The organism is Streptomyces sp. NPDC050422 (assembly GCF_044458665.1).
In the GTDB taxonomy this organism is placed as follows: Bacteria; Actinomycetota; Actinomycetes; order Streptomycetales; family Streptomycetaceae; genus Streptomyces.
Window position 1 is genome coordinate 312,872 of record NZ_JBITIE010000010.1, and the last position, 41,104, is coordinate 353,975.

The following is a 41,104-nucleotide window of genomic DNA, read 5'->3' on the forward strand; positions in this document are numbered from 1 at the left end:
TTCTGTTCTGCAGGCCCCCCCCCCCCCCCCCGCGCCCCCCCCCCCCCCCCCCCCCCCCCGGCCCCCCCGGGGGGGGGGGGGGCGCGCCGCCCCCCCCCCCCCCCCCCCCCCACCCCCCGCTTGATTCTGTCCGGCGAACGCCACTGATTCACCTGAACGGGCAGGCGCTCGGAGTGAATCGGGGGTGCGAACGGGGCGCTTTTACCCCGATCGCTTCTCGCGCCGATCACCGTCGCCCTAACGTCGGATCATGGGATGCGGGGACCGGGCGACGCTGGTACGACTGTGCGATCCGGCGGGCCGGCCGCGGGGGACGGGCTTTGTCGCGGACGACCGGGGCACGGTCGTGACCAGCCACGAAGCGGTCGACGGCCTCCCGCACCTCCTGCTGCACGGCCCGGGCGGCCGCAGTTGCCGCGTCGAGGCCCACGACATCATCGCCCTGCCGGAACTGGACCTCGCGCTCCTGCCCACCGGCGGACCGGACATCCTCGGCGTGCCGCCCCTGCCGATCGCCCCGCGGGAGCGGATCGACGCCGGTACGTACGTGACGATCGCCGCGCACGGCTGGCGCGAGGCACGCGTCCTCGGCGCGACCTCGGCGACGTACACCGCCGGCGGCCGGACCCACACGATCGGCCGGGTGCTGGAACTCGCCCTCGGCACGGACGGCAGCGATGCGCTCCGGCTCGGCGGCGCGGCCGTCGGAGGGCCCGTCCTGGATCCGGAGAGCGGCGCCGTCATCGCGGTCCTCGGCACCGCCCTGCGTACGGGGCACGCCGCCGCCGGATGCGCGGTGCCGCTGGCCGGCCCGGACCGGGGCGGCCCGCTGGGCGCGCTGCTCCGGCGCAACGCGATGGGGGTACCCGGCTACGGAATCGATCTGAACGCGGCGGGGGCGCTCCAGCTCACCGCCATGTCGGTCGGCTCGGCGGGCGGCCCCGACGCCTGGCCCGACCCGGTGGAACGGCCCGACGTCCTCACGGAGTGCGACGCCTTCGCGGCAGCCGCCCGGGACGAGGGCGGGGAAGCACCCCCGGTGATCCTCAGCCTCGTCGGAGCTCCCGGCACCGGCCGCACCACCGAACTCGCGGCGCTCGCCGCACGACGGGCCCGGGGTCCGGTGCCGGAGCTCACCCTGTGGCTCCGCGGCGCCGACCTGCTGGCCGACGACACCTCCGTCGCCGACGCGATCGCCCGCACGCTCCGGCAGGCCGGGCGCATCGTCACCGCCGCCGGAGCGATGGGGGACATGGCGACCGCCACCCCCGAGCGGGTGGCCCGGCTGGCCGCGGATGCCGGCAGCCCGCTGCTCGTCCTGCTGGACGGCCCCGAGGAGATGCCGCCCGTCCTGGCACACCGGCTGGCCCGGTGGACTGCGGGCACGGCCGACTGGCTGGGGGAGCACGGGGCCCGCCTCGTCGTCGCCGGCCGGCCCGAGCACTGGGAGACCGCGGGCGCGCTCTGTCCGCCCGGCACGCTGCACCGCCCGGCCCGCCCCGCCGGACGCCTTCCGTCGGCCGTCCGCATCGGCGACCTGACCGTGGGCCAGGCCGAACGGGCCCGGGAGCGGTACGCGCTCCCGCCCGACGCGCTGGCCGTCGGCCACGACCGGCACCCGCTCACGCTGCGGCTGCTCGCGGAAGTACGTGAGGCCCTGCCGGCGGACACCCCGGGCCGGCCCGACACGGAAGAGGTCTTCGGCGCCCATCTGGACCTCATGTGCCTGCGCGTCGCGGTCCGGATCGCCGCCCAGTGGCGTCCCGGGCCGCACGGTGCGGCGGTGCGGCGGCTGGCGGCGCGGGTGGCGGGCCAGGTCCATGAGGCGGCCCGGCGCTGTCTGGGGCCCGGGCAGGGGGAGCTGGACCGGGCCGCGTTCGAGGAGGTCTTCCCATGGCGCACGGGCTGGGCGTCGGCGGTGCTGACCGAGGGCCTGCTGGTCCCGGCGGGAGCGGGATACCGGTTCGCGCACGAGGAGCTGGGGGACTGGGTCCAGGGGGCGCATCTGGACCTGGACGCGGCCCTGCGGGCGCTGGTGCACCGGTGGCACGCCGACGCGGCGCCGACGGCGGAGGGTGGGGGCCGGGTGCCGCATCCCCGCCGGCCGGGCGCGCAGGCCCCGGTGCCCGCACCGGAGCAGCCGCACAGCCTTCCCGTGCCGCGCCACCGGATCGGCCCGGTGATCCAGGCACTCGTCCTCCTGGGACGCCGCCAGGGCCCGGCCGCGCTGGCCCACCGGCTGGCCGACCTGATCGAGGCGCTGGACCGGCTGGCGGCGGGGGAGGCGACGCAGTGCGTGGGGGATGTGCGAGCCGCGGGGAGCGACACCGCCGTGCCCTCCCCCGACGCGCGCTGGTGGGCCGTACACCTGCTGTCCGAGACGCTGCTGCGGGTCCCCGACGCCCGGCCGCACCTCGGGGTGCTCCGGCTGCTCGCCGGACGCATCGTCCGCAGCTCGGCCGATGCCGGCGGAAGCGGTGCGCGGGGTGCGTACGCCGAGTTCGGGCCGTGGTTCTGGCGGCGGCTGCGGCTGCCCGAGGCGGACCGGATGGATCTGTTCCGGCGGCTCGTTCCCGCCGACGGGCCACCGCGCAGCGACACCGACGCGGGCGGCGGGCGCTTCCTGGACGCCGTGGCCCGGCGGCTCGCCGCCCATCCGCGTACGCTCCAGCCCCTCCTGTGCACCTGGTTCACCGACGAGCAGCCGCTCGCAGCCGAGGCGGATGTCGTCCCGCGGCCTACCGTCGCGGCGGCCGCGCAGGCCCTCCTCTACGCCCGCCGCGATCTCGCCGTGGACGAACTGACCGACGCGCTCGCATCGTCCGGTCACCCCCGCGCCGACGAACTGCTCGCCGCGCTGGCCGAGGACGAACCCGCGGCACTCTGCCGGGCCGTCGAGCGGTGGTCACGCGATGACGACCGCCGCGTCCGCCGGATCGCGGCGGCCTCGTACGGAGCCCTCGTCGCCCCGCATCTGACCCGCGACACGGATCGCGCCCTGCTGCGCCGTGCCGCCCTCGCCCTGCTGGCCCGTCCCGCCGACGCTGATCTGCACGGCTCCGTGCTCGCCCTGCTCGTGGCCGATCCGCAGACCCGGGACCGCTATCTGCCGCAAGCCCTCGGGGCCTTCGTCGCGGACGGGCCGAAGGTGTCGGCCGCCGCGCTCGCCGTCGCGCTGCCCACCCATCCGGAGCCGGTGCTGGCCGCGTACCGGGAGCGGCTCGCGCAGTCCGGGGACGGCCCGGGTGCGGTGCTCCGCGCGCTCGCCGGGATCGACGCCCCCGCGCTGGCCCTGCACACCGCCGGACTCGTACGCGCCTACGTCGACAGCCACCCCGGGGACACCTCGCACACCGCCGCGTACCTCGACCGCAGGCTGGAGCACGGGCCCGCCGCCCGGGCCCTGCTCCTTCCCCTGCTGACCGGACTGCTCCGGGACCGCCCGGCGCCCGCGCCCGTGCGGGGGGCGCTCGCCGGGGTACTGGCCTCACCCGGCAGCCCCGCGTCCCAGCCGTTGCGGGACACCCTGCTGGAGGTGCTGCTGGACTTCGAGCAGGGCGGCGGCCACCGCGACCCGATCGTGCTGGAAGCGCTGCTGCGGGCCGCCGCGACCGGCTGCGCGGGGAGGTCACCGGCCCGAACCCGGGCCCTGGTGCACCGCACCGGGATGCTGCTGGTCCGCACCCCCGAAGGGGCCGGTCTCTTCGATCGTCTGCTGGTCGTACTCGCCCGTGAAGTGCCCGGGTTCGGCGCCCTGGTCATCGGGTGGCTGGCCGACGCCCCGCAGGAGTGGGCGGCGGTCATCGGCCCCAGCGCGCGGCGGACCGTGGAGGCCCTCGAGGGCGTCCCAGGAGCCCCGATGACCATGCCGATGCAGGCCGCAGGGCGTGAGCATGGCAGTCTTAGACCTGCGTAAGAGACAAACCCACGTACACAGGTTCGGGCGAGGAGCGGTCAGAGTGCAGCGCTGGCGTGGCTTGGAGGACATCCCCCAGGACTGGGGACGCAGCGTCGTCACCATCGGCTCCTATGACGGGGTGCACCGCGGACACCAGCTGATCATCGGGCGGGCCGTCGAGCGGGCCCGCGAGCTGGGGGTGCCGTCGGTCGTCGTGACGTTCGACCCGCACCCCAGCGAGGTCGTCCGGCCGGGCAGCCATCCGCCGCTGCTCGCCCCGCACCACCGCCGTGCCGAACTGATGACCGAGCTGGGCGTGGACGCGGTGCTGATCCTGCCTTTCACCACCGAGTTCTCGAAGCTCGCTCCGGCCGACTTCATCGTGAAGGTGCTCGTGGACAAGCTGCACGCTCAGCTCGTCATCGAGGGCCCCAACTTCCGGTTCGGTCACAAGGCCGCCGGGAACGTGCAGTTGCTCACCGAGCTCGGCGACACCTACGACTACCGCGTCGAGGTCATCGATCTGCGGGTGCGCGGCGAGGCCGGCGGTGGTGAGCCGTTCTCCTCGACGCTCACCCGGCGCCTGGTCGCCGAGGGGGACGTGGCGGGCGCCGCGGAGATCCTCGGCCGTCCGCACCGCGTCGAGGGCATCGTCGTCCGCGGGGCACAGCGCGGCCGCGAACTCGGCTTCCCCACCGCGAACGTGGAGACCCTGCCGCACACCGCGATCCCCGCCGACGGTGTGTACGCGGGCTGGCTGCACGTGAACGGTGAGGCGATGCCCGCCGCGATCTCGGTCGGCACCAACCCGCAGTTCGACGGCACCGAGCGGACGGTGGAGGCGTACGCGATCGACCGCGTCGGCCTCGACCTGTACGGCCTGCACGTCGCCGTGGACTTCCTCGCGTACGTACGCGGCATGCTGAAGTTCGACTCGATCGACGATCTGCTGGTGGCGATGGCCGCCGATGTGAAGCGGTGCAGCGAGCTGATCTCCGCGTACGACCGGGCCTGAACAGCGCCTCCTGATACGGCTTCGGCCGGGCCCCTTTCACGCGGCCCCGGCCGGAGCCGTATGAGTACCTCCGCTGCTCAGCTGTTGAGCTCCTCCAGCGTCTTCCCCTTGGTCTCCACGGCAAACAGCGCGATCACCGCGCCCACGACCGCCACGCAGCCCAGCTGGGTGAAGACCATGGCCAGACCGGCGCCCGAGCTGATGATCGCGCCGACCACGATCGGTCCCAGGATGACTCCGAGCCGGTTCCACACCCCGCCGAACGATGCCCCGCGCGCCCGGCTCCGGGTCGGGTAGAGCTCGGGTGTGTAGAGGTAGAGGCTCACGTTGGTGGCGAAGACGAAGAGCGTCGAGACCGAGGCCCACGCCGCGACCTGGCCACCGGACGTGGCACCGGAGACGGCCAGCGAGAGCAGGGCGACGGCCGCTCCGCCGAGACCGACGGTCAGGGACACCCGGCGCCCCACCTTGTCGATGACGAGCGCGACCAGCAGACAGCCGATCAGACCGGTCACATTGCTCAGCAGCGAGTAGTTGAGCGCGGTGCGCAGATCGAGACCGAACTCCTTGGTGTAGAGCGACGGCAGCCAGGTCGCGATGCCGTGGTTGACGTAGTACGCGACGAACCACAGTGCCGACACCACGACCGTGCGCCGCAGGTAGCGGCCCGTGAACAGATCCCGCAGCCCGCCCCGGGCGGTCTCGACGGCCGTCGGCGGGCCGGGTTCGGGGAGTGGGGCGCCGGTCGACTTCGCCACGTCCTTCTCGATCCGGGCGATGACCTGTTCGGCCTCCACGACCCGGCCCCGGGAGAGCAGCCAGCGGGGCGACTCCGGCACCTGACGGCGCAGGACGACGACGAGGAAAACGGGCAGGGCGCCGATCACGAACATCACCCGCCAGCCGAAGCTGGGCACGACCCAGCTCGCGACGAGGGTGGCCGTCGCGAGACCGGCCGGGAAGATCAGTTCGTAGAGCAGGACGAACCGGCCGCGGTGTTCCGCCCGGGCGATCTCGTTGATGTACGTGGCGGCGACCGGTACGACACCGCCGATGCCGAGACCCTGAACGAACCGGAAGAGGGTGAACAGGGTGAACCCGGGGGAGAACGCGACGGCGAGACTGGCCAGCGCGGTCACGGCGACACCCAGGGCGACGGTGTTCACCCGGCCTATCCGGTCGCCGAGCCAGCCGGCGACGAGTGCGCCGAGCAGCATGCCGACGGAGCCGCTGGTGACGATCATCGTGCCCTGGCCGGTGCTCAGCTTCCACTGTTCGGTCAGGACGGGCAGCGCGGAGGCGGTCAGCAACTGGTCGAACGCCTCGAAGAACGTGACGGTGCCGATCAGTGTGCGGACCTTGATGTGCCAGCGAGAGCTCGGCAGGCGTTCGAGTCTGGCCGAGACGGAGCTCACGGCGGGGCCGTTGGCCACGATTGACATGGGGATCCTTCCGCGAACAGGAGTTGCGGTGACCCTAGGAAGAAGTGTCTTAGCGGTCAATGACTAAGTGCTTAAATGTTACGAGGAGTTCCTGGGTCGAGGACCTGGCCGCGGGCGCCGGTTGTATCGTGAACACCTCACCGCCGCGCCGTGCGCGGTGTGTCCGGAAGGAGGCGCGGGGGCGCGGCACCGCACCGCCCTCCCATCGCACATGACTCGTAGAGCATCCGGCCGACCCGACGCGGTCGACCTCGCCCTTGAGCAGTGGAAGCGCGAACTCCCGACTTTGGACGCCTCGCCGATGGAGGTGCTCGGGCGGCTCCACCGCAGCTTCCTGCGGTATCAGGGACTCCTGGCCGAACTCTTCGAATGCTTCGACCTGAACATGGCCTCCTTCGATGTGCTGGCAGCTCTGCGCAGGTCGGGGCCGCCGTACCGGCAGACCGCCGGTCAGCTTGCGGACATCGCGCTGGTCACCACGGGCGGTATCACGCTGCGGCTGGACCGGCTGGAGAAGGCCGGTCTGGTGACCCGGGAGCGCGATGCGCAGGACCGCAGGGTCGTGTACGCGTGTCTGACCGGGCGGGGCGTCGAGGTCGCCGACGTGGTCGCCGTCGCGCACTTCGCCAACGAGGAACGGATGCTCGCCGAACTCTCCGACACCGAACGGCGCCGGCTGAGCCAGTTGCTCGGCAAGCTCGAACGCTCACTGGAGACGGCGGAACAGACTCCGCCGGACCGTGCCGCGCTGACGGCGTCCGTTCGGCAGGATCAGGTGCATAATCCCTAGCACTCGGTATCTGAGCGCTCAGGCTTTACCCCCGGGGACACGTCAGGGCCCGGTGTACCGGCCCGGAGGAGGTTCGTACCGTGCGTGAACTGCTGTCGGAACTGGGCGCCTGGCACGAGGCCGGCACGCCCTTCGCGCTGGCGACCGTCGTCTCGGTCCGCGGCAGCGCTCCCCGGGCGCCCGGCGCCATGATGGCCGTGACCGACGACGGCACGGTGGCGGGCAGCGTCTCCGGGGGCTGCGTCGAGGGAGCGGTGTACGAGGTGGCCGGCGAGGTGCTCGCCACCGGCACCCCGCAGCTGTGCTCGTACGGGATCAGCGACGACGAGGCCTTCGGCGTGGGCCTGACCTGCGGAGGCACCATCGACGTCCTCGTCGCCCCCTTCGCCTCGGCGGCCGACCGGACCTGGCTGCGGGACGTGGGCGAAACCGTCGCACGCGGTGAACCCGTCGCGGTGGCCACCGTTCTCCCGGACGCCGACCGTGCGGGTGCGCGACGGGTGGTGCGGGTGGACGACGCGGAGGGATCGCTGGGCAACGAAGGACTCGACGCGGCCGTCACCGACGACGCCCGGGGTCTCCTCGCCCAGGGCGCGACGGGCAGGCAGTGGTACGGAGCCCACGGCGAGCGCCGCATGCAGGACGTTTCCGTCTTCATCCAGACGTACGCGCCGCCGCCCCGCATGATCGTCTTCGGCGCCATCGACCACGCGGCGGCGACCGCCCGCATCGGGTCCTTCCTCGGCTACCGGGTCACGGTGTGCGACGCCCGCCCGGCCTTCGCGACCCGCGAGCGCTTCCCCACCGCCGACGAGGTCGTCCGCGCCTGGCCGCACACCTACCTGTCGGAGACGGACGTCGACGCGCGCACCGTTCTCTGCGTGCTCACCCACGACCCCAAGTTCGATGTCCCCCTGCTGGTCGCCGCACTGCGCACCCCCGCGGCCTACATCGGGGTCATGGGCAGCCGCCGTACCCACCTCGACCGGCTGGCGCGGCTGCGCGACGAGGGCGCGAGCGAGGCCGACCTGGCGCGCCTCTCCTCCCCGGTCGGGCTCGACCTCGGCGCCCGGACACCGGAGGAGACGGCCGTCTCGATCGCCGCGGAGATCATCCAGCACCGCTGGGGCGGCACGGGGCAGCCGCTCGGCGAACTGTCCGGCGCGATCCACCACCACGGACAGCGGTAGCGGACGGGCCCGGAAGGAACCAGGGACCCGCCCGCCACCGCGGCATCACCCCACTACGCCGGCGCCACCGCGTTCGCCGCCGCCCAGTGGCACGCCACCTGGGTCTCGCCGCCGCCCGCGAGCACCGGCAGGTCCTTCGTGCGGCAGGCGTCCGCGACACCGGCCCGCTCCGCCTCGCCCGAGGCCAGGACCTGGCAGCGCAGATGGAAACGACAGCCGGACGGCACCTTCGACGGGTCCGGCGGTTCGCCGGTCAGCACCACCGGTTCGCCCTCGGCCTCAGGCAGCACCGACAACAGCGCCCGGGTGTACGGATGCTGCGGAGCCGTGAGGATCTGCTCCACGTCCCCCGTCTCCACGATCCGGCCGAGGTACATCACCGCCACCCGGTCCGCGATGTTCCACGCGAGACCGAGATCATGCGTGACCACCAGCGCGGACAGGCCCAGTTCGTCCCGCAGCCGCAGCAGCAGCGCGAGGATCTCGCCGCGCACCGAGGCGTCCAGGGAGGCCACCGGCTCGTCGGCCACGATGAGTTCCGGATCCAGGACCAGCGCGCCCGCGATCACGACCCGCTGACGCTGCCCGCCCGACAGCTCGTGCGGGTAGCGCAGGAAGAACCTCTCCGGAGGCCGCAGGCCCGCTCGGGAGAGGGCGTTCGTCACCGCCTCCCGCTCGTCGCCGCCGTACCGGTGGATGCGCAGCCCCTCGGCCACCGCGTCGTACACCGTGTGCCGCGGGTTCAGCGAACCGCTGGGGTCCTGCAGCACCAGCTGGACCCGCTTGCGGTACGCCTTCAGCGCACGGCTTCCGTAGTCGAGCGGCTTCCCGCCGAAGGTGACCTGTCCGCCCGTCGGCGGGACGAGGCCCAGCAGCGAGCGGGCCAGGGTCGTCTTGCCGCACCCCGACTCGCCGACCAGGGCGACGATCTCGCCCGGCCTGATGTCCAGGTCGACCCCGTCCACGGCACGGGCCGGGTCGCCGCCGTGCCTGCCGGGGAACGCGACGCGGAGATCCCGCGCACTGAGCAGGTCCGTGGTGGTGGTCATGATGTGCTCCTTGCTTCCTCGGCGCCCTGCGGGGCCGCGGCCCCTTCCGGCCCCACCAGCACGCAGGCGGCCTCCCGCCCGGGCCCCGCCACCCGCAGCACCTGGTCCTGCGCGGTGCAGGAGTCCAGGGCCACCGTGCAGCGCGGATGGAACGTGCAGCCGGCCGGCAGCGCCGACGGGTCGGGCGGGTCGCCCGGCAGCCCCCGGGGCGCGAACCGCGAGGCCGGGTCCCCGATCCGCGGGAAGGCGCCCGACAGGGCCTTGCTGTACGGGTGGTGCGCCCGCTCGTAGACCTCGGCCGCCGGACCCTGCTCCACGACCCGTCCCGCGTACATCACCGCGAGCCGGTCGCAGGTGTCCGAGAGCACCGCGAGGTCATGACTGATCATGATCAGCCCGAGGTCCTGCTCGGAGACCAACTGCTCGATCAGCCGCAGGATCTGGGCCTGGATCATCACATCGAGGGCCGTCGTCGGCTCGTCCGCGATGATCAGCCCCGGGTCGCAGGCGAGCGCCATCGCGATCATCACGCGCTGCCGCTGCCCGCCGGAGAGCTCGTGCGGATAGGCGTCCGCCCGGGCGGCGGGCAGACCCACCTGCTCCAGCAGCTCACCGGCGCGCTTTCGTGCGGCGGCCTGGGTCGTCCTCTTGTGCAGCACGATCGGCTCGGCGATCTGGTCGCCGATGCGGTGCACCGCGTTCAGTGAGTGCATCGCACCCTGGAAGACGATCGAGGCGCCCGCCCAGCGCACCGCCCTGACCTGACCCCACTTCATGGCGAGGACGTCCTCGCCGTTCAGCAGGATCTCGCCGGTGACCTTCGTGCCCACGGGCAGCAGCCGCAGCAGCGCGAGCGCCAGCGTGGACTTCCCGCACCCCGACTCCCCGGCGATGCCGAGCTTCTTGCCCGCGTCGACCTCCAGATTCACCCCGCGGACCGCCTGGGCCCCGCCGGCGTACGTCACCGTCAGATCGCGTACCTCCAGAAGAGGCGTCTTACGGATGCTCGTCGTACTCAACGGGCCACCCCCAGCTTTGGATTGAGGACGGTCTCGATGGCGCGGCCGCACAGCGTGAACGCCAGCGCCACCAGGGCGATCGCGATGCCGGGGGGCGCCAGGTACCACCAGTCGCCCGCACTCACCGCACCGGCTTCGCGCGCGTCCTGGAGCATGCCGCCCCAGGAGGTGATGGTCGGGTCGCCGAGGCCCAGGAAGGCCAGGGTCGCCTCCGTCAGGATCGCGCTGGAGATCACCAGCGTGGTCTGCGCGAGCACCAGCGGCATCACGTTCGGCAGGACGTGCCGGAGCATGATGTGTCCGTGTCCGCCGCCCAGCGCGCGGGCGCGCTCGATGTACGGACGGGACTCCACGGCGAGGGTCTGCGCCCGCACCAGCCGGGCCGTCGTCGGCCAGGTCGTGACGCCGATCGCGATGATGACCGTCCACAGGGAGCGGTCCATCACGGTGGCGAGCGCGATGGCCAGGACCAGGGTCGGCATCACCAGGAACCAGTCGGTGACCCGCATCAGGACCGTCGAGTACCAGCCGCGGAAGTGCCCCGCGACGATCCCGACCACCGTACCGATGGCCACGCAGAGGAAGGCCGCGAGCAGCCCCACGGTCAGCGAGACGCGCGCACCCCAGATCAGCAGGGCGAGGACGCTGCGTCCGAACTGGTCGGTTCCGAGCGGGAACTCGCCGCTCGGCGACTCCAGCGCACCGCCCGGTGCCTCGGTGACGCTCTGCGCGTCCGCACCCGTCAGTACGGGCGCGCACACGGCGATCAGCGCGATCAGGATGAGCCCGGCGAGCCCCCACAGGCCACCGCGGTGACTGCGGTACTCCCGCCAGAACCGGGCCAGGGAACGCCGCTTGCGGGCCCGGGCCAGTGCGCCCGGGCTCTTGACGGCCCCGGGCCCGGATTCCTCGGGTGCGGGGGCCTCGGCTCCCGGAGTGGACGCGGGCATGGATTCGGTCGTCATCGGCCCACCCGGGGATCGAGCAGCGGATACAGCAGATCGGCCAGGGTGTTCGCCAGGATCACCGCGGTGGCGAAGACGAAGAACAGCCCCTGGACGAGCGGAAGGTCGGGGACGCTCAGCCCCTGGTAGAAGAGTCCGCCGAGACCCGGCCAGGAGAACACGGTCTCGACCAGGATCTGTCCCGCGACCACATGGCCCAGGTTGACGAACATCAGCGTGAAGGTCGGGAGCATCGCGTTGGGGACGGCGTGCCGCCGGCGGACCGTGTCGTCGCGCAGCCCCTTGGCGCGCGCAGTCGTCAGATAGTCGCTGCCCATCTCGTCGAGGAGCGAGGAGCGCATCACCAGGAGCGTCTGCGCGTAGCCGACCGCGACCAGGGTGATCACGGGGAGCACCATGTGGTGCGCGACGTCGAGCACGTACGCGAAGCCCGACTCGTTGCCCGACTCCAGCCCGCCGGTCGGGAACATGCCCGGAATCGGTCCGACGCCCACCGAGAAGACGATGATCAGGAGCAGGCCGAGCCAGAACGACGGCACGGAGTAGAGCGTGAGGGCGAGGGCGGTGTTGAAACGGTCGCTCTTCGACCCGTTGCGCCAGGCGGTACGGGTGCCGAGCCAGATGCCCAGCGCGCTGTAGAGGACGTACGCCGTTCCGGTGAGGAGCAGGGTCGCCGGGAGCGCCTCGGTGATCTTGTCCATCACCGGGGCGTGGTACTGGAACGAGGTGCCGAAGTCACCGGTGAGCGCGTCGCCCACGTAACTGGTGAACTGCTGCCACATCGGCTGGTCGAGTCCGAACTGGCGGCGCAGCGAATCGAGCTGCTCGGCGGACACGGGCCGCCCGCCGGTCATCTGCTTCACCGGGTCGCTGGGGATGAGCCGGAAGAGGAAGAAGCTGGTGACCAGTACGGCGAACAGCGAGACGGCCGCGCCGACGATCTTGGCGGCCATGTACTTCAGATAGGCCTTGGTGTTGCGCGCCCGTGGGCCGCGGGCGGCCGGGGGCGCGGCCGGAGCCGGGCCGTCCGTGTCCGCATCCGCCTGTTTCACGAGCGCCGGAGTGCTGTCAGCTGTCATAGGAACTCTCGTTACTCGTGCTGCACGTGGAGGGATCGGCGGGCGGGGCCCGGCTGCCCGGGGCCCCGCCCGCCGATCGCTCTCATTCCGTCCGCGGGAGCTACCCGCGGTCCGCGGAACTACTCGCGATCGTCCGCTGTGGTGCGGCGGCGCCGGGAGATGAGGAACCCGCCCCCGCCGAGAATCACCACGGCGGCTGCGATGCCGATGGTGATCCCGGTGGAACTCGAACCGGAGTCGCTGTCGCCGTCTCCGCCGTCACTGCCCGCCGGAACAGCCGACCACCAGCTCCAGTACCCGTCCTGGCCGTAGATGTTGCCGGCCGCCTCGGGCATGGTCGTGATCGACTTGATCTGGTCGGTGCGGTAGGCCTCGACCGCGTTCGGGTACGCGATGACGCTCATGTACCCGGAGTCGTACAGCCAGGACTGCATCTGCCCGACGAGGTCCGCCCGCTTGGCGGGGTCGTACTCGGCGAGCTGCTTCTTGTACAGCCCGTCGTACGTCTTGTCGCAGATGAAGTTGTCCGTGGCCGCGCTCGCCTTGGCCTTGGTCGGCAGGGCGGAGCAGGTGTGGATGCCGAGGACGAAGTCCGGGTCCGGGTTGACGGACCAGCCGTCGAAGGCGAGGTCGTACTCACCGGCGTACCAGGGCACGGAGACGTCGTCGAGGCAGTCGACCTTGAGGCCGACGCCGAGCTTGCCCCACCACTCCTTGAGGTACTTGCCGATCGCCTTGTCGTTCGGGTCCGTCGCGTGGCACAGGATGCGCAGGTCGAGCGCCTTGCCGTCCTTGCCGACGCGCTTGCCGTCCTTGAGCTCGTAGCCCGCCTGGTCCAGGAGCTTTCCGGCCTTGGCGGGGTCGTAGGCGAGGCTCTGGGTCGCCGAGGGCTGCCAGGCGTACTCCGAGAAGCGCGGCGGGATGTATCCCTGGCCCTCGACGGCGTGGCCCTGGAAGACCTTGTCGATGATCGTCTTGCGGTCGATCGACAGGAACAGCGCCTGGCGGACCTTCTGGTCCAGCAGCGCCGTGTTGCCGTTGCCGAACTTCTTGCCGTCCTTGGTCTGCGCGCCCGGGTTGGTGGCCAGCGCGAAGAAGCGGCGGCCCGGACCCTCGTTGACCTTGATGTTCGGGTCACCCTTGAGCGACGCGGCCTGGGCGGGCGTCAGCGCGGGCGAGCCGGCGACGAAGGAGACCTCGCCCTTGCGGAGTGCGGCGACCGCGGCGTCCTGGTCCTTGTACGTCTTGAAGACCAGCTCGTCGAACTTGGGCTTGCCGCGCCAGAAGTCCTTGTTGGCCTTGAGCTTCACGTACTGGTCGACCTTGTAGTCGCTCAGCACGAAGGGCCCGTTGCCCACGATCGGGAATTCCGTGTCGTTGTTGAACTTCGAGAAGTCCTTGACCTTCTCCCAGACGTGCTTGGGGACGATCGGGACATCGAGCGCGGCCATCGTGGCCTGCGGCTCCTTGAGCTCTATGACCAGCTTCGTCGGGCTGGGAGCCGTCACCTTCTTGAAGTTGGTGACGAAGCTGCCGTTCGCCTGGGCGGCGGCCTCGTCCGTCATCATCTTGTTGAACGTCCAGGCCGCGTCCTCGGCCGTGGCCTGCTGACCGTCCGACCACTTGGAATTGGCCCGAATGGTGTACGTCCACGTCAGCTTGTCGGCCGACGGCTCCCACTTGGTGGCGAGACCCGGGACGGCGTGGTTGTCCTTCGGGTCGTAGTTCGTGAGGAAGTCGTACATGAGCCGGGAGACGCTCGTGCTCAGCAGCTTCTGGGCGAGGAACGGGCTCAGGGAGTCGACGCTCTGCGCGACCGCGACGGTCAGCGTCTTGTTGCCGCTGTCGGCGGCCTGTGCCTGCTGGGGCGCGGCCACGAGGGGTACGCCCGGCACGACGGACCCGGCTGCGAGAGCAAGGGCGGCGGCGCCGGAGGCCAGGAGGATACGCAGACGTGAGCGTGGCTGGGCTGAGGGCGGTGGAACTCTTTCGACCATGGTCAGGGACCTCGCGTCATGACTCGCACGGAGAAGGCGGGTTGATCTGTGGTTCGCCAGCTGGTGAAGCGAAGGTTTATCAGCGGTGGTCGAGCCGCGTCAACGGTCACCGAAACGGCGTGTGGTCTGCGGGAATGCAATGAGGGTCCACATCGCGGGAGCGATGTGGACCCTCATTGGTTCAGACCTCTGACGCCTTACTGCTGAGGCGCTGGCGGCGGCTGCGGAGGCTGCTGCTGCCACCCCGCGGGCGGGACGGGGCCCTGGAGTTCGGGGTGGGCGGGCTGCCCGGGCTGACCTGGCTGTCCGCCGTGCTGCTGAGGCTGCGGCGGGGCCGCCTGGCCGGCCGTCGACTGCGCCTGGGAAGGCAGCGACTGCTGCCAGTTCTGCCCGCCGCCGGGCGCCTGCTGCGGGGGATAGGGCTGCTGCGGCTGTCCGCCGTACGGCTGTTGCTGCGGGTAGGGCTGCCCGGGCTGCTGCGACGGGTAAGGCTGCTGGGGCGCGTACGGCTGCTGTCCGGGCATCTGCTGTCCCGGCATCTGCTGTCCGGGCATCGGAGGGGCGTACTGCGGCGGCGGGTTGGTGCCGCTCGCGGTCCACAGTCCCTGCTGCTGCTGGGCGCGCGCGAAGTCCTCGGCGACGAGGGCGGAGAGGTGGAAGTACGCGTCCCGCGTCTTCGGGCGCATCATGTCGAGGTCGACCTCGGCACCGGCCGACAGGTGCTCGTCGAACGGTACGACGACCACGCCGCGGCAGCGCGTCTCGAAGTGCTGGACGATGTCATCGACCTTGATCATCTTTCCGGTCTCGCGGACCCCGGAAATGACGGTGAGGGACCGCTGGACCAGGTCCGCGTACCCGTGTGCCGACAGCCAGTCCAGCGTGGTGGAGGCACTTGACGCGCCGTCGACCGAGGGGGTCGAGATGATGATCAACTGGTCGGCGAGGTCCAGCACCCCGCGCATCGCGCTGTAGAGCAGCCCGGTGCCCGAGTCCGTGAGGATGATCGGGTACTGCTTGCCCAGCACCTCGATGGCACGGCGGTAGTCCTCGTCGTTGAACGTGGTCGAGACCGCCGGGTCCACGTCGTTGGCGATGATCTCCAGACCGGAGGGCGCCTGCGAGGTGAACCGCCGGATGTCCATGTACGAGTTGAGGTGCGGGATCGCGTGGACCAGGTCACGGATGGTGGCCCCGGTCTCGCGGCGGACCCTGCGGCCCAGCGTGCCGGCGTCGGGGTTGGCGTCGATGGCGAGGATCTTGTCCTGCCGCTCGGTGGCCAGGGTCGCGCCGAGTGCCGTGGTCGTCGTGGTCTTGCCCACGCCGCCCTTGAGGCTGATCACCGCGATCCGGTAGCAGGAGAGCACCGGGGTGCGGATCAGATCGAGCTTGCGCTGCCGCTCGATCTCCTCCTTCTTGCCGCCCAGCTTGAAGCGGGAGGCGCCGGACGGGGTACGGCTGCTCTTCGCCTTCTGCTTGCCCCGGACGAGCCGGTCGGAGGAGAGCTCGACCGCGGCCGTGTAGCCGAGGGGTGCGCCCGGCACCGAACGCTCGCGCTGGTCGTGGGTGACCGGTGTGGGCCAGGCGTTTCCGGCCCGGGGGTCGGCGGGCGGGCCCTGCGGCGGGAGTTGCTGCGGATACGGCTGTTGCGCGTGCTGCTGGTGCGGCGGCTGAGGCTGTGTCTGCTGCGGGGGGATCTGCGCGGGCAGATTCGGAGTGGCCTGAGCCGGCGGCTGGGTGCCCTGGGGGAATCCGTAACCGCTCTGCGGCTGCGGCTGGTGCGGCGCCTGCGGGGCCTGGGGTGCCTGGGGTGCCTGGGGTGCCTGGGGTGCCTGGGGTGCCGGCGGCGGCAGGGCCGAGCCCTGCTGCTGTCCGGGCCACTGGTGTGCCTGAGGTGTCTGCGGTGCTTGGGGGGCGGGCGGCGGCGGGAGCTGTGCCGGAAGGGCGGCTCCCGGCTGCGGCTGCTGCGGGAACGGGGGAGCCTGCGGGCTCTGCGGGGCCTGGGCCGCCGGGGCCTGCGGAAAGCCGTAGCCGCCGGGCCCGCCGTCAGCCGGGGGCGACGGGGGCCACTGGGAAGCCGGCTGGGGTGCCGCGGGCTGCGGTGCCGCGGGCTGGAACGACGGCGGCAGCGGCGGCAGTCCGCCCGGTGCCGGCGCGGGGGTCCAGGGGGCGGGCGCCGCGTCCTGGGGTGCGATGCCGGGCGGTACGTCGAGCGGGGGCGCGTCCGAGGGAGCGGCAGGGGGGGAGGCGTCCGAAGGGGCCGCGTCCGTGGGTACGGCGTCGGCCGGCTCATCGGCGTGCGGGGCGTCGTCGGAGCCGTCGTGGCTCGCGGAGCCGCCCACCGGCGGAGCGTCGAAGGGCGCGTCGGCGTCGGCCTCGCGGGGGTCGTCCTCCGGGGCGGAGGAGGGCGGGGCGTCGGACGGCGTGGGGTCGGACTGCGTCAATGGCGATGCGGAAGACGTGACGTCCGGATCCGAGTCGGCCTCTCCGGCCTCCCCGACACCATTCTGTGCGTCGTCGGCCACCTCGTCACCGTCACCGTCACCGGCGTCGGCGCCTGAACGTTCGGAACCGGCCGCCGGGCCACCGTCCTCCGGCTCGTCGGCAGTGACCTCCGCGGCGGCCTCGCGCTCCGCGATCTCCCGCTTCAGCGCGGCGGACGAGAACCGCATGGTCGTGCCGCTCTCCACGTCGCCGCCCCCGAAGGGATCCGGCGCACCGCCCGCGTCGGCCGCTCCCGGCACCGGCTGGCCGGCGGCAGCACCCGATGCCGATACCGATGCCGGCGGCGCCGGAGTCCAGTCGGGTTCGAAGCCGCCAGGGGCCGGCAGTCCGGGCACGGACACGGGGGCGCCGGTGGGCGGCGGGGGCGGTGCCAGGTGCGTTCCGGCGCCGCCCGACGAGTCGCCCGGCGCGTTCTGCGTGTACCAGGCGGGCGGGGTGTAGTCGATGGTGAACTCACCCGTCATCTCGGCGGGCTCTGCGTCGGACGACTCGTCGACGGGCTTGTTCCAGTCCCCGCGCATCTCGTCCCGATCGCCGTTCACTTTGCCTCCTGGTGTGGTCGAGCACCCTTGTGCCGTGGTGGGTGGGGGCGACCGTTCCTCTCCTTGGGACAGGACCTCGTGCGAACCGCCCGGCTCTCCCCCTGGGACGCGCATCGCCTGCCCGCAGGTTCTTCTGCCGCGCCCGGACCCACCCTAATCGTCATCGGGCTCGCCACGGCAGGCCGTACGGCACCACGACTGCTGTCCCGTACGTCACGTACTGCCCCCAAGTGGACTGAGTACGGCCGGGAGTCAGGCATAAAGCAGTCAAACCTGCACATCTGTGCAGGGAAACCTGAACAATTCGCACACGTCGTGGTGGGCCGTCAGTCCATCCTGCGGGCACTGCCCAGCAGTCCCGATTCCGCATCGGTCGCCCGGATCATCACGAACCGGCGGTCCCGCCGGGTGCACCAGAGGGTGACCCCGTCCGTCAGAGTGGACAGGGCACGGGTCTCGTCGGATCCCAGACACATGAGATGCCCGATCTGTTCGGCTTCGCCGGGAGACACCCGCTGGATGCCGACCAAGGACGACTTCTCCATCAGCCCGGCCGCCACCGGGCTCAGATACGGCAGCAGCGTCACCACCGACTGCCACGGACCCGACGCCACCCGCCCGCGCGGCGGCCTTATGCCGCAGTCCCGCACCACGACGACCGGGGATCCGGCCGAGGGGCCCTGCGGCGGCACCCGCCCCACATCGTGCAGCGCGATGCCGCAGTCGTCGCCGGCGGCCCGCACCAGTCCCTCCCAGGCCGGGGCCCGCCCCGTCTCGACGACGATCCGGGCGCCGGTCGCCGCCGCCCGCAGCGCCAGCACCTGCGCCGTCCAGAGCCCCCCGATCAAGGTCACGTCGTACGCGGTGGGCCGGATGATGCCGAGCACGGCGGGGCGCCCCGCGTCGTCCACGCCGATCACCACGCCGTCGTCGCCGACCGGCAGGGCCAGCGACGCCAGCTGTTCGGGCCGGACCGTGTGCCGGGGCCGGCGCGGGCCGGCCGGCCCGAAGCCCAGTCGGCCACGACCACGTACGGGCAGGGACATCAGCCGGTACCTCCGAGGGGCAGGGTGGCGAGCAAGCCGGGCAGCTGCTCGCGGTCGAGCCGGACCAGCGAGGTCCTCACTCCGTGGGCGGTGCGCTCCAACTCGTGGCGGGCCGCCAGGAGTTCCCGGTCGTCGCGGCCGGTGACGCGGACATGGCCGGTGATCGTGATCTCCTGCCGGTCACCGTGTCCCAGCGTGAGGCTGAACGTCGTGGCCAGGGCCGGGACCGAAGTGAGCAGCGCGACGAGCTGCGGCATCGGGGCGCCGCCGCCCAACTCCGGCCAGCGGCGCACCCAGTACGTGGTGTGCGGCCGGTCGTCGCAACTCCAGGTGCGCGAGGTCTCCCGGGTACGGCGGACAGGCTCCCCGTCACGGCCCGCCCGCGCCGTGGCCGAAGGGCTCGCACAGGTGGACGTGGCGATCGCCGCGGCGAGTTCCTGTTCCGTGAGCACTGTCGCGGACAGCCCCGCCCCCGTCAGCCGGCCGGCCAGCTGGTCGGCCGCGCGTACCAGGCACTTCTGCGCCCCGGCGAGGCCGCCACCCCGTGCCCGTACCGCCTCCGGGCAGAGCTCAGGGGCCAGCTTCAGCGCGATCCAGGTGATACGGACCGCCGGGGAACCCGTCCCGGCCTGCAGGGGTGCGTAGTTGCGGGCCGCCACCGACTGCGCCGGCAGACGCGGTGCGGGCGCCGGCTGGGTGTGCTGCACGATCTGCGCCGACTCCAGCCGGATGCCGTCGACGTCGAGCGCGTCCCGTACGAGAGCCAGGGGGAGGGGCCGAGCGGACCGGTCCTGGCGCAGCGCCGTGCCGTCCGCGTCGATCCTGAGGACGGCCGTCAGATACGTACCGTCGCCGATCATGCCGACCGGGCGCCGGTCGCGACCCCCGAACGAGTGTGTACGCAGCGCCGGTTCGCACTCGGCCACGGGCGCGATGCCCGGTTCGGTGCCGGCGCCCGGACCCGTCGACGCGGCCCTGCGGTGACGGGCCCGCAGCGCGAGGACCGCGTGCAGCAGCGCGGGAAGGGAGCGGCGCCGCCGGCGCACGACGGCGAACACCACCAGCAGCGCGGCCGGCACCGAGGCCGGGGCCAGCAGTAGCGGATCCACGACCCAGGCGCAGAGCAGCAGCGCCCCCGCGATCTCGAACAGGACGAGTTGGTGCAGCCGTAACGGCCCGATCGATCCGGCCCGTCCGCCCCACCGCGCGATGCCGGGCCCGTCGCCGCGCCCTGAAGAGTCCGGTGCTCCGGGAGGCCGCGTGTCCGGGACCGGAGCCGCCCGCGCCGCGGAAGCGGAAGCCGTCATCGCGGCACCCCCCGTTCATCCGGCCCGGTGCCTCTCGGCCCGGCCCGTGCCAGGCCCGTCCCGCCGGGGCCTCCGGCGGGGTGCATCACCCTACCCAGCCCGCAACACCGTTTCTGGGGTCCCGGGAGGCCGGTTCCCTCACGACCGGCCAAGTGGGTACGGCCCGAGGCTGCGGGGAGGCCCCGAACCACCTCGCTGGTGGAGCGGGAGCCCCGCACGCCGACGCCGCACCCGGCGTCCCAGGCCACACGATCACGTTACTCCGATCGGCCCAAGGCGTCGCACGTACACTGGCCGACCCTCACCCCATCGAGCTAAAGCGATCTTGTCCACGCTCTTCAACGAGCAGTTACCGACCCCCTGGATCGACAGGCATAGTAGGGAGCCGGTCCGGCATCGGGGGGTCCGGTACGGGCCGCCGGCCGCGTCCGCTCCCGGTGCCGCGCGGTCGGACACGGGGAGACGGACGGACTCATGGCATCGCGGCGCGACGACCTCAACGCGTACACCTTCGCGAAGCGGCGCGTGGTGGCGGCGTTCCTCCAGCCTTCGCCCACCGGTTCCGACGAGGGCGCCCCGCGCCCCCTGCGCGCCGTCCTGCCGGGCCTCGTCGCCGGCGCCCTGATCCTCGCGGGGTTCGGCGCGTACGGCATGTTCAGACCGGCCGCGCCCAAGGACTGGGACAGCCCCGGCACCAAGGTGATCGTCGGCAAGTCGTCGACCACCCGCTACGTGGTGCTCACCACCGGCAAGGGCCACAGCCGCAGGACACTGCTGCACCCCGTGCTGAACCTCGCCTCGGCGCGGCTGCTGCTGACCCCGCAGAACTACGGCGTCATCCAGGTCGACGACGACATCCTCGACGCGGGCGAACCCCCGCGCGGCCCCGTCCTCGGCATCCCGTACGCCCCCGACCGGCTGCCCGAGTGGAAGGACGCGGGCACCGCCAAGCGGTGGGCCGTCTGCGTGCAGCCCGGCAGCGGGGGGAACACCGTACAGAAGGCCGCTTTCGTCCTCGCCGAACGCGACAACGAACTGGCCGAGGGCTCCGGCCGGCTCACCGGCGGCCAGGTCCTCTACGTCCGGGGACAGGACGGCACCCGCTACCTCGTCGACGCCCTCGGCACCAAGTACCGCATCGACGAGACGGCGGCCGACCTCGGCCATCTGACCGGCGCCCTGGTCGGCAGCGCGCAGCCCCAGCCCGTCACCGACGACTGGCTGGCCACCCTGCACGACGGCAGCCCGGTCGCCTTCCCCCGGATCCCCGGCGAGGTCGGCGCCCCTGCCCACATCGAGGGCCACCTGTCCGCGCGGGAGAACCGCGTGGGCACGGTGCTGCGCACCAGGAACGGAGAGGGCACCGCCTACTACGTCGTGCTCGACGGCGAGGTCCGGCCGGTCACCGAGTTCACCGCCTGGCTGATCGTCAACTCCCCGCAGACCGCGTCCCTCGACCAGGCGGGCGAGGCACGCCCGGCCGGACTCCAGGACTTCGTCCCCGACTCCGACCCCTTCAAGGGCCAGGCCGCGCACTGGCCCGCGCACAGGGCCGTCCGCGTCAACGCCACGGACGAGGGAGCCTCGGGCCGCGACACCGTCTGCAACGTGCTGCGCCGCACGGACGGCACGGGCCGCACGACGCTGAGCACCTGGGCCGGCCGCGCCTACCCCGCCCCCGTCGGCGCCGACGGCACGAGCACGTACGTCACCCCGGGCAGCGGGCTGCTCTACACCCAGGTCCGGGAGGGGCAGAGCAGCCCGGACGGATCACTCTTCCTGGTGACCGACACCGGACTGCGGTACGCGGTTCAGGCGAACGGCGACAGCGACGCCCAACGGTCCGACATCGGCACCGGTGGTGCGAAGTTCGGCCCGGACGGGCGGCCCGAACCCAGCCAGGCCCAGATCAGGCTCGGATACGAGAAGGTGACGCCCGCCCTCGTCCCGATCGCCTGGTCGGAGTTCCTCGCGAAGGGCCCCCGGCTCGACACCAACAGCGCCCGCAGGCCCCAGGGTTCCTGAGGGGGACCGGCGGGGGCGGCGGAGCACCAGTGGACACATGCGGGGGAGAGAGCGCGATGCCGTACCGGAAGAGGATTCTGCTGGCGGCCGCCGCCGCAGTCGGCGCCCTTGCGGGGCCGCAGGCCGCGGACACCGTTGCGGACCCGGCCGGTCTGCGCACCGCCGGCGTCGGCGCGTGCGACTTCCCGATGAAGAAGCAGTTCGAGGGACGCCCGTGGCCGCTCCAGCGGGTGCTCCTCGACGAACTGTGGCAGGACACGCGCGGCAAGGGGGTCCGCGTCGCCGTCATCGACACCGGAGTGGACGACACCAACCCCCAGCTCAGGGGGGCCGTGGACACCTCCGCGGGCATCGACTACACCGAAGGCGGCGGGAGCGACGGGACGGTGGACGAGTCCGGTCACGGCACCAAGGTCGCCGGCATCATTGCCGCTCGCTCCCGAAGCGGCACCGGCTTCGTCGGTCTGGCCCCCGAGGCGACCGTCATCCCGATCCGCCAGAACGACGGGCGGCGGGGCGGCAAGGACAGCACGATGGCCGCCGGGATCGACCACGCGATCGCCCAGGGCGCCCAGGTCATCAACATCTCCCAGGACACGACGAGGCCACTGGCCGACGACTCCCTGCTGGGCCGGGCGGTGGCGCGGGCGATCGCCGAGGACATCGTGGTCGTCGCCGCCGCAGGCAACGACGGCATGGACGGCAGACGCAGGAGTACCTACCCCGCAGCCTTCGACGGTGTCCTCGCCGTCGCCGCGTCCGACCGCAACAACGAACGCGCCCCCTTCTCGCAGGCGGGGGAGTTCGTGGGGGTCGCCGCACCCGGGGTGGACATCGTCTCCACCGTCCCGGGCAACGGACAGTGCACCGACAACGGCACCAGTTTCGCCGCGCCGTACGTCACCGGGGTCGTCGCGCTGATGCGCGCCAAGTACCCGGACTGGACGTCTGCGCAGATCATCGCCCGTATCGAACAGACGGCGGAACGCTCCGTCAACGGCCGTGACGCCTTCGTCGGATGGGGTGTAGTCGATCCGGTCCGCGCCCTGTCCGGGGAGGACGTCCCGCAGGACGCCCCCCATCCGGACACACCGCCCGCCGCGGCCCCGGCCCCCGAGCCCGCGCACCTGGCGATGTCGGAGACCTCGCGGCAACGCAGCAAGCGGTATGCGACCTACGCACTGGCCGCGGCGGCCGTGCTCGTCGGTGCGGTGGCCGGTACCGCGACCGTGGCGCGCGACCTCCGCGGACGGCGGGTTCCGCGCCGCGGATGACCTGCGCCGAGGAGTCCTGCCCGCCGCCGGGACGGATCGGGACGAGGCGGCGAAGTGGCTAGGGTGAGCGCGGACTTCAGATGAGTGACGGGGGATCAGGAACCGGCCGGAGGGGCTTTGCCGGAGCCGGGTGCGACCACCCCTGCCCCCGTATGCCTTCCCTTCGCGAACCGAGAGAGGACCTCCGCATGACCAACCCCGCGGGCGGTTTCGGACTTGCCGACGACCCGGTCATCCAGGCCAGGAACAAGATCGTCAAAACCGCCGAGGCGGTCTCCACACAGGCCAGGGAGCTCGCCGACATCCTCGCGACGGCCGGGGCGGGGTGGACCGGAGCCGGTGCCTCCGGCTTCACGTCCGCGCAGCTCGTGATCAACGAGGACCACGACGAGATCCGCCGGCTGCTGACTGTGCTGCTCCACGCGGTGGGCAGCACCAGAAACCTCAGCAACGCCAACGACGACGAGGTCCGCGCGGCGTTCAACGCGGTCAGGGCCCCGGCCTCGGCGGCCAACGCCTCAGGGCTCAACGGCGTCTGAACCGACCCTCTTTCCCCGCAGCCGAGCCAGAGGAGAATCCGGATGGGGCACGACCCGCACACCAAGGTCAGGTACGAAAGCGTCCAGGAGATGGCGAACCGCATCCGCGTGGTGTCGCAGAACATCTGCCACGACCTGGAGGAGATGGACAGCGCGCTCAAGGTGGTCACCGACACCTGGGACGGCGAGGCCCACACCGCGTACGTGATGCTCCAGAACAAGTACCGCGGCAAGGCCGACGACATGAAGGGCCGCCTGGAACACGTCGCGAGGATCATCGAGAACGGCAAGGACAACTACCGTTCCACGGACCTGAGGGCCTCACGCCTGTTCACCGAGGCGTACTGAACACCCGGCAGGGACCGCGGACACAGGAGGGGCACGTTCGGGTGAACGTGCCCCTCCTGCCGTACGCGGTCCCTGCCGCGCACCCCTCCCGTATGACCGGCGCTACGTCAGGTCGAACTCACCGTCCCGGGCGCCGAGTACGAACGCGCGCCACTCGGCCTCCGTGTACCGCAGCACGGTGTCCGGATCCAGCGAGGACCTCATCGCCACGGCCCCGCCCGGCAGATGCGCGATCTCTACACGCTCCTCCGCCTCTTCGGTCCCGGGCGCACTCAGCCATTCCGCCCCCGAGATGTCGAGTGCGTACAGCTCGTCCTTCTCCGCCTGCGTGCCCATGGTCAAGGGTTCCTCTCCGTACGTGGCTCTGCACGGCACCGTACAGGCACCGCCGCGGCCTTTGGCCAGGTCACCGATTCCCTGGCGGACAGCGCCTTTCTGTGCTCCCCCGACGCCGCGCGCGGCCGCCTCATGGCCGCTCCGGAAGCCTTCCCGTCTGCACCAGAGGGCTGCCCCGCCGACGGGTGGCGAAGTACCCGCGCCCCGGCGGCATCGGATGCCCGCGCACCGCCCCGATGAGGTCCCCCTCCGCCGGGTTGCCGGACAGGACCACCCCCTGCGCCCCCAGCTCCTTGATCCGCTGCATGAACGTCTCGTACATCGCACGTGAGGCCCCCGCCGAACTGCGCGCGATGACGAAGCGCACCCCGGTGTCCCGGGCGAAGGGCAGATACTCCGCCAACGGGGCCAGCGGACCGCCCGAGCCCGTCGCCACCAGGTCGTAGTCGTCGACCACGATGAAGATCTGCGGGCCGGACCACCAGCTCCGGTCCCGCAGCTGCTGCGGAGTGACGTCCGCCGGGGGCCGCCGTCGCGCGAACACGCCGGCCAGCGCCTCCATGTGCGTGCCCAGCGCGTCCGCCGTCGGCGCGTACTCCAGCAGGTGGTTCTCCGGCAGCGCGCCCAGCAGCCCCCGCCGGTAGTCCCCGACGACGAGCTTCGCCTCGTCGGGGGAGTACCGCTCCGCGATCTGCTTCGTGATCAGCCGCAGCAGATTGGTCTTGCCCGACTCGCTCTCGCCGAAGACCAGGAAGAACGGATCGGTGTCGAAGTCGACGAACACCGGTTCCAGATCCGTCTCGGCGATCCCGATCGCGATGCCGCGGTCCGGGAACTCGAACCCCTTCGGCAACCGCTCCGCGGGCAGCCCGAGCGGCAGCAGCCGTACAGAGGGTGCCGGGGCGCCCGCCCAGTTCGACCGCACCGTCCCGACGAGCGCGGCGGTCGCGTCCGCCAGGCCCGCCCGGTCGGTGACCGAGTCGATGCGCGGCAGCGCGGCCATGAAGTGCAGCTTCTCCGCCACCTGGCCCCGGCCCGGCACCCCGGCCGGCACCCGGCCGGCCACCTTCCGGTCGAACTCGGAGTCCATGACGTCGCCCAGCCGCAGTTCGAGCCGCCCGAGGATCTGGTCCTTGAGCCCGGCGCGAACCTCCATGTAGCGCGCGGCCGAGAGCACCACGTGGACCCCGTAGCCGAGACCCCGCGCGGCGATGTCCGTGACGACCGGCTCCAGCGATTCGTACTCGGTCCGGAAGCCGCCCCAGCCGTCGATGACCAGGAACACGTCCCCCCACGCCTCACCGGGCAGCTCACCGAGAGCGCGCCTGCGCCGGTAGGTGGCGACCGAGTCGATGCCCCGGGCGCGGAACAGCTCCTCGCGCCGGGCCAGTACCCCCGCCACCTCCGCGACCGTGCGCCGCACGCGCTCCGGGTCCAGCCGCGAGGCGATCTGCCCCACGTGCGGCAGCTCCGCCAGCGGGGCGAGCCCGCCACCGCCGAAGTCCAGACCGTAGAACTGCACCTCCATCGGGGTGTGCGTCAGGGCGAACGAGGAGATCAACGTCCGCAGCAGCGTCGACTTGCCCGACTGCGGCCCGCCGACCACCATCAGATGCCCCGCGGCCCCGGAGAAGTCGCGGTACAGAACCTCGCGCCGCTGCTCGAACGGCTTGTCGACCAGACCGAGCGGGACCGTCAACCCGCCGGGCCGGGTGTACCCCGTGGCGGTGAACCCGCGCCCCTCGGCCGGCGCGAGCCCAGGCAGCAGCTGGTCCAGCGCCGGAGCACGGTCCAGCGGCGGCAGCCACACCTGATGCGCCGGCACCCCCTGGCCCTCCAGCCGCCGCACGACCACGTCGAGCACGGTGTCCGTGAGCGCGTCCTCCCGCACCGGACCGTTCCGCGGGACGGCCGCGCCGGCCTCCGCCTCCGCCGACGGCACCGGCATCGCACGGAACAGGGCCGCCCGCCGCGCGGCCGGCACCTGCCCCACCGCGGGGGCGGGACCAACCGTGCGGTACGCCCCCGACACGTACGCCGCCTTGAACCGCGTCATCTCCTCCGTACCGGACTTGAGATAGCCCGAGCCCGGCACCGACGGCAGGTGGTACGCGTCCGGCACCCCCAGCGCCGTCCGCGACTCCGCGGCCGAGAACGTCCGCAGCCCGATCCGGTACGAGAGATACGTGTCCAGACCGCGCAGCCTGCCCTCCTCCAGCCGCTGCGAGGCCAGCAGCAGATGCACGCCCAGCGAACGGCCGATACGGCCGATCTGGATGAACATCTCGATGAAGTCCGGCTGGGCGGTGAGCAGTTCGGAGAACTCGTCGATCACCAGCACCAACGAGGCCAGCGGCTCCAGCGCCGCACCGGCCGCCCGGGCCCTCTCGTAGTCGTGGATGCCCGCGTAGTTGCCCGCCGAGCGCAGCAGCTCCTGCCGGCGCTGGAGCTCACCGCGGATCGCGTCGCCCATCCGGTCGACGAGGGCCAGGTCGTCGGCCAGGTTGGTGATGACCGCGGCCACGTGCGGAAGCTGTGCCATACCGCTGAACGTCGCCCCACCCTTGAAGTCCGCGAGCACGAAGTTCAGCGTCTCGGAGGGGTGCGTGACCGCGAGCCCCAGCACCAGCGTCCGCAGCAGTTCCGACTTGCCGGAACCCGTCGCGCCGATGCACAGCCCGTGCGGCCCCATGCCGTCCTGTGCCGCCTCCTTGAGGTCCAGCATCACCGGCAGCCCGTCCTCGCCGACCCCGATCGGCACCCGCAGCCGCTCGGAGACCGGCCGCGGCCGCCAGGTGCGCCCCACATCGACCGCGGCCGCGTCACCGAGGTTCAGCAGTTCGGTGAAGTCCAGGTCGGACAGCAGTGGTTCGCCGTCCCTGCCCCCGCCCGTACGCAGCGGAGCCAACTGCCGGGCCAGCGCCTCGGCCGCGGGCAGCGAGAGCCCGTCCGGTACGCCCTCGTGCACCGCGCCCGCACCCGACTCCATCCGCAGCAGCCCCGGCCGCACCATCACGGTGAGCCCGCCGCGCGGAGCGTCGGGCTCACCCCGCACCACCTCGACGACCGTCACGCCCTGCAGCCCCTCGGGCGCCGCCAACACCGCGTCGGGCGCCACCCGGCTGCCGTCCAGCACCACCACGATGTGCGGCTGGTCCGGCAGCGGTCCGCTCTCCCGGCCGAACCGCGGCCGCCCCTCCAGCCGGCCGGCCAGCAACGGCTCCAGACCGGCCAGGTCCGCCGCGAACAGCCGTTTCGTACCGGCCCCGTCGGCCTGACCCGGCACCTGGGTGTGCGGAAGCCACTTCGTCCAGTCCCAGCGCGCCACCGCGTCGGGCCCCGCCACGACCGCGACCACCAGGTCGTCCGGCGAGTGCAGCGTCACCAACTGGGCCACCATCGCCCGCGCCACCGACTGCGCCGACTCCGGCAGACCGCACACCGTCACCCGATGGAACCCCCGCACCGGGAACGCCACCGGCAGTCCGTCCAGCGAGCCGTGCACCGCCAGGAACCGCCGCAGCGCGCCCGCGCACACCGGCTCCGGATCATCCGCCGGATCGGTGTCCGGCCCCGACAGGGGCGTCGACAGCCCCTGGGCGCCCAGCCCGATCCGTACGTGCCCGAAGTCCTGGTCACCGGCCCGCCGTTCCCACACCCGGGCGCCCTCCGCCACCACGGACCACAGCTGATCGGGGCCGGGGTGCAGATACCACTGCGCGTCACGCTGGGCGCGCGCCGTCCGGCGCACCGTGCGCCGGGTCTGCGCCAGGTAGGCGAGGTAGTCGCGCCGGGCGTCCGCCAGCTGCCCCTGGGTACCCCGCCGGTGGCGGACCAGCTGGGCGACCACCATCGCGACCGTCGACACCAGCATCAGCACACCCATGATCCGCATGAACGGCGGAGCCTGCGGCGAGAAGAAGAAGACCACCGACGAACCCATGCCGAGCACCGGCAGGACCTGCATCAGCAAGCCCTCGCGCTGCCCGCGCGGCAGCAGGGGAGGGGGCTTCAACGCCAGCCCGTCAGAGGGGAGTTCCGGCGGCACGGCCCGCGGCGGTCGCTTCACGACGATCTGGCTCACCGGTGCATCAATCCCTCGGTACGGACGGGCCGGAGGCCGGACGGACCCGCACCGGCGCCCCCGTGGCTGCCTCCGCCCACGGACTGGCCTCCGCGCGACCGCGATCCTACTTCCCGGACCCCGGCGGAGATTCCGGGATTCACCCGTCCCGGTAGGGTTGCGCGCGCATCGTGCGCACCGCGAAACCCGGGGGACCGGGCACGTGATCGTGCGTAGTTGCCGACCAGGGGACTGGACACGTGATCGTGCACGGTCGCCGACCAGGGGGACCGGGCACGTAACCGTGCGCAGTCGCTGACCCGAGGACCGGACACGTGATCGTGCGCAGTTGCCGACCCGAGGACCGGACACGTGATCGTGCGCAGTTGCCGACCAGGGGGACCAGACACGTGAGTACGACCGCAGCGACCGGCTTCTGCCGCGTCACTGTCGTGGCGCCCGACAGCCGGATCGACGTCGCGCTGCCCGAGGACCTCGCCGTCGCCGACGTCTGCCCCGAGATCCTCCGGCTCACCGGCCGGACCCAGGCCGTCGCCACCCCCACCGGCTACCACCTCGTACGACGCGACGGCACCGTCCTCGACGGCGCCCGCACCCTCGCCGCCCAGCAGGTGCTCGACGGGGAGATCCTCAGCCTGCGCCCCTTCGCCGAGTCGCTGCCGCCCGCCGTGTTCGACGACGTCTCGGACGCCGTCGCGTCCGCCGTCGGCCGCGACCGCCACCTCTGGAGCGACGACCTGCTGCGCGGCGCCGGCCCCGCGGGTGCCGCCCTGCTGCTGGTCCTGATGGGCTTCGTCCTCTGGTTCGCCGACCCGGTCCGCCACGACATGCACAGCCTGCCCGGCATCATCGCGGGCGCCGCCGGAGTGCTGCTCACCGCCTTCGCGGGGGTCCGCGCCCGGGTCTACGGGGACCGGGTGACGGCCGTCGCCCTGGGCCTCGGCGCCCTGCCCCTCGTGCTCATCGCGGGCTCCGGCGTCATCGGCCCGGACGCCGGCCAGGGGCCGGGCAGGCTCCAGCTCCTGCTCGGCTGCGTCGCCGTGCTGGTCGCCTCGGTCGTCCTGGTCGCCGTCACCCCGGGCGGCGACGCCCCGTTCGTCGCGGCGGCCTTCCTCGCCACCGCGGGCACCCTGGCAGCCTTCGCCGCGATCCTCGCCGAGTCCTCGGCAGCCTCGGCGGCCGCCGTCTGCGCCCCGGCCGCCATCGGACTCGTCGCCTTCCTGCCCGGCCTCTCGGCCCGTTTCGCCCGGCTCCCCATCGGATACGCCCCGCAGCGCACGGCCCGGACGGGCTACGAGGACCCCTTCGCCGATCCGGACGCCGGCCACCGGGACGCCCCCGTCGATGCCGCGCACATCGCGGACCGGGCACGGCGCGGCCATGAACTCCTGCTCGGCCTCGTCGCAGGCTGCGCGGCCCTCGTCGTCGCGTCCGCCGCGGTGCTCGGCTTCTCCGGTGACGCCTGGGCCCAGCTCCTCGCCCTGGCCACCGGAGCGGCCATGCTGCTGCGCGCCCGGCTCTTCCGCTACACCTCGCAGGTCGTGTGCGTGCTGGCGGCGGGCCTCGGGGCCCTCGCCCTGCTGATCCTCGGCCTCGCGCTGCATCCGCCCGCCGACCTGGTGGCGGCGCTCGCCCGGTACGGGGACCGCGGCTCCCTCGACCTGCGTACGGTCTGGCTCTGCGCGGCCGTCGCAGCCGGCGTGACCCTGCTGACCGCGGCCGGCCTCATCGTTCCCCGCAAGGGGCTCTCCCCCTTCTGGGGCCGTGTCCTGGACCTGACGGAGAGCGCGCTCCTGCTCTCCCTGGTGCCGCTCTGCCTGGCGGTCCTCGACGTCTTCGCGCGCGCGAGGGCCCTCACTGGCTGAGGCCCGTGAGGGCCGCTCCGAACGGCTGGTAGTCTGGCTGTGGCCGTTTGTGTACGCGTTCCCGGTTGATTCTGGGGGCTGCGCTCATCGGACCTTCGCTCCCGAGTCACTCAAGCTCCCCTGAGATCAAGACCAGGGGCACTCGTGGGCGCATCGAAGACCAAGAGGAGTACGCGTGCCGCTCGACGCCGCTACGAAGAAGCAGATCATGACCGAGTTCGCGCAGAAGGAGGGCGACACCGGTTCCCCCGAGGTTCAGGTCGCCATGCTTTCGCGCCGTATCTCGGACCTGACGGAGCACCTCAAGACGCACAAGCACGACCACCACTCCCGTCGTGGTCTGCTGATCCTGGTCGGCCAGCGTCGCCGCCTCCTGCAGTACCTGGCCAAGAAGGACATCCAGCGCTTCCGTGCGCTCGTCGACCGCCTCGGCATCCGCCGTGGCGCGGCCGGCGGCGCCAAGTAAGGACGCTGTGAAAGGGAGCGGTTCCCCCTTCTAGGGGGCCGCTCCCTTTGCCGTACGTGCGGTACCGGGGGGAACCTCAGTAACCTGGACGTACAACAACAGACGAGGAGAGGCGCGCCACGGCCGCCGCCGGTCCTCGGTAGTGGCCCCCGGGACAACGCCCGGGAGCTTCGATCGAAGACCGGCCCCGCACACACGGTGCGCCTCTCCGCACCGTCCTCCGCCACACGGGCGACAGGACGAAAGACGACGAGTATGGAGAAAACACTAGTGGAGAACGAGACCCACTACGCCGAGGCCGTTATCGACAACGGAACCTTCGGCACCCGCACCATCCGCTTCGAGACGGGCCGCCTGGCCAAGCAGGCCGCCGGCTCCGCCGTCGCGTACCTGGACGACGACACCATGGTGCTGTCGGCCACCACCGCTTCCAAGCGGCCCAAGGACCAGCTCGACTTCTTCCCCCTCACGGTGGACGTCGAGGAGCGGCAGTACGCGGCCGGCAAGATCCCCGGCTCCTTCTTCCGCCGTGAAGGCCGGCCGTCCGAGGACGCGATCCTCACCTGCCGCCTGATCGACCGCCCGCTGCGCCCCTCCTTCAAGAAGGGCCTGCGCAACGAGATCCAGATCGTCGAGACGATCATGGCGCTCAACCCCGACCACCTGTACGACGTGGTCGCGATCAACGCCGCCTCCGCCTCCACGATCCTGGCGGGCCTGCCCTTCTCCGGCCCCATCGGGGCCACCCGCGTCGCCCTGATCAAGGGCCAGTGGGTCGCCTTCCCGACGCACACCGAGCTCGAGGACGCCGTCTTCGACATGGTCGTCGCGGGTCGCGTCCTGGAGGACGGCGACGTCGCGATCATGATGGTCGAGGCCGAGGCCACCGAGAAGACCATCCAGCTGGTCAAGGACGGTGCCGAGGCCCCGACCGAAGAGGTCGTCGCCGCCGGTCTGGAAGCAGCGAAGCCCTTCATCAAGGCGCTCTGCAAGGCCCAGTCCGACCTCGCCGCCAAGGCTGCCAAGCCCACCGGCGAGTTCCCGGTCTTCCTCGACTACCAGGACGACGTCCTGGAGGCCCTCTCCAAGGCCGTCAGCACCGAGCTCGCCAAGGCGCTCACCATCGCCGGCAAGCAGGAGCGCGAGGCGGAGCTCGACCGCATCAAGGACATCGCGGGCGAGAAGCTCCTCCCGGCCTTCGAGGGCCGCGAGAAGGAGATCTCCGGTGCCTACCGCGCGCTGACCAAGAAGCTGGTCCGCGAGCGCGTCATCAAGGACAAGGTCCGCATCGACGGCCGTGGCGTCACGGACATCCGTACGCTCGCCGCCGAGGTCGAGGCCATCCCGCGCGTGCACGGCTCGGCGCTGTTCGAGCGTGGCGAGACCCAGATCCTGGGCGTCACCACCCTCAACATGCTCCGCATGGAGCAGCAGCTGGACACCCTCTCCCCGGTGACCCGCAAGCGCTACATGCACAACTACAACTTCCCGCCGTACTCCGTCGGTGAGACCGGCCGCGTGGGCTCGCCCAAGCGCCGCGAGATCGGCCACGGTGCGCTCGCCGAGCGCGCCATCGTGCCGGTGCTGCCGTCGCGCGAGGACTTCCCGTACGCGATCCGCCAGGTCTCCGAGGCGCTGGGCTCCAACGGCTCGACGTCCATGGGCTCGGTCTGCGCCTCCACCATGTCCCTGCTGAACGCCGGTGTGCCCCTCAAGGCCGCCGTCGCCGGTATCGCCATGGGCCTGATCTCCGAGGAGATCGACGGCAAGACCCACTACGTCGCCCTCACCGACATCCTCGGTGCCGAGGACGCCTTCGGTGACATGGACTTCAAGGTCGCCGGTACGAAGCAGTTCGTGACCGCGCTCCAGCTCGACACCAAGCTCGACGGCATCCCCGCCTCGGTCCTGGCCGCCGCGCTGAAGCAGGCCCGTGACGCACGCCTCCACATCCTCGACGTGATGAACGAGGCCATCGACGTCCCGGACGAGATGTCCCCGAACGCCCCGCGGATCATCACCGTCAAGATCCCGGTGGACAAGATCGGTGAGGTCATCGGCCCCAAGGGCAAGATGATCAACCAGATCCAGGAGGACACCGGCGCCGACATCACGATCGAGGACGACGGCACCATCTACATCGGTGCCCAGCAGGGCTCGCAGGCCGAGGCCGCGCGCGCCACGATCAACGCGATCGCCAACCCGACCATGCCGGAGGTCGGCGAGCGCTACCTGGGTACGGTCGTCAAGACCACCACCTTCGGTGCGTTCGTCTCCCTGATGCCCGGCAAGGACGGTCTGCTGCACATCTCGCAGATCCGCAAGCTCGCCGGTGGCAAGCGCGTGGAGAACGTCGAGGACGTGCTCGGCGTCGGCGCCAAGGTTCAGGTCGAGATCGCGGAGATCGACTCCCGCGGCAAGCTCTCCCTCATCCCCGTCGTCGAGGGTGAAGAGGACGAGAAGAAGGACGACACCGACAAGTGACGTCCCGTAGTTCCGTGACGACGGCCCGCCCCTCCTCGGAGGGGCGGGCCGTCGCCCGTACCCAAACGCTTCTCAAGGGCACCAAAGGCATCGGCACGGTCCGCCGCACGGTCCTCCCCGGCGGCCTGCGCATCGTCACCGAGACGCTGCCCTCCGTACGCTCCGCCACCTTCGGTATCTGGGCCAACGTCGGATCACGCGACGAGACCCCGACGCTGAACGGCGCGACGCACTACCTCGAACACCTCCTCTTCAAGGGCACCGCCAAGCGCAGCGCCCTCGACATCTCGTCCGCGATCGACGCGGTCGGCGGCGAGATGAACGCCTTCACGGCGAAGGAGTACACCTGCTACTACGCGCGGGTCCTCGACACGGACCTGCCGCTGGCCATCGACGTGGTCTGCGACATGCTGACCGGCTCCCTGATCGCCTCCGAGGACGTCGACGCCGAGCGCGGCGTCATCCTCGAAGAGATCGCGATGACGGAGGACGACCCGGGCGACTGCGTGCACGACCTGTTCGCGCACACGATGCTCGGCGACACCCCGCTCGGCCGCCCGGTCCTCGGCACCGTCGACACGATCAACGCCCTGAACCGCGGCCAGATCGCCCGCTTCTACAAGAAGCACTACGACCCCACGCACCTGGTCGTCGCGGCAGCCGGCAACGTCGACCACGCCACGGTCGTACGCCAGGTCCGCAAGGCCTTCGAACGCGCCGGGGCACTCTCCCGCACCGACGCCGTCCCGACGGCGCCGCGCGAGGGCTCCCGCACGCTGCGCACCGCGGGCCGGGTCGAAGTGCAGAACCGCAAGACCGAGCAGGCCCACGTGGTCCTCGGCATGCCGGGACTGGCCCGCACCGACGAGCGCCGCTGGGCGCTCGGCGTACTCAACACCGCCCTCGGCGGCGGCATGAGCTCCCGCCTCTTCCAGGAGGTACGGGAGAAGCGCGGCCTGGCCTACAGCGTCTACTCGTACACCTCGGGCTTCGCGGACTGCGGACTCTTCGGCGTGTACGCGGGCTGCCGGCCCAGCCAGGTCCACGACGTCCTCAAGATCTGCCGCGACGAGCTCGACCGTGTCGCGTCGGACGGACTCGACGACGAGGAGATCAGCCGCGCCATCGGCCAGCTCTCCGGCTCCACCGTCCTCGGCCTGGAGGACACCGGCGCGCTGATGAACCGCATCGGCAAGAGCGAACTGTGCTGGGGCGAGCAGATGTCCGTAGACGACATGCTGGCCCGTATCGCGCAGGTCACACCGGACGACGTCCGGTCGGTGGCGGGCGAGGTCCTCGGACACCGCCCCTCGCTCTCCGTCATCGGCCCGCTCAAGGACAAGCAGGCCGACCGCCTCGAAGAAGCGGTCTCCTAAATCCTCTCGTAAGGAAGCAGAGCAATGAGCAAGCTGCGCGTGGCCGTTCTCGGGGCACGGGGCCGTATCGGCTCCGAGGCGGTACGAGCGGTCGAGGCCGCCGACGACATGGAACTGGTGGCCGCACTCGGCCGCGACGACAAGCTGGAGACCCTCACGGACTCCGGCGCCCAGGTCGTCGTCGAGCTCACCACTCCCACGTCGGTGATGGACAACCTCGACTTCTGCGTCCGGCACGGCATCCACGCCGTGGTCGGCACGACCGGCTGGACCGACGAGCGGCTCGCGCAGCTCAACACCTGGCTCTCCGGCTCGCCGGGGACCGGTGTGCTCATCGCGCCGAACTTCTCCATCGGCGCGGTCCTCACGATGAAGTTCGCACAGCAGGCGGCCCGGTACTTCGAGTCGGTCGAGGTCATCGAGCTGCACCACCCGAACAAGGCCGACGCCCCCTCCGGCACCGCCGCGCGCACCGCCCAGCTGATCGCCGAAGCCCGCCGCGAGGCGGGCTGCGCACCCCAGCCGGACGCCACCGCGACGGCACTGGACGGCGCGCGCGGCGCCGACGTCGACGGGATCCCGGTCCACTCGGTCCGGCTCCGCGGCCTCCTGGCCCACCAGGAGGTGCTGCTCGGGGGCGAGGGCGAGACCCTCACCATCCGGCACGACTCCCTGCACCACAGCAGCTTCATGCCGGGCATCCTGCTCGGAGCACGCCGCGTGGTGACCACTCCGGGTCTCACGTTCGGCCTGGAAAACTTCCTCGACCTGAACTGACTGAGCCCACCGCCATGCGCGCAAAGATCACTTATGTCGTCACCGCTGCCGTCCTGGTCTTCTACTTCGCCCTGGTCGGCAGCCGAGGTGTCCTGCTCATCAAGCACGGCACGCTGCTGACGGTGACCTTCGGGGTCGCCGTCCTGATCCTTCCGGTGATCGGCATCTGGTTCCTCTGGAAGAACACCCAGTTCGTCCGGAGGGCCAACGCCCTGGCCGCCGAACTCGACGCCGAGGGCGGCCTGCCCGTCGACGAACTGGTCCGTACCCCCAGCGGGCGTATCGACCGGGACTCCGCCGACGCGGTGTTCGCCCGCCGTCGGGAGGAGACGGAGGACACTCCGGACGACTGGCGCTGCTGGTTCCGCCTCGCTGTGGCCTACCAGGACGCCCGGGACACCCCTCGGGCCCGCAAGGCCATGCAGCGGGCCATCGCCCTCCACGGCCGTCCGGCACCCACTACGGCGCCGTCCGGCACATCAACCTGACGGGTACGTCGAGCCCGCCCTGCACATCAAGCCCGTCCGGCGGTCGAGGGACACCCCTCGACCGCCGGACGGCAACACTCCGCCGACTACCGCGCCCGGTACTCGTCCCCCCAGGCCTCAATCGTGTCGGCGGCCCGGTCGAACGCCTCACCGCGCGCCAGGAAGTCCGCGTTGGAGTCCGTGAGCAGCGGCGGCATCGCATTCCCGCCCTTGCGTACGACGATCAGGGCCTGACCCTGCACCGTGCGCGGGAACCCGAGCCACTTCACCGGCTGCTGCACGGTACGCACTGCTTCGGCACGGTTCCACGGCACCGTCGTCGTTCGGAAGAAGCCCACCCGCCGCACGCCGTGCCGGCTCACCCAGGCGCCGATCCGCAGCATCCGCAGGGCGCAGATGATCACCGCGAGGGCCAGGGCGAGACACGCGCCGGCGCCGGGCATCGCCCCGGCGAACGCCGTGATCATCCCGGCGAACAGGATGAACGAGGCAAGCAGCAGCAGACCGGCCGCGGCCGCGACACGCCAGGGCCCGGGGCGGTAGGGGCGTCGCCAGCTGTCGTGGTCGTCGAACGGCAGCGCGATGTCGTCAGCGCTCGCGTCAAATGCGCGGTCGGCCGTCAGAAAGGGCAGGGGCACGACTGATCCTCACTCACAAGCACGCTCGATTGCTGTGCCCGGTGAGGCTACCGAGGAGGCCACTGACCGGACCACCCCAGGGGGTCCGTACGAGTCAGTGTCCGTGCGCCGCCTCGGTCTGCTGGTGGTGCTGCGGCGATTGCTCGGGTGCCAGGGCGGGCAGACCGAGCAACAGCGATCCGACGAGTCCGGCGACCACGACGAGGCCGGTCAGGGTGCGGCCCGCCTTCTCGGACAGGGAGGCGCGCGCCCGCGGAGGCGGTGTGACGTTACTGCGGAATCGGTCGGCCTCGGCTACGAACGAGAACGGGACGGATTCACGCCGGCGGAACATGAGGTAACTCTCCTTGAACTCTGATTCGGGTGGTGCTACTGAGTCAGACGCACGACGGGCCCGATCGGTGCCCCGAATCACCGGATTGGCCGAAGAAATCCTCGTACGGGTGGTGCGGACCGCGTTGTCGGTGGCGGCCCGTAGAGTGGGCGCCGCCCGAGCGACGCCATTGGAAGGACCCCCGCCGGTGACCGAGACCCCCGAGCCCGCAAAGCCCAGCTTCCGCAGTGATGTCACCGTTGACCTGGTGAAACACGCCGCAGGCGACTCCGATGTGCTGTTCGCCGCCCGTGTTTCCACGGCCGGTGAGCAGTCGCTCGAAGAGGTCACCAAGGATCCTGAGCGCTCCAAGGGGCTCATCAACTACCTGATGCGGGACCGGCACGGAAGCCCGTTCGAGCACAACTCGATGACCTTCTTCATCAGCGCCCCGATCTTCGTGTTCCGTGAGTTCATGCGGCACCGCGTCGGCTGGTCGTACAACGAGGAATCGGGCCGCTACAGGGAGCTGGAGCCGGTCTTCTACGTCCCGGGGGAGTCCCGGAAACTCGTCCAGCAGGGCCGCCCCGGCAAGTACGAGTTCGTCGACGGCACCGAGGCGCAGGCGGAGCTCACCGGCCGCGTCATGGAGGACTCGTACCGCCAGGCGTACGTGGCCTACCAGGAGATGCTGGCGGCAGGAGTCGCCCGCGAGGTCGCCCGCGCGGTTCTCCCGGTCGGCCTGTTCTCCTCGATGTACGCCACGTGCAACGCCCGCTCGCTGATGCACTTCCTCGGCCTGCGTACGCAGCACGAACTCGCGAAGGTTCCGTCGTTCCCGCAGCGGGAGATCGAGATGGTCGGCGAGCAGATGGAGGCGCACTGGGCGGCACTCATGCCCCTCACCCATGCAGCCTTCAACAAAAATGGACGCGTCGCTCCGTAGGCGGTGTCCGTATTGCGGCGTTTCATGAAGTTCATCTAGGCTGATCAAACGGACCCGGCACTGCTTGAACCCCCGAGCAGGCAGTGCCGGGCTCCTCTTGCTTGTCCCCCCGAGGGGACACCGGGCGCTGAGCAACGAGTAGCGTGGTACCCATGGCTCCGATCTCCACTCCGCAGACCCCCTTCGGGCGGGTCCTCACCGCTATGGTCACGCCCTTCACGGCGGACGGCGCACTCGACATCGACGGCGCCCAGCGGCTCGCCACCCATCTGGTGGACGCAGGCAACGACGGCCTGATCATCAACGGCACCACCGGCGAGTCCCCGACCACCAGCGACGCGGAGAAAGACCAGCTCGTACGGGCGGTGCTGGAGGCGGTCGGCGACCGGGCGCACATCGTCGCCGGCATCGGCACCAACGACACCCGCCACAGCGTCGAACTCGCCCGGACGGCCGAGCGCACAGGCGTCCACGGCCTGCTCGCGGTCACTCCGTACTACAACAAGCCGCCGCAGGAGGGCCTCCTGCGGCACTTCACGGCGATCGCGGACTCCACCGGGCTGCCGGTGATGCTCTACGACATTCCCGGCCGCAGCGGTGTGCCGATCGACACGGAGACCCTGGTCCGGCTGGCCGAACACCCGCGCATCGTGGCCAACAAGGACGCCAAGGGCGACCTCGGCCGTGCCAGCTGGGCCATCGCCCAGTCCGGTCTGGCCTGGTACTCGGGCGACGACATGCTGAACCTGCCGCTCCTGTCGGTCGGCGCGGTCGGTTTCGTCTCGGTCGTCGGCCATGTCGTCACCCCGGACCTGCGGGCCCTCATCGAGGCCTACCTCGGCGGAGACGTACAGAAGGCCACGGAGATCCACCAGAAGCTACTGCCGGTGTTCACGGGCATGTTCCGTACCCAGGGTGTGATCACCACCAAGGCCGCACTGACCCTCCAGGGCCTCCCGGCGGGCCCGCTGCGCCTCCCCATGGTGGAACTCAGCGCACAGGAAACGGCACAGCTCAAGATCGATCTCGCCGCCGGTGGGGTACAGCTGTAACCACAGACTTCACAACTGAATACGCGAAGAACAATTCGCGACAGAGCAACACCAAAGACATCAGCAAGTGCACGAATGACATGCGCGCCACGTGCCCAAGCGGTACGTGGCGCGCGTGGTAAGGAGAGTCTTTTGAGTCATCCGCATCCTGAACTCGGCACCCCGCCGAAGCTCCCGAAGGGCGGCCTGCGGGTCACCCCGCTGGGCGGCCTCGGTGAAATCGGCCGCAACATGACGGTCTTCGAGTACGGCGGCCGCCTGCTCATCGTCGACTGCGGCGTCCTCTTCCCCGAAGAGGAGCAGCCGGGAATCGACCTGATCCTTCCGGACTTCACCACCATCCGGGACCGCCTCGACGACGTCGAGGGCATCGTCCTGACGCACGGACACGAGGACCACATCGGTGCTGTCCCGTATCTGCTGCGTCTGAAGCCGGACATCCCGCTGATCGGCTCCAAGCTGACCCTCGCGCTCATCGAGGCCAAGCTCCAGGAGCACCGCATCCGGCCCTACACCCTTGAGGTCAAGGAGGGCCAGCGCGAGCGCATCGGAGTCTTCGACTGCGAGTTCATCGCGGTCAACCACTCCATCCCGGACGCTCTCGCGGTCGCCATCCGCACGCCTGCCGGCATGGCCGTCGTCACCGGTGACTTCAAGATGGACCAGCTGCCGCTGGACGGCCGCCTCACCGACCTGCACGCGTTCGCGCGGCTGAGCGAGGAAGGCATCGACCTTCTGCTCTCCGACTCGACGAACGCGGAGGTCCCCGGCTTCGTACCGCCCGAGCGGGACATCCAGAACGTCCTGCGCACGGTCTTCGCCAACGCGCAGAAGCGCATCATCGTGGCGAGCTTCGCCAGTCACGTGCACCGCATCCAGCAGATCCTCGACACGGCTCACGAATACGGCCGCCGGGTCGCCTTCGTCGGACGTTCGATGGTCCGGAACATGGGCATCGCCCGTGACCTGGGCTATCTGAAGGTTCCCGCGGGCCTGGTCGTCGACGTCAAGACGCTCGACGACCTGCCGGACGACGAGGTCGTGCTGGTCTGCACGGGCTCGCAGGGTGAGCCGATGGCGGCTCTGTCGCGGATGGCCAACCGCGACCACCAGATCCGCATCGTCCAGGGCGACACCGTCATCCTGGCGTCGTCGCTGATCCCGGGCAACGAGAACGCGGTCTACCGCGTGATCAACGGTCTGACCCGTTGGGGCGCCAACGTCATCCACAAGGGCAACGCCAAGGTCCACGTCTCGGGCCACGCCTCGGCCGGTGAGCTGTTGTACTTCTACAACATCTGCAAGCCGAAGAACCTGATGCCGGTCCACGGCGAATGGCGCCACCTCAGGGCCAACGCCGAACTGGGCGCCCTCACCGGCGTTCCGAAGGACCACATCGTCATCGCCGAGGACGGCGTGGTCGTCGACCTGATCGACGGCAAGGCAAAGATCGTCGGCAAGGTTCAGGCCGGCTATGTGTACGTCGACGGCCTCTCGGTCGGCGATGTCACCGAGTCCTCGCTCAAGGACCGCCGCATTCTCGGCGACGAGGGCATCATCTCGGTCTTCATCGTGGTCGACAGCTCCTCCGGCAAGATCGTGGGCGGCCCCCACATCCAGGCCCGGGGCTCCGGCATCGACGACTCGGCGTTCAGCGCGGTCGTCCCGAAGGTCCAGGACGCCCTCAACAAGTCGGCCCAGGACGGCGTCATGGAGCCGCACCAGCTCCAGCAGCTCGTCCGTCGCACGGTGGGCAAGTGGGTCTCCGACACCTACCGCCGGCGCCCGATGATCCTTCCCGTCGTCGTCGAGGTCTGACCCCGACAGGCGCGAACTCCGGAGCGGGGCCCCCGATTTGCATCGGGGCGCCCCGCTCCAGTACGTTTGCGTCTCCGCCTCACCGGGAACCACCGCGCACACCTGTGTGCCGTGAGCCCCCGAGGAGGCCGGAATTTCGACTCAGATTTTCTGATAACGTCGGATCCGCCGAAAGGCAAGGCCCTTCAACGGCCACTGGAATTCAAACTCGAACCGGCAAACGGGACGAAATGAGTCTGGTAAGGTTGGAATCGCCGGAAAGGGAAAGCGCGAAAGCGAAGAACTGGAAAGCGAAAATGCGAGGCCCGCTTCGACCGGGAATCGGACACGAAAGAGTCTGATAGAGTCGGAAACGCAAGACCGAAGGGAAGCGCCCGGAGGAAAGCCCCAGAAAATGTTCTGCGGGTGAGTACAAAGGAAGCGTCCGTTCC

30 protein-coding genes are annotated in these 41,104 nt (G+C 71.3%); 17 read left to right on the plus strand and 13 right to left on the minus strand.

The features are described from left to right. Positions 1–250 precede the first annotated feature (250 nt). Positions 251–3,916, plus strand: a complete 3,666-nt coding sequence (locus tag ACIBJG_RS18260) for a trypsin-like peptidase domain-containing protein (protein ID WP_399308520.1) — start codon at positions 251–253, stop codon at positions 3,914–3,916. 43 nt (positions 3,917–3,959) lie between these two features. Further along, positions 3,960–4,913 (plus strand): bifunctional riboflavin kinase/FAD synthetase, encoded by a 954-nt coding sequence (locus ACIBJG_RS18265; protein WP_399308521.1) that lies wholly within the window; start codon positions 3,960–3,962, stop codon positions 4,911–4,913. A gap of 77 nt (positions 4,914–4,990) precedes the next feature. Here ACIBJG_RS18265 and ACIBJG_RS18270 read toward each other — a convergent pair whose 3' ends face one another. Continuing rightward, positions 4,991–6,355 carry an MFS transporter gene (locus ACIBJG_RS18270; protein ID WP_399308522.1) on the minus strand — a complete coding sequence of 455 codons (1,365 nt, stop codon included), beginning with the start codon at positions 6,353–6,355 and terminating at the stop codon, positions 4,991–4,993. 211 nt (positions 6,356–6,566) lie between these two features. Between ACIBJG_RS18270 and ACIBJG_RS18275 the strand changes: the two genes are divergently transcribed. Both ACIBJG_RS18275 and ACIBJG_RS18280 read left to right on the plus strand, forming a co-directional pair. Then, positions 6,567–7,145 carry a MarR family winged helix-turn-helix transcriptional regulator gene (locus ACIBJG_RS18275; RefSeq protein WP_399308523.1) on the plus strand — a complete coding sequence of 193 codons (579 nt, stop codon included), beginning with the start codon at positions 6,567–6,569 and terminating at the stop codon, positions 7,143–7,145. 80 nt (positions 7,146–7,225) lie between these two features. Continuing rightward, entirely contained in the window at positions 7,226–8,335 is a 1,110-nt protein-coding gene (locus tag ACIBJG_RS18280; protein ID WP_399308524.1) for an XdhC family protein, read from the plus strand. A 53-nt stretch (positions 8,336–8,388) separates the two neighbouring features. Here the strand turns inward: ACIBJG_RS18280 and ACIBJG_RS18285 are convergent, their stop codons facing one another. From ACIBJG_RS18285 to eccE, 8 genes are all read right to left on the minus strand, one after another. Further along, positions 8,389–9,384, minus strand: a complete 996-nt coding sequence (locus ACIBJG_RS18285) for an ABC transporter ATP-binding protein (protein WP_399308525.1) — start codon at positions 9,382–9,384, stop codon at positions 8,389–8,391. Further along, positions 9,381–10,403 carry an ABC transporter ATP-binding protein gene (locus tag ACIBJG_RS18290; protein WP_399308526.1) on the minus strand — a complete coding sequence of 341 codons (1,023 nt, stop codon included), beginning with the start codon at positions 10,401–10,403 and terminating at the stop codon, positions 9,381–9,383. The genes ACIBJG_RS18285 and ACIBJG_RS18290 overlap by 4 nt, the downstream gene beginning before the upstream one ends. Beyond that, a complete protein-coding gene (locus ACIBJG_RS18295; protein WP_399308562.1) occupies positions 10,400–11,353 on the minus strand; it encodes an ABC transporter permease in 954 nt (317 codons plus the stop codon). The genes ACIBJG_RS18290 and ACIBJG_RS18295 overlap by 4 nt, the downstream gene beginning before the upstream one ends. Positions 11,354–11,364: 11 nt before the next feature. Next, a complete protein-coding gene (locus ACIBJG_RS18300) occupies positions 11,365–12,447 on the minus strand; it encodes an ABC transporter permease (RefSeq protein WP_399308527.1) in 1,083 nt (360 codons plus the stop codon). 119 nt (positions 12,448–12,566) lie between these two features. Further along, positions 12,567–14,444, minus strand: a complete 1,878-nt coding sequence (locus ACIBJG_RS18305; protein WP_399308528.1) for an ABC transporter substrate-binding protein — start codon at positions 14,442–14,444, stop codon at positions 12,567–12,569. Positions 14,445–14,641: 197 nt separating this feature from the next. After that, positions 14,642–17,491 carry an SCO5717 family growth-regulating ATPase gene (locus ACIBJG_RS18310; RefSeq protein WP_399308529.1) on the minus strand — a complete coding sequence of 950 codons (2,850 nt, stop codon included), beginning with the start codon at positions 17,489–17,491 and terminating at the stop codon, positions 14,642–14,644. A 326-nt stretch (positions 17,492–17,817) separates the two neighbouring features. Then, positions 17,818–18,537, minus strand: a complete 720-nt coding sequence (locus ACIBJG_RS18315) for a hypothetical protein (RefSeq protein WP_399308530.1) — start codon at positions 18,535–18,537, stop codon at positions 17,818–17,820. Continuing rightward, positions 18,537–19,844, minus strand: coding sequence for a type VII secretion protein EccE (gene eccE / locus ACIBJG_RS18320; RefSeq protein ID WP_399308531.1), 1,308 nt, complete (start codon positions 19,842–19,844; stop codon positions 18,537–18,539). The genes ACIBJG_RS18315 and eccE overlap by 1 nt, the downstream gene beginning before the upstream one ends. Positions 19,845–20,318: 474 nt before the next feature. Here eccE and eccB point away from each other — a divergent pair, with 474 nt between their 5' ends. From eccB to ACIBJG_RS18340, 4 genes are all read left to right on the plus strand, one after another. Further along, positions 20,319–21,869, plus strand: coding sequence for a type VII secretion protein EccB (gene eccB, locus ACIBJG_RS18325; protein ID WP_399308532.1), 1,551 nt, complete (start codon positions 20,319–20,321; stop codon positions 21,867–21,869). Positions 21,870–21,925: 56 nt separating this feature from the next. Beyond that, entirely contained in the window at positions 21,926–23,143 is a 1,218-nt protein-coding gene (gene mycP, locus ACIBJG_RS18330) for a type VII secretion-associated serine protease mycosin (protein ID WP_399308533.1), read from the plus strand. Between the two features lie 188 nt (positions 23,144–23,331). Further along, a complete protein-coding gene (locus ACIBJG_RS18335; protein WP_399308534.1) occupies positions 23,332–23,682 on the plus strand; it encodes a hypothetical protein in 351 nt (116 codons plus the stop codon). Between the two features lie 42 nt (positions 23,683–23,724). Further along, positions 23,725–24,030, plus strand: a complete 306-nt coding sequence (locus ACIBJG_RS18340) for a WXG100 family type VII secretion target (protein WP_399308535.1) — start codon at positions 23,725–23,727, stop codon at positions 24,028–24,030. 102 nt (positions 24,031–24,132) lie between these two features. On the opposite strand, the gene ACIBJG_RS18345 is transcribed toward ACIBJG_RS18340, so the two are convergent. Together ACIBJG_RS18345 and eccCa are read right to left on the minus strand one after the other, a co-directional pair. Next, positions 24,133–24,366, minus strand: a complete 234-nt coding sequence (locus ACIBJG_RS18345; RefSeq protein ID WP_399308536.1) for a DUF397 domain-containing protein — start codon at positions 24,364–24,366, stop codon at positions 24,133–24,135. Positions 24,367–24,496: 130 nt separating this feature from the next. Beyond that, positions 24,497–28,450, minus strand: a complete 3,954-nt coding sequence (gene eccCa / locus ACIBJG_RS18350; protein WP_399308537.1) for a type VII secretion protein EccCa — start codon at positions 28,448–28,450, stop codon at positions 24,497–24,499. 389 nt (positions 28,451–28,839) lie between these two features. Here eccCa and eccD point away from each other — a divergent pair, with 389 nt between their 5' ends. The 6 genes from eccD to ACIBJG_RS18380 all read left to right on the plus strand — a co-directional run bounded on the left by eccD (position 28,840) and on the right by ACIBJG_RS18380 (position 35,906). Beyond that, positions 28,840–30,315 (plus strand): type VII secretion integral membrane protein EccD, encoded by a 1,476-nt coding sequence (gene eccD / locus ACIBJG_RS18355; RefSeq protein WP_399308538.1) that lies wholly within the window; start codon positions 28,840–28,842, stop codon positions 30,313–30,315. Between the two features lie 175 nt (positions 30,316–30,490). Beyond that, positions 30,491–30,781: a 30S ribosomal protein S15 gene (gene rpsO, locus ACIBJG_RS18360; protein ID WP_018551846.1), complete on the plus strand. Its 291-nt coding sequence runs from the start codon at positions 30,491–30,493 to the stop codon at positions 30,779–30,781. A 270-nt stretch (positions 30,782–31,051) separates the two neighbouring features. After that, entirely contained in the window at positions 31,052–33,265 is a 2,214-nt protein-coding gene (locus ACIBJG_RS18365) for a polyribonucleotide nucleotidyltransferase (RefSeq protein WP_399308563.1), read from the plus strand. Beyond that, on the plus strand, positions 33,262–34,641 hold the full coding sequence (locus tag ACIBJG_RS18370; RefSeq protein WP_399308539.1) for a M16 family metallopeptidase: 1,380 nt from the start codon (positions 33,262–33,264) through the stop codon (positions 34,639–34,641). The genes ACIBJG_RS18365 and ACIBJG_RS18370 overlap by 4 nt, the downstream gene beginning before the upstream one ends. 24 nt (positions 34,642–34,665) lie before the next feature. Beyond that, positions 34,666–35,418, plus strand: a complete 753-nt coding sequence (gene dapB / locus ACIBJG_RS18375; protein ID WP_399308540.1) for a 4-hydroxy-tetrahydrodipicolinate reductase — start codon at positions 34,666–34,668, stop codon at positions 35,416–35,418. Between the two features lie 14 nt (positions 35,419–35,432). Next, positions 35,433–35,906: a hypothetical protein gene (locus ACIBJG_RS18380; protein ID WP_399308541.1), complete on the plus strand. Its 474-nt coding sequence runs from the start codon at positions 35,433–35,435 to the stop codon at positions 35,904–35,906. Positions 35,907–35,992: 86 nt separating this feature from the next. On the opposite strand, the gene ACIBJG_RS18385 is transcribed toward ACIBJG_RS18380, so the two are convergent. Both ACIBJG_RS18385 and ACIBJG_RS18390 read right to left on the minus strand, forming a co-directional pair. Further along, entirely contained in the window at positions 35,993–36,544 is a 552-nt protein-coding gene (locus ACIBJG_RS18385) for a hypothetical protein (RefSeq protein ID WP_399308542.1), read from the minus strand. A gap of 94 nt (positions 36,545–36,638) precedes the next feature. Continuing rightward, positions 36,639–36,878 carry a hypothetical protein gene (locus ACIBJG_RS18390; RefSeq protein WP_399308543.1) on the minus strand — a complete coding sequence of 80 codons (240 nt, stop codon included), beginning with the start codon at positions 36,876–36,878 and terminating at the stop codon, positions 36,639–36,641. A 187-nt stretch (positions 36,879–37,065) separates the two neighbouring features. Between ACIBJG_RS18390 and thyX the strand changes: the two genes are divergently transcribed. The 3 genes from thyX (at position 37,066) to ACIBJG_RS18405 (ending at position 40,673) form a co-directional block, all read left to right on the plus strand. Further along, positions 37,066–37,803 carry an FAD-dependent thymidylate synthase gene (gene thyX / locus ACIBJG_RS18395; RefSeq protein WP_399308544.1) on the plus strand — a complete coding sequence of 246 codons (738 nt, stop codon included), beginning with the start codon at positions 37,066–37,068 and terminating at the stop codon, positions 37,801–37,803. A gap of 152 nt (positions 37,804–37,955) precedes the next feature. Next, positions 37,956–38,855: a 4-hydroxy-tetrahydrodipicolinate synthase gene (dapA, locus tag ACIBJG_RS18400; protein WP_399308545.1), complete on the plus strand. Its 900-nt coding sequence runs from the start codon at positions 37,956–37,958 to the stop codon at positions 38,853–38,855. Between the two features lie 132 nt (positions 38,856–38,987). Continuing rightward, the gene (locus tag ACIBJG_RS18405) at positions 38,988–40,673 is read left to right on the plus strand and encodes a ribonuclease J (protein ID WP_399308546.1); all 1,686 of its coding nucleotides are present in this window, start codon (positions 38,988–38,990) and stop codon (positions 40,671–40,673) included. The last annotated feature ends 431 nt before the right edge of the window (positions 40,674–41,104 follow it).

What these genes read in the sequence shown, in the direction of transcription:
- ACIBJG_RS18260 (WP_399308520.1), top strand. Translation starts at nt 251, where the DNA reads ATGGGATGCGGGGACCGGGCGACGCTGGTACGACTGTGCGATCCGGCG.
- ACIBJG_RS18270 (WP_399308522.1), bottom strand. Translation starts at nt 6,355, where the DNA reads ATGTCAATCGTGGCCAACGGCCCCGCCGTGAGCTCCGTCTCGGCCAGA.
- ACIBJG_RS18275 (WP_399308523.1), top strand. Translation starts at nt 6,567, where the DNA reads ATGACTCGTAGAGCATCCGGCCGACCCGACGCGGTCGACCTCGCCCTT.
- ACIBJG_RS18285 (WP_399308525.1), bottom strand. Translation starts at nt 9,384, where the DNA reads ATGACCACCACCACGGACCTGCTCAGTGCGCGGGATCTCCGCGTCGCG.
- ACIBJG_RS18295 (WP_399308562.1), bottom strand. Translation starts at nt 11,353, where the DNA reads ATGCCCGCGTCCACTCCGGGAGCCGAGGCCCCCGCACCCGAGGAATCC.
- ACIBJG_RS18300 (WP_399308527.1), bottom strand. Translation starts at nt 12,447, where the DNA reads ATGACAGCTGACAGCACTCCGGCGCTCGTGAAACAGGCGGATGCGGAC.
- ACIBJG_RS18305 (WP_399308528.1), bottom strand. Translation starts at nt 14,444, where the DNA reads ATGGTCGAAAGAGTTCCACCGCCCTCAGCCCAGCCACGCTCACGTCTG.
- ACIBJG_RS18315 (WP_399308530.1), bottom strand. Translation starts at nt 18,537, where the DNA reads ATGTCCCTGCCCGTACGTGGTCGTGGCCGACTGGGCTTCGGGCCGGCC.
- eccE (WP_399308531.1), bottom strand. Translation starts at nt 19,844, where the DNA reads ATGACGGCTTCCGCTTCCGCGGCGCGGGCGGCTCCGGTCCCGGACACG.
- eccB (WP_399308532.1), top strand. Translation starts at nt 20,319, where the DNA reads ATGGCATCGCGGCGCGACGACCTCAACGCGTACACCTTCGCGAAGCGG.
- mycP (WP_399308533.1), top strand. Translation starts at nt 21,926, where the DNA reads ATGCCGTACCGGAAGAGGATTCTGCTGGCGGCCGCCGCCGCAGTCGGC.
- ACIBJG_RS18335 (WP_399308534.1), top strand. Translation starts at nt 23,332, where the DNA reads ATGACCAACCCCGCGGGCGGTTTCGGACTTGCCGACGACCCGGTCATC.
- ACIBJG_RS18340 (WP_399308535.1), top strand. Translation starts at nt 23,725, where the DNA reads ATGGGGCACGACCCGCACACCAAGGTCAGGTACGAAAGCGTCCAGGAG.
- ACIBJG_RS18345 (WP_399308536.1), bottom strand. Translation starts at nt 24,366, where the DNA reads ATGGGCACGCAGGCGGAGAAGGACGAGCTGTACGCACTCGACATCTCG.
- dapB (WP_399308540.1), top strand. Translation starts at nt 34,666, where the DNA reads ATGAGCAAGCTGCGCGTGGCCGTTCTCGGGGCACGGGGCCGTATCGGC.
- ACIBJG_RS18380 (WP_399308541.1), top strand. Translation starts at nt 35,433, where the DNA reads ATGCGCGCAAAGATCACTTATGTCGTCACCGCTGCCGTCCTGGTCTTC.
- ACIBJG_RS18390 (WP_399308543.1), bottom strand. Translation starts at nt 36,878, where the DNA reads ATGTTCCGCCGGCGTGAATCCGTCCCGTTCTCGTTCGTAGCCGAGGCC.
- dapA (WP_399308545.1), top strand. Translation starts at nt 37,956, where the DNA reads ATGGCTCCGATCTCCACTCCGCAGACCCCCTTCGGGCGGGTCCTCACC.